This is a genomic window from Spirosoma sp. 48-14, from assembly GCF_001898575.1.
Lineage (GTDB): Bacteria > Bacteroidota > Bacteroidia > Cytophagales > Spirosomataceae > Spirosoma.
The window spans coordinates 54,892-112,562 of record NZ_MKUD01000039.1 but is presented as its reverse complement, the minus strand read 5'-3'; the positions used below and the strand labels follow the sequence as shown (position 1 = coordinate 112,562).

Genomic DNA, 57,671 nt, shown 5'->3' with positions numbered 1-57,671 from the left:
TCCGTCGGGCGAACTGGCATGATACGTTGTAGGTTTCGGAACTGCCGTTGCTAACGAAGTAGCTAACAGGACAATCCATACGATCTGATAAATCTTCGCAGTCATTCTACATTCAACGTTGATAGAACACGGATTTCTATGATAGTATGATTTATACAGATTAAAATCACAATGATCATAAAAATCCGTGTTCTATTTAAGGCAAATTTTAGTAAATAGATACTTACCAGCCTGGATTTTGAGTTAGCTGCGGATTCAACTGGATCTGCTGTGTAGGAATCGGAAGAAGGTAGTTCTTATCGCTAAACGAGCGGCTTCCATCAACAATCAGGTTACCATCGGCATCTTTGGCGGTTGAGGCTTGTGAAGGCCATAGTGACTGGTATTCGGTGCCCGTCCATTTGATACCAACCAGTGGTTGCTTCATTACGTCTGCAGCGGCCCAGCGTTTGATATCATCTACCCGGAATCCTTCATAAAACAATTCCACATTACGTTCTCTACGGATTTCGGTACGCATATCCAGTCCATTGGCCTGTACAAGAGCATTGCTAAGTTTGGGCATCGATTTATTGACCCGCAGTCGAACCAAATTCAGTGATTTGTCCAGGTCGGCATCGCTAATCGTTCCATTTCGTTCGAATACAGCCTCGGCATAGTTCAGCAGCACTTCGGCATACCGGATCACCGGATAGTCGTAGCCTTCTTCGTTATCGGCTACAGCCCGTTCCGAAATCCATTTCTGGTTGGCATAACCACTGAGACTATTGGCATAAGGTTTGAACGGCGATGCATTGGCGGTTGCCCGATCGGCCGCTCCGCCTGTCCAGTCGACGCGTGGGTTGTTGATTCCGAACCAATAGTAGCCATTGGCTTGCTTCAATGTATACTGCATTCGGTTATCACGATTCTGGAATTCCGAATTCATGGTCGTATAGCCTTTAAAAAGCGCGGATTTTTCGATAGGTAATCCATCTTTACCCAGAAATTGATTGGCGAAATTTTTGGTTGGATTCGCATTATTAGCCTGCCGAGACACATTCTGGCGAATTTGGCGAAGTGTCCAGTCGTAGCGATTAGCCAGAATGTATTCGTTGTTCGCACTTTTGGTCAGGTTGGCCGGATTTGATTTCTGATTTTCAAGAATAAACAGGTATTTCTGCGCCGAATCGCCTAAGGCCGCTGGAGCAAATAGTTGGTACTGGCCACCCGTAATGACGGTCCCGCTGGCGGTAACGGATACATCGAGGAGCGTATTGGCGCGGGCTGTGTTGTTGCGGAACTTTTGCCAGGTGCCTTCGTATAGCGCGACTCGTCCCAGAAATGCCTGGGCCGATTCTTTGTTGATCCTTCCCTGCTCCGTAGATGCATTCTGGGCTGTTTTGGCCGGTAAAGCTGTAATTGCTTCGTTTAAATCCTTAATGATAAAGTCAACCAGTTCGTCCCGTGTATTGCGGGGAGCCTGTAGCTCGGGTGAGGTTGTACCCAGTGCTTTACTGATGATGGGTACACCGCCAAAAATCTGCAACAGATCGAAATACACGTACGCCCTGAAAAACTTGGCTTCAGCTACATATTTGGCAATGTCGGCCTGATTGCCATAGGTTGCGGCTTTGTCGAGCAAATAATTGATGGTACGGATCTTACTGTAGTTATTGTTGTAGTTAGCGTCGGTTGTCGGTACTGTATTCAGCCCACGACTGTAGGCATTCTGTCCCGCTATAAAGTCACTTTTGATGTCGGAATGGTAGTTTTGAGTAGAGCCATTGGCATCGTAAAGCACATCGATAAACGAGCGTTCGTAGGTGTAAAACTGGTTGGCCGCCAGCATAAAATCGTTGGGCGTTTGCCAATAGGCCGCATCTGAGAGCTGGTCGAGCGGGTCCAGATCCAGGGCCTTGTTACAGCTGTTCTGGGTTAGGGTCAACGTACCCGCCAGCAAATACAGATATAGTTTTCGAAAGGATTTCATTGGGGAAAGAAATTTTTAGCTTTCGGCCAACCGGGGAGCAGACGTTTTATAGCTCCGATCGGCTGAAAACAAGTTCATTAAAAGGTCAGGTTTACGCCCAGCGTGTGCAGCCGGAAGAATGGGTAGCGCGTGAACGTTGTTTCGCTGTTGGCACGCCCTACATTACGTGTTGCTTCAGGGTCCCAGCCATCACGAATGTGGCTGATTTCCCAGAGGTCGTTCCCCGAATAATACACCCGAAGTCGATCTACCTTAATCTTCTTGGTAATGCTCACCGGCAAGGTATAGCCAACGACCAGGTTTTTTAACCGCACATAGGCACCGTTTTCAACCGACCAGTCCGAAATCTGATAGTTGTAGTTATTATACGATGTTGCGTTCTGGCCTGTCGACAGAATGGGATAGTAGGCATCTGTATTGGTCGGTGTCCAGGTTTTGCCTACCCAGAAGTCGGTTTGTCCCTGGAAAATCGAACCGAATGGTACCCGCCAGTTCCCTTCGCGGAAGATCGTGCGTTTACCTACGCCCTGAAATACCGCCTGAAAATCAAAGCCTTTCCAGTCGGCGCCCAGGTTCAGTGCGAAACTGTAGCGCGGATCATCCCGGCCCAGGTATTTCAAATCGCCCGGTACGGTTAACTTCCCATCGCCATTCAGATCTTTGAAGCTGTTATCGCCAATGCGAACACCGGGCAGAGTCGATGTGGTCAGAGGCATGCTAATATTATTGCCGGGAGCCAGCGCACGGGCTGCAGCTAGTTGTTCGGCGGTTTGGATACGCCCCGCATATTCAAGCCCGAAGTACGAGCCGAGGGCATAGCCTTCGACGGCTCCGTTGAAGCCCTGGTTAACGACGTTGGCTCCTCCGTAGTTGAGCAAAATGTTCTGGTTGTCGGTCAGGCTCCCACCAATGCGATAGCCAAACTCGCCAATCCGGTCGTTCCATTGCAACGACCCTTCCCAGCCCCAGGTTTTCAGGAGACCAATATTGGCTGTTGGTGCGCTGGCGCCCAATACGGCCGGAAAAGTCTGTGGCAGCAGCATGTTCCGGTTATATTTAACGAAATAATCGAAGCTACCTGATAGACGGCGATTCAATACGGAAAAGTCAAGCCCGAAGTTGGTCGTTTCGACCCGTTCCCAGGTACGGTTCAAGCTGACTAGGGTCGACGTTGGCGATACCGTTACTACCGGGCTGGCGCCAATGATGGGAAAACCGGCACTGGTTGCGCCCCCTGTGGCAGCTACGTTTAGTAACTGGACATAATCATACAGATTGATACCACTCTGATTGCCCACTGTTCCATAGGATGCCCGCAGTTTCAGATCGTTCAAAAAGGTAAGCTCTTTCATGAAACCTTCCTGCGAAATACGCCAGCCACCGGATAAACCATAGAAGAATTGCCAGCGGTTTGAGGCATCGAATTTGGAGGAGCCATCGTAGCGTGCATTCACTTCGAGTAGGTACTTCTGTTGGTAAGCGTAATTGAAACGCCCGAAATACGACCCGATGGCGTAGTGATTCTGTACTTCGGTTACGCTCTTCGTCGTTGCGTCCCCAATGCCCAGGTTGAGTGAAGGCACATTATCATTAGCGATATAACTTGTACGAGCCTGATATTGATTGGCTTCGTCGCGCTCGTAGTTGGTGCCGACGGTCACGCTGATGTCATGATCCTGCCCAAAGGTTCTGGCATAATTCAGGTAGGCATTGAGCGTAGCATAGGCGTCTTTATTCAGTCGGCGCAGATAGTAGGAATTTTGTCGGGTTGGGTTGTCTGCAGCCTGAAGGGTACCCAGGTAGTTGTACCAGGGGATAACCTTTTGCTGTTCTTTGATATCGGTAGCCGTCCAGTTATAGCCCGCCTGTGCAACCAGGCTCAGATTCTTGCTTAATTGGTAGCTAAGCCGGAAATTGGTAAATACCCGGTTGTTGTACTCCTTATTCTCGCCACCTAGCTCGGCCTGCCAGTTTGGGCTGTATTGCGTTCCCCAGGCATACGGTTTGCCATCGATGGTCGATACCGGAAGGCCCGGTTGCTGGTACTGCCCCATCACATTGCCAATCAGGGTCGGTTGGATAATGTCATTCTTTTCAAGCGAGATGTTCGATTCGAGTTTCAGCTTATTCGTAAACTGGTAATCGTGCGTCAGGCGGATGTTGTAGCGGCTATTGGAGTTCTTTCCCCACTGAAGCAGGCTGCCATCGTTCAGATAACCCAATGATACCCGGTAGCCCGCCCGGTCGCTCCGGCCCGAAATGCTTAAATTATGCTGGGTTGAGGTAGCATTGCCCCACAGCACATCGACCCAGTTGGTGTTAAAGAACGTCTGGTCTTTTACGTCGCCAAAGCCTGGGTTCAGTGGGTTGTTGGCTGGCGACACGGTTCCTCCGTTTGTATAGTCGATATAGCCCGAAGCAGGCGGGTTTAGCATCAGTTGCCCAAATTTATACCACAGAAACGACGTAGGGGCCACGCCATAATAATCGTTGGTTGTCCCATCGACCAGCCCCTGGCCAAACTGCTGCACATTGATCAGATGCGGTTGTAAGCCAGGTACTTTCTGCGAAACGGACCCGTCGTACTGAATGGTTGTTTTGCCTGATTTCGCTCGTTTGGTCGTTACCAGTACAACGCCCCCCGCAGCCCTTGCGCCATAGATAGCGGCTGAAGCATCTTTCAGAAACGACATATTCTCAATATCGTTTGGGTTGATCGAGTTGAGGGCGGCCTGACTACTTACGGCGACGCCATCGATAAGAATCAGCGGTTCGGTACTGTTGGTCGAGGTTGCTCCCCGAATCTGAAAGTTCCAGCTTGCCCGCCCTGGAGCAGCCGATGCACGGGTAACGATTACGCCCGGTACCTGCCCCTGCAACGCCGAAAGTGGGTTATCGACAACCCCTCTGTCCTGAAATACCTTGTTATCAATCGTTGCAATGGAGCCGCTCAGGGTAGCCCGTTTCTGCGAACCATAGCCCACAACTACTACTTCATCCAGACCACGGGCTTCGCCTTTGAGCTGAACATTCAGTGATGTTAGTTTCCCTACAACGATCTCCTGTCGTTCGTAGCCGACGAAAGAGAAAACCAGAATGGCTGATTCGTTCGGCACCGCTATTGTATATTTTCCGTTGGCATCGGTAGTTGTACCGCGCGTCGTGTTTTTGATGGCTACCGTTACGCCGGGTAATGGACTATTCTTTTCGTCCGAAACCGTCCCCGAAACCGTCTGGTCGGCGGGGGCAATAGCTATTCTTGTTTCTTTATCAGGTAATACTGGTTCGGACTGACTGTTACCTCGGTCTGTATTTTTCAGGATGATTTGGGAGCCGACTACTTCGTAAGTAACATGCAATGGTGTTAAAAGAGCATTCAACACGTCTGAAAGTGGTTGACTCTGCACCGAAAGGTTCACTTTTCGATCGGACCGGATTACCTGTGGGCTGTAGATGAACCGCACAGAAGCTAGTTTGCCAATCTGTTTGATGGCCTGTTCGACTCGTTGATTTTCAATGGTGACAGAGATGGGCCGATTCAGTACTTCCTGGCCTTTCCCATCGAGGGCCAGTACCAGGCTGGAACACCAGACCAGGATAAAGACCTGATAGAACGCTATTCGCATGATTTTTTGAAAAATCAGTCGTGGTTTTGTATTGGTTCGCATAGATATATGGAAAGATACTCGTTTACGTTTGGCACAAAAAATCCCCTTACCCAGGCAAGGTCTGGATCATCATCAGGGTATTGACTGGTATAATGCAGGGGTAATTCCGTTTGGGCACCGATGGCCTTACGGCTTTGAAGAGTGGGCTACCTGATTTGTAGCGACAGGGTGAGTAGGTTCATACGAATCGTGTAGGTTTAGATTGGTAAACTATATGTTGGCAACGTTGACTGGCTCAGCGGCAGCCTTTGCTGTAAACAACCACTTGAGCATCAATGACTTCGTATCGGGATTCGGTGGCTCGGCAAATCAGATCCAGTTTCTCAAACAGTGATTCTGGGCCAAATTCAGCGGTCAGCTCGCAACCCGCCAATAGATCGGCATCGTAATTAATGACAATGCCATAGGCGGCTTCCAACTTCTTAAACACCGTTACGACGGGCGTGTGGTCAAATACCAGGGTCTGGGGTTGCCCCGTTGATGTGGCAATGGGTTCGGGCATAGCTACCAACGAACGCTCCATCCGCCGATCTATCTCCTGAAACGTCACCTGCTGATTGGGCGTCAGAATAAGGGCGGGTTCACTATCGCTCATATCCCCCAGTTTCCCGGTGGCTGGTGTTTTAAAAACCGAAACCTTCCCCGTTCGAACGATCACTTTGGCTTCCTTATCATTCGGATAAGCGCGTACGGTGAAGCTAGTTCCAAGCACTTTCGTGATTAGCTGGTCGGTGTAGACCATAAAGGGTTGCTTGGGCCGACGGACGATGTCAAAAAAAGCTTCGCCAACCAGAAAAACCTCCCGTTGCTGCACCGTAAATGAGCGGGGAAAACGGATCTGGCTTCCCCGATACAGGGTAACTTTACTTCCATCGGGCAATCGAACCAATTGACTGGCGTTGGTTGTATTCCGAACTTCCTGTAGTGTACCTGTCTTTTGCTCAATCGTCTGCTGATAGCTAGCGAGTGGTGTGCTGGGCATACGCCAGTACCAAAAAGCACCTGCTCCTAATCCTACCAGCGTGATAACAGCGGCTATTCGTAGCCAGCTCCAGAACCGACCGGGTACTGGCTGCTCTTCAGGCATTGGGTCGGATTGCTCTAAATCCTGCGCTTTCTGCCGATTCATGCGGATACGGGCCACCTCGGTACTTAGCTCTTCGTCCGACAATTCGTCCTGAGCCTGCTGCATCTGACTGACAAATTGCCGGGCAGATAGTACTAGGTCGACTTTATCAGGATTCTCCTGAAGCCACTTGCTCCAGAAAGCCTGTTCAGTCGGTGAGTTCGTAAGTACCCACTGGCGAAACCGACTATCCAGCACAAAGTCATCGAACGTATAATGTATATAATCAGGCATAGGTGCGGCCGGCAATTCCCCGTTTGCAAGGAAGTAGACCACCTACCTCTGGTCATACTCTTTTTTATATGAATTTTCCTGAAATTTTTTGCCTGTTCGTTTGATACGATACCCTTGAAGGCCAAACCAACAAAAACGGCCCTCCCGACAAGGTATGCAGGAGGGCCGTTCATCTATGAAGAATGGTTTTTAGGAGAAAATACGGAGGGGTAGCGAATTTCGGAGTTGGGACATGGCCCGGTAAAGAAAATTGGCAACGGTCTGTTTTTCAACCTCCATCACCTGGGCAATATCATCATTGGAAAGTCCCTCATAAAATTTCAGGAACACCACTTCCTGTTGTCGCTTGGGCAATTGAGCGACGGCCTGCCGTAAATTTTGCTCAGTACTAATCTGCGTTTCTTCGGCAACCCAGCTCGCTTCGATGGTTAATTCATCGATGCTATGCATATCGAGGTCGGTGTCATCCTCTACGGCAATAGTCCAACCGCGTTCCCGACGAAGTTTTCGCAGCAGGTTGTTGCGCAAAGCCTTGATCAGGTAGATAGTAACGTAAGGCGTATCGACAATGGCTTTCCGACGATTCCACAATTCGAGGAATAAGTCCTGAACACAATCCTTAATCAGGTCCCGGTCTTTCGTGAATCGGGTAGCGTAGTTGAATAGTACACGATACCTGGCTTCCACCAATTGATCGAAAGCTTTCTCATCATCCGCCCGAAACCGAGTCCAGAGCTGCGCCATGCGCTGTTCGTCTACAGGAATTGAAACGGAGTTCGCCATAATAAATGCGTAGCGGTTAAAAACGTTGTGTCGTACATATTCATTTTAAGCTAATGACAAGCAAAAGCCGCCTACTTAATCGTACTGTTTAAAATGAAATGTACTGGTAAAGTACAATTTCTGGGTTAGGCCTGTAGCGGTAAAGAGCCGCTTAGGCAAATGGGTCAGTACTGCCTTTCCTGAATATATTCTACTAAAGTACTGTATAAGTACAAGATGTCAAGGGGTATATTGCATTTTAAAAAGCTGTAAGTGGCTATTATTCTATGCAAACGCTTGCGGAAACGTTTGTATTCTGGATTAAAGCGTAGAAAGATTAAATTTTTCCATGTAAATTTCTGTGGATAAATCGTTCCAGGCGTATCATTGTTTCTGGCTTTAAAGCAGGAGGTTATTAGATAAGTCCTAAAATTGATGGGCGGATGCGTAGATTCTTCAATGGTGTCATGCTTGTGTTGAGGCATCATTAATTCACGCAGATACCTTAATTTAGAAGGCACCCGTACTCTTTATTTTTTATAGAGATTAAATGGTGGGCAGGGAAAGTCGTTGGCATCACAGTATTGAGAAATTGTTTTTCCGGCGGCAACTTCCGTGAGACAGTAGTCAAATAGCGCGTTTAAAACCCGCTCCAGATTAGCCATGCCGGCATTGCGTCGGGCTCTGTCGTGAGCATTTGCCTGTATGCTTTTCGTTTCGTTTTCCCTGATGTAGCTCTTTTGGAAGTCGCAGTAGTCGCGGGTTAGCCTGGTTGTGTCGGTCCAGACGGAGTCAGAAAAGTTACCCATTGCTATACGTTTATCGCTGTATACAGGTGTATGGATAGCCAGCGTGTAGGCTTTTGCATAGGTTTGTGGCTTTTCCAGCAAGGACTGGGCCTTTAAGCCGGACATATATACCGTAAAAATCAGTACGAACGAGAAGCGTTTCATAGTACCCTGGATGTCGAAATAAATATACCTCATCTGGGTAATAACGCAGTCCTTAAACACGAAAAGCGAAGAAGGAAAACAATTGTCGAGGAAAACAGGCACTCCGACTGATGGGCTCTTTCGATATGAATTACCACTGGTAGGAGGTAGCGCGGTATCGGGTGGAATTGTGTCGATACGAGCGGCTTTGTGTAAGTCCGCACTTACCAAAAGTAGGTTAGGCTTAACCGCGCAAAAAAGGGCGTACCGGGCGTAAAGTGTATTTCTTCGACCGGAGTTGCTTCTCCTTTCAGCCGACTCTCCGTAGCAAACTGGGTTTCTTTCCAGCGCGTGTTGAATAGATTCTGCACCGACAGGCCAAGGGTATACTGCCGACGGGCGTAGTTCAGTTGCATATCGGTTACGAAATAGCCTTTGGCTACAATGCTATTGTCTTCATTAGCTGGTCGGTCGGCCATGTAGCGGTAGCGTAGGGAGCCGCTGAGGCCATACGCTGTTTGTAGGGACAAGCCTCCTGTGGAGGTAAATACCGGAGCCAGCGGAAGATAGTTTTGGCCTGCTTCTGCATCCAGTGAGCGAGGGGTGGCTGTGTTCAGGTCAATATCCGCAAACAGGCTTTTGGTAAGCTGATACCGGGCCGACAGATCGATTCCCTGGCGACGGGAGCGCCCACTAGGTTCGACTACGCCCTCATCGCCTACATATATAAACTCCTGCTTCAGGTACAGATACCAGGCGGCTGCATTGATAAACAATTTAGGAATTGGTTTAAAGATAATTCCCAGGTCGGCCCCGTAGGCACCAGGTAAAATCTCCCGCCCATTCTGGGCCGTAACAACGCGGGCATCGTTGGAGTGAAAGCCCTTACCGCTGTTTAAGTAAAGCTGAAAATGCGGATTGACGGTGTAATAGAAGTTCAGTTTGGGCGATACAATGGCCTGCGATGTGCGTCGGGTTAATGCGGGATTGGTCAGTAGATCGGTGTATTGTGAACGGAAATAATCGACCCGAACGCCCGCGTTGATACTGAAGCGACTCGACACCTGAATGACTTCATCGGCATAGAGGGCTGCGTTGATTTCGTTGACGTTTCCATACTGAATCTGATTCAGGGTCTCTACCCGGTTTTTAGTATGTGATAATTCCGTATCATGGGTAATATCCTGTCGATACTGAGTGCCGAAAGTCGTGGTCCAATGCGTTTGGCCAATGGAAGTTTGCGTGGCATAGCTGCCGTTGTAGCCGAAGAGGTTCCGGTGTTCTTTCTGGCGAATCTGATCGCCGTTAAGGCTGTCGTTGAGGAAGAACGTGAAGTTGGAATACAGCTCGAAGTTATAGTTGCTGTAGTAGAACTGGTTTTTGATCGTATGATTTTTGGGCGTTACGGTGATCAGTTGGGCGTTCAGATTCGAACGACTGGTCTCGCCACCTTCGGTCGGATCGATGGAGCCGAACCAGCCGATCAAGCCCGATTCAACGGCCCGGTCGGGTATCTGGCCCGAGTGATTCCATTTACTCCAGAAGGTAGAGGCTGTCAGGGTCAGATTGGTGTTGGGCGCAATGTGGCTGTGGTATTTGCCTACTACATTCACCCGCTTGAAATGCTGCGGATTATCGAAGTAGGAGTTGGAATAGGAGTATTCAGACGCCAGGAAAGCGGACTGATTGTTGGCTTTGCCTTTCTGTCCTAACAGATCGATGCCTGCCACGGCCCGATAGGTATCATATTGCCCCGCTTCCAGCTTGGCAAACGAGCGATCCAGCGTGGTACGGGTTCGGAAATCAGCCCAGCCTGCCGTTGCCAGATTGCCTTTATCACTCGTGTAAGGCCCTTTTTTGAAATCGACCCCTTCAACCAGTTCAGGAATCACAAAATGCAGATCGGCGTAACCTTGCCCATGCGCATGCGACACCATATTAACCGGCATCCCATCGACCGTCAGCCGAATATCGGTACCGTGATCCAGATCGAAACCCCGCAGAAAGATTTGCTCAGCCTTACCACCACCTGCATGCTGCCCAATAAACAGGCCAGGCACCAGCCGCAGAATTTCCTGAGAGTTCGTAATAGGCCGCAGGCGAATGTCCAGACTGCTAATCAGTTGCTGGGTATTAGCCTTCAGGGCCGACACCGTTACTGAACTCAAATTTACCGGGGCTACCGTCAATGCCGTCTGAACGTGCGTTGTCTGGTCGTCTGTAATGGTAATGTCTTGGGTAACTGTTCCATACCCAATGTGCGAGAACTCAACTTTGTAAGGTGATTCTACCAGACCATCGAAGCGATAACGGCCCAGTTCATCGGTCAGCGTGGCTTTACCCAGACCTATCAATTGTACCGTAACATCCCGTAGGGGTAAATGAGTATTGCCATCAAACACGACACCCGTAAGCGTACCCAGGTGGGCATAGGCGGTCTGGAACGTCAGCAATCCGATAACAAGTGTCGTGAGTAGGTTTTTCGCCATTTCTTCATAAGGCTTCACGCTGTTGGCAACGGCTTTGCTAGTCTCATCCGCCAGGTTAGGTAAAGCGATAGCAAAGCTAATACGATAAGGCCATAGGGAGCATAACGGGCGAAGACTTCAATCCCTTTTGTTAACAGATTAGGCTGGCCTGATACCCGCTCGGTAAGCCAGGCGAGGGCGGCAATACCTGCCAGAAAAGCGCCTGACAGCCTGGCGAGGGTATAGGCGGTTGTACGACTCAGGAGCATCAGCCAGGGAATGACTACCAGGATGATGGCCAACTGCATTAGTTCAATACCCAGATTGAAGCCCAGAATGCTCAGCGCCATCGGACCGGCATCGAGTTGTAGGTTCGCCAATGTACTGGCAAAGGCCAGCCCATGGACCAGACCAAACCCAGCCGCTACCCAGGCTTCACGACCGGGAAAAACAGGTCGGACAGCGTGAATAGCCGATACCAGAATCGATACGGCAATCAGAATTTCAACGGGTTGAGATGGTAACCGAACCCAGCCAATTGAGCCTAACAGTAAGGTGATGGAATGACCGATGGTAAACGCGGTTACAATCAGCAGCAACCGTTTCAGGCTGTAGCGAACTCCACCAAATTGCCCCCAACGTTGCCTGTCTACCAGCAGTGGCGCAGGTAGGAGCAGAACGAGTAAAAACAATAAATGGTCGGTGCCTTCGGCAATGTGCTGGTTGCCTAGTTTAATCATAGCCATAAAGCCCGTCCAGACGCTGCCCGACGCCAAATTGACCGGGAGCGGCAGTATGCGGTTATTCACAATGTCCAGACTGATTTCGCCCACCTGAACGGGGTTCGTTTCGGCCAGTTGCCCACGTTCCCAGTCCTGACGGACCGACACCAGAATTTTGTGGGTCATTACCTGATGCAGCACCACATCGTAATGAAACATAAACTGCCGCACATCGCTTCCTGCCGGAGGAATCAGCTGTACCTGCGCTGTTAGTTCGCGGTACACGCCGGTAATTGGATTCTGACTTTCGTGAGCGGTTAGCTCCCCAATCGATACCGTCCAGAAGCGCCCATCGGGGCTTTGTGGACGAATGTGCGTTTTGAGGTAGTCCCGTAGTTGAGGCCCCAGCCGTTCCACCAGCCCTTCTGACGAATCGTTGACAGCATGCCCCCAGGCGGATTGTAGCTCGACCAGTGGAATCTGTAGTTCAGCATCGATGCGGTTTGCGTGGACATTGAGCAATACCACCGAGTTCGGCATAGGGTGGGCATTGGCCGGGCGGGAATACCCAAGGGCTGTTATGATCAGGATAATGCTCATCAGCCATCTGGATAGATGGTTGATGAGACGGCCTGATGTAGTTCGTGGCAAAAGCTTTATAGTCATAATAGTATGGTGCACTTCATTCGCCAATCGACGAAATAAATGGCTGAATTCGGAACGCTCGTCTTATCAGTAAGCTTAGTTGCCGCCGTAATCACCCGAATGATCACGCCATACGGAGTGGGAGTGGGGCGTATTTTTGATGATGACTCCGCCCTGATACGAAAACTCGATCCAGACACTCGGCCCATCAACCCGAACATAGTCCCCCTGCGAACTCATGGCTGTTGTGCCTGAATACGAAATGTACGTATTGGCTAGTTCTGAGGTGTATTTGGTCAGGATAGCCGCTGATGTCGTGGCGTCCAGATCATTGACGTAAAGCTTGATCGCCTTTAATACCAGCGCCTGCTTATCGCTGCTCAATGTGCCCACCTGCAACCCCGACTTGGTTGCCGGGAATTTGCCATCCTGCCCCGGCCCCAGCACCAGGTCACTGTAAGAGCCCGATAGTTTGGCTGTTGTCTGTTCGGTTGTGCTCAGTCCGGTCAGCATGGCTGCGAAAGCGACACGCTCCTGCTCAAAAGCCTGGTAAGTGCGGTTGGCTGCGGTAACAGCGGCCTGTGGCTCAGTGCCCCGGAAGGCAGGGGTAACGCCCGTAACAGCTCCGGCATTGAAGGTGATGGGCTGGGTGTAGTGGTGGCCTGTGAACAGGATGGCCCACAAACTACTGGTGCTCGGTGTACCCAGAAACGAGATGTAATAATTGCCAGCTCCATAAGTAGAACCGCCACCGATAGAACTGAGGTAATCATCAGCGACCAGATTGCCGATCATCTCATCGTATCCTTCGTCAGTAGTCCCTAACGTCAGTACAGCGACCATCAGGTTACGGAAAGCGGCCAGTTGCGTATCGCTAAGCGACCCCAGGTTAATGCCCACCCGGGCCGACATGCCTGCGGGCAGGTTTGACCATTTTTGGGCGTTGGTTTTGGAATACGTCAGCTGAGTAGCTGCCAGTTGGGTACTACTCAGGGTAGCTTTGAACGCTTCGGCCAGGCAGACGATCTGGGCCACGCCCGTCGAATTGCAGGTTGTCGTGGTGGCGGTGACCGCCAGGGCTGTCGTGATCGAGCTGGAATTACTCGTTGTAGAACCTGTGGTGGTGCCGGTCGATGTGCCTGTAGATGTACTGGTTGAGCTGGTGGCGTCAACATCGGATGATTTGCAGCCTTCAAAAAGGCTACTGAAGCCTACGAATAAGAGCAGGAAGATCGATAGGTTTTTGCGTTTCATAATGAAAGTTGAGCAGCGGTTGCTCAGTGCCTAAGTGTTTATTACCGAGTACTTATAACCATGAATCGCTGTTGCACAACCCGTACCGTGTTGGGGTAAAGAGCTGGAAAGTTGTGGCGAACAGACTCTTTTGCGATTCATCTGTCTGTTGTGATGTCAAGCCAGATAAATCACCGTACAAAGGTCGTGTACAGAATCAGGGCAGTGGGAAAAGAGTGGTTAACCCCATTCGTTTGGGGGTAATTGCACCGACTTTGTGGTGAATAGGGAATCTTCCGGGGTCAATTGCCGGGTTTCAGATACACCGCAAGGGCGCGATGGGCGCAACGAATAGGGGTTAAAATCCATTCGTTGTGACCATCGCTCCCTTGCGGTTATAGTCTGTCTATTTCATGAAGAGGCTGAAGAACTCTTTTTCGTAACTGCTGCCAATGGGGATCTCTTCATCGTCGATCAGGATCATTTTGCTACGGATGGCCTCAATTTTATCAAGAGCTACAATGAATGATCGGTGAACGCGAGTGAACTTTCCGAGTGGTAATTCGTCCAGTATGGCTTTAAGGGTAAGGCGCAATACAATGGGTTTTCCGTCCTGCAAATGGATTTTGAGGTAATTGTCCAGACCTTCTATGAAGAGAATATCGGCGATGGTCACTTTCACCAATCCGTAATCGGCCCGAAAGAAAAGGTGCGTACGCTCGGTGTTGCCTGTGTTTTCACCGGAGAGTTGCTTGAGCGCCCGCCATCGGGTTTGCGCTCGCTGGACGGCTTTGGCAAATCGGTCGAACGTGTAGGGTTTGAGGAGGTAATCAACGGCTTCGACTTCGTAGCTTTCCAGAGCGTATTCGCTGTAGGCGGTTGTAAAAATGACCAGGGTTTGCTGCGTGATGGATTTGAAAAAGTCGAGCCCCGACTCTTTGGGCATGTTGATGTCTAAAAAGATCAGATCGACCGGGTTTGTTTCCAGATACAGACGAGCCTCTCCGGTACGAATGAATGTTTTGACCAGCTCTACTGCCTCCATTCGGTTACAGAAGGCTTCAATCACATCCAAGGCAGGACGTTCGTCGTCGAGGGCGATGGCTTTCATCAGGATAATAGTAGCTGAAGATGAACACGGAACTTGTTGGGGCCGTTGTCGATGGTTAGTTCATGGGCATCTGGGTATAGAAGCCGAAGCCGTTCGCGGGTGTTTTGCAGGCCTATCCCTGTTGAGTTTTCGAACAGGCTGATCTGTACTTTTTTATTGGCTACGTATAGGCTCAGCCGATTTTCCTCAATTCGTACATGAATGTCTATGTAAGAGTCTTCATCCGGGCTTACGCCGTATTTAAAGGCATTTTCAATGAAGGAGAAGAGCAGTAAGGGGGCAATTTCTAGATGGTTTTCATTCCCTTCCAGTTGGTAGTTGATCCGAACGGCATCTCGTAAGCGCGCTTTCTGGAGGTCGATGTAATTGGCGATGTAGTTGATCTCCCGCGACAGAGCCACGTTATCCCGATGGGCATCCCGGATAATATACCGCATGAACTCCGAGAGTTTTACAATCGTATCAGCAGTTTGCTCGTCCTGACGAATGGCCAGTGCATAAATGCTGTTGAGGGTATTAAACAGAAAATGCGGCTGGATCTGCGCTTTGAGTTGGCGAAGCTCAGCCTGCAACTGGTCATTTTCGACCTGATGAAGCCGACTCGCTGTCTGAACTGAAATTGAGATGAGGGTACTCACACTGCCGATCAAGAAAAAGATGGCCAGCTTGACCGGGAGTAATAGTGTAAATGTGTTACCGTGACGACTATCAGGCCCTTCTCCGTGATGGGGATGGTCGTCTGGTCGGTGTGAATGATCGAATGACTCAAAGCGAGGCTTATGGCCGTCAGCATGGGACGAAAAAGGGGAAGCATCGTGGGGACCCAACATCATCTCTTCCATAAAGATTTGTCGGAACCAGGCTTGCGGAGTGTTCTCTGAGGGGGTTTTAAAGAAAAACCACTGTTCAATTCGATAGGGCAGATAAACAGCGGTCAGTATACAGCTAATGGCTATAAGGACATAACGTCGGTACCGCTTATTCAGAAACAGGCGCGGTACAAATACCGTATGGTTAATGTACGAGAAGGTTATCAGGAAAAGATAGGCCAGGCTGTTCTGAACCAGATGCTCATGAGGGCGCAAAGGCGAAACGCTTGCTCCGCTGAATCCGTAATAGACAATTGGCAGAACGGCCAAAGCCATTCCGATTAAAATATGGGTTTTATGGATTCTAAACCAGGCGACCATTTACTACGTACCGAAAAATACAAAAGTATACGAGCCCGTTGGCGGCTGGTAATAATTGTGGCTAATAAGCGAAAAACAGGGGTAAAGGGGGACGGGTGGCTAATAAAGATACAAGGGTAGGGCTTAGGTATGCCCTATTCCCTCATTGCCCCACCAGTTCCGATTCCCGGAGGCAGGCAAACACTTCGCGGTAGAACTCTGGGTGCGACTGCCAGGTCTGAGCCGTAACCATGTTCCGGTCGCGGACGGCCTGTTCGGTTGCGTAGGTTCCTCCGCCCATTTCAATTTCGGCACGCACATGCTCGTAAGCCGTTAGGGTTCGGTTGTGGGCTAAACCCGCCGTAACCAGAATCTGAATGCCATGGCAGATGGCAAAAACCCATTTACCCTGCCGGTCGAACTCGCGCACAACATCCAGCAAGGGGGCATGGTTGCGCAGGTATTCGGGAGCGCGACCTCCCAGCAGCAGAATGGCGTCGTAATCATTGACCACTATATCCGCAATGGTCAGGTCGGAAGCCAGACAATAGCCGGGGCGCTCCATATAGGTATCCCAACCCGGTTCAAAATCGTGCATCACCAGGTTAAGTCGGCGTTTGCTGGGAGCCGCAATCACAGCGGTATCACCTTCTTCCTGAAAACGGTGAACAGCATACAGGGTTTCATAACTTTCACCTCCATCGCCCGTAACGACTAAGATTTTGCGATTCATGTAGATAAGGAGTTAGAACACGGTTTATAGATCTCTGCACCTTAAAGTATAAATCCTGCCGTTTATACTTCAATCGGATAAACCCCTATTATGAATGAAATCAGCCGGTAAGCTCATCTGTATGCTCGTATGGATCAGTGGTTCAGTACAGTCGCAGAGCCTCCCCTTAACCATTACCAAACGTTACCTGAACTTGCCCGTATCGCAGATGCAGGGCCGGGGAACCATGCAGTTTACAGTACAGGGTAAACCAGAGCGCTCGTTTAAAATACGACTGGCGACCGGAAAGCCCGACTACTGGGTGTTTTGCGACATGGCTGCGCTGAAAGGCAAAACCATTACCATCAGCTACGATGGCAATTCGGAGGGGTTAACCCAAGTTTATCAGGATGATAAAATCGCCGGGCAGGATTCGCTATACAAAGAGACCAATCGGCCGCAGTATCACTTCTCTTCCCGCCGGGGCTGGATCAACGACCCCAACGGCATGATTTTCTATGAGGGAGAGTACCATCTGTTTTACCAGCATAACCCCTACGAACGCGATTGGGAAAACATGTCGTGGGGCCATGCCGTCAGCAGGGACATGATTCATTGGGAGGAGCTACCGACAGCCCTCTCGCCCGATAGCCTGGGGACGATGTTTTCGGGATCAACTGTCATCGATTATGCGAATACGGCTGGTTTCAACCGGGGCAATACACCGGCGATGATTGCGTTGTTTACTGTCGATAATCCAGATAAACAGGTTCAGTGTATGGCCTATAGCCTGGATAAAGGCCGTACCTGGACAAAGTATGCCAAGAACCCCCTCGTCGACTCCAAAGCGAAGTGGAATAGTAAGGATACGCGCGATCCACGAGTGTTTTGGTATAAGCCGGGCAATCACTGGGTAATGGTGCTCAACGAACGGGACGGCCATTCGATTTATACCTCAAAAAACCTGAAAGAATGGACGTATCAGAGTCATGTGACGGGCTTCTGGGAATGTCCAGACTTGTTTGAATTGCCCATAGATGGGGATAAACGCAAAACAAAATGGGTCATGTATGGCGCATCGGCCACGTACATGATTGGCTCGTTTGATGGCAAAACCTTTACGCCCGAGTCCGGTAAACATTATTATACGACGGGTAGCATCTATGCCGCACAAACGTTTGCCAATATGCCCGAAACCGATCCCCGACGCATTCAGATTGGCTGGGGCCGTATTTCGCAACCGGGTATGCCCTTCAATAATCAGATGCTTCTGCCCACCGAGCTACAATTGCGAACCACCAAAAATGGTCACCGTCTGGTTAGTTTACCCGTCAAAGAGACGGAACAGTTGTTCGATCTGGTTCAGCAGGGGAGTGATCTGAGCGCAGCCGAAGCCAACGAAAAAGTGAAATCCTTTAAAGAGCTAGACCGATTTCGATTGACTACAACGCTTAAACTATCGCATGCAACCAGCGCGGGGGTTTCGCTTTTCGGTCAGCGGATACTCGATTATGACCTGAATTCGAACCTGGTCAATGGCGTCTTTTATTCTCCGGAGAACATGACCAGTATGGAGTTGACCGCCGATATTTATGTCGATCGGACTAGTATCGAAGTGTTCATCGATGGAGGAGCTTATTCGTATTCTCTCGCGAGAAAGCCGGTTTCGGCCGCCAAAGAAGCTATTCAGTTTTGGGGTAACCGTATTGATGTGAAGAGTTTTAAGTTATATACCGCAAAATCGATCTGGAAATAAGGATTTCAGAGATAGCTCAATGCCTGTAGCAAAATAGTATCACTGGCTACAGGTACTAAAATCTACTTTAGTCGCTGCGAGGTGAAAGGCGTCGATCGGTACAGAATAGCAACTCACTCGCAACGTCGTAGTTCGTACCTGTCGGACGGACAAAGGCGTAGTTGATAACCTTTCCATTGAGCCAGATGCGGCTACCCTTATAATCCCATTGACCAGCCGGGGGCGATGCATCTTTTTCGGAACGCCCGTAATTATGGAAGTCAATCCAGGCACCTACGCGCTGAATGACCATGCCTGACTGCCAGATATCGCCTAATCGCAACTGCGCGTGGACGGGTCGGCTAGCCAGGCCCCAGATGAAGCGCCAATTTGCCCTAGACGTGAAAGCCTCATGAGCGGATCAACGGCGGGTTTGTTGCCTTATCGGTCGGTACGTAGTCGATGGATTTGGGTTTGAGCCACACCAGTTGCATGACCAGTGCGCCCACTACGATGAGTGCCAGCCACGCAAAACCCGCGCCCAGACTTCCGGCATCGGTCGATTTGCCCAACCAGTCTGTTACCAGCGCCCCGGCAAAAACGCCCGTCATATTCATCAGTCCATAAGCCGTTGCCCGTCGTTGAGCGGGAACAAACTGACAGAGAATGGGCATGTTGTTGGCGTCGAACATTCCAAAGCCTATTCCGAAGCAAAGGGCTGCACCCACTACGTGAATCAGCGAACTGCCAAAGCCTAGCAGCATCAGCGCCGGAATGGTCAACGATAGTCCGATGGCACTGGTATAAATCCGCCCCCGCACATTGGTTTGTACCCATCGATCCGACAGAATACCGCCGAGGATAACGCCTAAAAAAGATGAAACGGCAATGCTGATGGTGGAAAGAGGTCCGGCACTGGCCATGTCGATGGACAGGTTCGTAGCAAACAGGGTCGGGAGCCAGTTTTTCGTTGCCCAACCCGGTAAACTGGGGATGGCATAAACCAACAGGATAATCCAGAACGACGGATTTTTTAGCAGTAGGCCCAGGCTTTGCCAAGGTGAATCGGTTGATTGATCCAGCGTTGGCTCCAACTCGGCTACCTGTGCTTCCCGGCGGATTTCGCGGAGAAAGAGACTCAGAACAAGCGCATAGACCAGTCCGGCCAGCCCAAATACCTGAAAAGCCAGTTGCCAGGAGTATGTTCCGGCCACTGTTGCCCCAAATCCGCCCAGCGCCTGACCCGCATACAGTCCGGTCATATGGATACCAACAGCTAGTGATCGGGTTCGGGAGGTGTGGTAATCGGCAATCATGGCCAGCCCCGATGGGATGTACAGCGCTTCGCTAATGCCCATGATAGCCCGTAAGGTGTAAAGCTGGGTAAATGTAGTGGCATAGCCCATCGAAAAGGTAACCCCCGACCATACCGCCAGGCTCCCGACAATCAGCCACTTCCGGTTCAGCCGATCAGCGATGAGCCCAGATACAGGGCTCATCAGTCCGTAAATCCAGAGGAAAATGGCCATTAGACGGCCAAAGTTGGTCGCAGATTGCAGCGCCTGAATATCGACCTGCATGGCGGGGCGCATCGTGGCCAGCATCTGCCGATCCATATAGTTCAGCATCGCCACTAGCCAGAGCAGTCCTACAACGACCCAGGCATACGATCGGGTATAAACCATCTTGTTCATACGGTTAAGGGCTGACAGAGGTGATTAGCCGAATAGTGGGCGTACGAATACCCGGCGATACTTCACCGGAAGGCAACAGAAATGATTTCCCCCAACGAATAGCCGTCGTTGTAACGGGAGCCGGAAAGGGCATATGCCCCACCACCGCCCAGCGTTTCGTATCGGTTCGGTATTGCCAGATTTCGCGTCGAAAACCCGGATGATTCATCTGTAAATCGTTTCGCTGGACTACCCATTTCGCTTTTTCAGGATGATCTGGCTGGTTGGTGATCTGGTTATTGAGGGCCTCAATTTGCCGGAGTCGAACGCCATCATCGCCCCCGAAAAGCAACAGCCGATTGGTGTCTACACCAGCCGCTTCATGGGCGGCCACGGCCACGGGTAAATTGCCTAGCCGCTGCCAGGTATTCTGCTTCGGATGATATTGGTAGGCGTCCCCAAAAACCGTGGTCTGCCCCGCCACCGTTTGCCGACCGCCCAGGACAAACAGACTACCTCCATCGGCATCCGGCATTGCTACCAGAGTTGTAAAACTTCGTGCCTGCCCTGGCAGATCGGCGCGGGATTGCCAGCTGGATTCGGGATGTTGCAGGTTCAACACAAACAGGCTCCTGACAGAACCCTGGCTCGATTCGCCACCGAACACGTACAGTTCGTGGCCCAACACAGACGCTGACAGATTCGCCAGTGCAAGGGGTAAATCGGGCAGGGTTTTGGTAATCACCTGCCGGGTTTTGGGGTGCCACGTTAATGAGAAGACCGCTGCATGCTGTTGGTCCGCATTCGCACCGCCTATACAGATCAACTGCTCATTCCAGGACACCGATGCGCCATAGGCCAGCGGTCCTGGCAACGTACCGGCTGATTGCCAATGGGTCGACTTGCCCGGCTCCGAAAGTACATATACAGCTGATTGCCATGCCTTACGGCCATTTTGCCAGCGGTAGCCATTGGGGAAATTGGCACCGCCAGCCAGCAGCAAGGCCCCATGGCTGATACCCGCAAAAGCCCCCGCCACACCAGGATTGGGTTTGCCGTCGATGCTCGGTAATTCCGGTAGTGTCCCGTACCGGAACGAGGATTGTGCGTCCGCTGGAAGATGAGTCGGTAAGGTTAGCATGAGAAGTAGGAGTATAAACAGCCGGTTCATGGAGCTTAGGCCATTACCGGCATCTGCGACGCATACGCATGAAAATCAATTGACCGCAGGTCGGTTAGGAACGCCTGATACTGTTCGTCGGTCATGTTCATTACGGGTAGTCTGAACTGTCCGCAATCCAGACCGATGGCCCGCATATAGGCTTTCCCGGTAGCAATGCCGCCATACTTACCCAGTAGCCGCACAATCTGGATGGATCGATCCTGCATTTGCTGCGCTCTCGTCACATCCCCGGCATCAAAAGCGGCCATAAGTTCGTGATACACCGGGGCCGCGTAATTGAAGGTACTTCCGACGGCTCCCCGTGCCCCCATGGCCATAGCGGCCAGAAAAATCTCGTCCCAGCCCCAGAGGATGTCATATTTTCCGTTGCCATACAGTAGGCACCGTCGGTAGTCCATCAGGTCGTTATGGGTGTATTTGATGCCCCGGAAGTTCGGTAACCGCCCGTCGATACAGGCCATAAAATCAATCATCGACAGGTTGGCTCCCGTCAGGGCAGGGATGTGGTAAAAATACAGACCAATCTCGGGAACCGCATTGCCAATACCGATGCAGAATTGAGCCAGCAACTCTACCGTAGCGGGTTTAAAATAGTAGGGCGCCAGTACGGCTACTGCGTCGAACCCATGCTGAGCCGCCTGCTGGGCCAGCAGAATACTTTCGGACTGCGACGTACCGCCAACCAGCATGATTTTCTGCAAGTCAGGCTCATCAACCGCGCCCCATGCCTGAATCAACTGCTGTTTTTCAGGATAGGACAGCGAAACGCCTTCGCCTGTAGAGCCACCTACGAAAGCGCCTTTCACCCCATTCTGAGCCAGCAACCGGGCGTATTGAGGAATAAGGTCGAGGTTGAGCTGCCCATTGGGGTGCATGGGTGTGAACGGAGCGGCTACCAGACCCGTAATTTTTGATTGACTAGTCATGCGTGTATCGGATTCGGTCAGTGTTTAGATTTCTCCGGGAAATCTCCCGGAGAAATACCATAATTACCAACCTATGATGAAATTTTTTCGATTAATACCCAGCTGTTTGCGTCAGCTTCGGATCGGTGTTTAGCATGGTGATGGAAATTGGAAGAGCCAGTTTATACGTCTGCGAAGCAGGAAGATACACCGGATTGATCGCATTGAATACGTAGGTGTTACCGGCCCGCCGGAGTGCCCACCAGCGTTTACCCTCTCCAATGAATTCGCGCAGGTATTCGTCCAGAATGGCATTCATATTCGCATCCTGGCTCCCGTTGGTGTAGGGCGTATATCCTGACCCGTACGCCCGTGCCCGAATGGCGTTGATCTCGGCCGAAGGATCAACGCCCGATTTAGCCTTGGCTTCGGCCAGTAAAAGCAGCACATCGGCGTAGCGGTAAATCGGGAAATCATTGTCGTACAACTGCGTTCCGGCATCCACCCGCCCGATGAATTTGGTCAGTAGTACGCCCGCTGTTGGATTACCCGCTGTGTTGCGATACATAACCCGGAACGAAGGGCGTACCCGGCTATCTTTCGGATCGCTTAACCGATTGATCATAGCCTGCGACATACCAACCCGGCTGGCACCGGCTACGTAGGGGTACGCCGAACTGACGGTTACGGCTGGACCAGGCACGGGGTCCAGAACAAGCGTACCTGCCTGGGTAGTGTTGACCTGAAAACTGCCGTATGCATTCATGGTCGACTCGTTTTTCTCGAAACTCAGCGCAAAAATGATCTCCTTGTTATTGGTTTCTTTGGTTGGGTCGAAGATGTCGGCATAGTTGGTTTGTAGCCCCAGCGTCGATAGTCCTTTCACTTCATCCAGCGCGGTGCGGGCGGTGGTAAAATCGGCGGCACCGCCCCCCATGTGCGTTCCCGACCAAATGAACACATCACCTTTGAGAGTCAGGGTAGCGGCCCGGTTCCAGTAAACGCGTTTGGGTGTAAACGAATTGTCGCCTGCGAACCGGGTCAGTGATTGCTCCAGATCGCTTTTAATGAGCTGCATAACCGCTTCGGGTGTAGATCGCTCGCGGTACAGATCACTTAGGTTATCGACCGAGGTAACGGGTTCGGTGGTAATGGGAACGCTGCCCCAAGTCTTGAGCAGGGTATAATACATATAGGCCCGAAGTCCGTACATCTCGGCCAGATACCGATTACGCGTCGTTTCGGCCAGGGGTGAATTAGGGAATAATTTAATAACCGTGTTGATTCGGTCGATGAGCGTATACAGACCCGCCCAGTTGGTAAACGGAACGTTGGTTGCGCTGATATTTTGCGACCAGAGCTGTTTGAGCGTTCCATCTTCCGATTCGGTATATAGCCCGTCAGCCCAAATATCGGAGCGCATTTCGCCAAGTTGGAACAGCGTAGCCTGATACGTACGCAGCGACGCATAAACACCTGTATACAGGGTCTGAGCGGCATTGGCATCCGACAGTACCAGGGATTGATTGAGTGACGTTTGTGGAACAACCTCCGACAACTGCTGCTGACAGGAAAAGAGCCCCGCCGATAGGCTCAAACAGCTTGTAAGAGCGAGGATAAGTGTATGTTTTTTCATGATGATTCGGTTTGTGTTGTAGTCTCAACCAACAGACTATAAGCTAATCGTAGCGCCTAAGGTGACGGTACGAGGCAGCGGGAAACGGCCGACATCGTTACCACCCACTTCGGGGAAGGTGCCGTTATACTTCGTGAAATACACCAGATTGGAGCCCGTCAGGAAGACCCGTAGCCCCTGTACCCGTTTGCGGCTCAGTCGTTCCAGCAGTTGGGCAGGTGTGTCGTAACTGAGCGTTAGTTCACGCAGGGCTACGTAGTTACCTTTCTGCCAGAAGTTGGCCGGGGCCGTTGTGCTGCCGCCCGCATCGGTAAAGTAGTTACGGGCGTAGTTGGCCCAGTAATAGCGAGGTAGCGTACCCGTCGGGTTATCCGGCGACCAGGTATTGGTTATGTCTACCGGCCCGTTCTGCGATCCCTGCACCTGCGACAAGCCTCGCAGATACGACTGGTTGAGAATCACAAACCCTAACGAATAATCGAATTGGCCAAACAGCGTAAACCCTTTCCAGCTCAGGTTCGATGAAAAACCGCCCTGAACGGTTGGTGTGGTACGGCCTACGTATACAAAATCGCGGTAGTCGAGCGAGTCGTTGCGGTCGAGGTCGCGCCAGCGGGCGTCGCCCAGAAGCTTGATTCGTTTGTTGGTGTAGGGCAGGTACGAGTTGTAGAAGTTGGCGCGGGAATCGAGTTCGGCCTGTGTGGTATAGATGCCGTCGTAAATGGGGGCGTAGACCTGATCCAGCCCGATTCGTTTCCCTTCCTGCAAACCGCCTACCCAAACCAGTTGATTGGTAGTCGGGTCGAATACCTGCGACGCACTTTGCCGATTCAGCGGCAAACCGTTGTTGGGCAATTTGATGGCAAAGTTCTTGACGCTATACAGGTTTGCATTGACCGACCACGACAAACCACCTTCCGTTTTGGGCCGGATGATCTGCGTGCGGATGTCCAGTTCAATGCCCCGGTTTTGTAGCTGCCCCAGGTTAGTGACGTAGCTGTTGTAGCCCGTCCAGCCCGGAATATTGAGCGTCGAAATTTTGTCGTACACATTACGGATGAAGTAATCGGCAATGAACGTAACGCGGTTATTGAACAGGCCCAGGTCCAGCCCGATGTTGAGCGTACTGGCTCGTTCCCAGCGCAGATCGGTGTTAGTAATGCCGCTGGCAGCAAAGCCAGGTTGTCCGTTGTAGATACCGACGTTGGCATACTGGGGTGTTGTAGCATAGTCGCCGATGATCGGGTTGCCACTGGCATCCAGCGGGTTAATACTGCCGTTTACACCCCAACTGATGCGGGGTTTGAGTACAGAGACAAATTGTTTCAGGGGCGAATTGGCAAAAAAGGTTTCGTTGCTCATGTTCCAGCCCGCCGATACCCCCGGAAAGAATCCGTATCGGTTCGTTGTCAGTTTCGACGTACCGTCATACCGCATGTTCAGCGTCAGCAGGTACTTATCGGCGTAGTTGTAGTTGATCCGTCCGATGCCCGATGCCAGTCGTTGCCAGCTATTAAAGGCCGATGTTGGAATCCCAACCGCAGCCGTCGAGGCCGATAACCACGGAATAAAATCAGTAGCTGCCAGATTGGCCGAAGCCCCGTAAGAATACTGGCGGTATTCGTAGAACTCACCACCACCCAGTACCGATATCGTATGCAGGCCGAAATCCTTATCGTACTGTAGAAATCCGTTGTAGGTGTATTGGCTGGTGCGTACGTTGGAGAAGGACGCATTTCGGGTCGAAACGAGTGCCCCGCCAGTTCCATTGATATAGGCTTTGGTAAACTGGTCGTTGGTGGTATAGCGGTAATAGCCGGAAGCGCTGCCCAATACTTTCAGGAACGGTGCCAGCCGATATTCCACATTCAGGCCGCCCGAGTACCGCTGTTCGTTCGTGTTGTTGATGAACTTATCGCTGAAGTAGGCTGGGTTGCCGAGCGTGCTGCCATCTACACCCGGTAGTTGTTCGCCTGTGCCATCACGAGTGAGCCGGACAGTTGGGGCAATACCTGTAAACCGCTGTACAAGACCACCGGATAAGCTGCCACTGGCATCGGCCGTGAGGTACGAAGGTGTACTGCTAGCATTGTAAGCCGCCAGGTTTAGCCCTATGGTCAGATTTTTGCCGACATTCAGCCCACCGTTGAAATTCAGATTCAATCGTTTCAAGCCCGAGCCAATAATGATGCCCTGATCGCTCAGGCTTCCTACGCCCAGAGAAAAATTGCCCATATCGTTGCCGCCCGATGCGTTGAGGTAGTGTTCGTTCAGGACGCCAGTTTGTAAAATCAGGTCTTCCAGTTCCCGCTGGGTAGTTGATCGGTACAGGATGCTGTCCATCTGCGCTGGATTGAAAGGATTCTGGTCGACCAGCAGGTGGTATTGCGGATCGTTGAGCAGGCTCCGGTTCGTATTGGTCAGTTGCTGAGTCGAATATTTTCCATCGGGAGCCGTCCAGCCCGAGTTCAGTCCCCAGCCCCAGGCACCCGTCAGTTGGTTGCGGGTATTGTTCATTTCGGCCGTGTTGTTGTCAGCCTGAGCCGCTGCGTAGCGACTGGCAAGACCCCGTCGGTTCCATTTAATATAATCCTCGGCACTCATGTACTGGAGCGGATTCCGGCGGATGTAGTTGGCGGCATGTTTAAAGGTATAGGTTACGGATGTGCGGCCCTTCTTACCTTTCTTCGTCGTTACCAGAATCACCCCGTTTGCAGCCCGTGCTCCATAAATAGCCGTTGACGCAGCATCTTTCAATACGTCCATTTTTTCGATGTCCTGCGCATTGATGCCATATAGAGAAGGCACAATCACCCCATCCACGACGTATAAAGGCGTACCTGAACCGCTGAAGTCCGTACCCCCGCGTAGCACAATGGTGGGTGTCGAGCCGGGCTGACCAGACGTTTGCTGTACCCGTAAGCCGGGCGCAGTACCCTGCAAGGCCGTGGCGGCATTGGTACGTGGAACAGACTTAAGCACTGTATTATCGATGCTGGCAACCGAGCCGGTCAGGGTTCGGCGGCTCTGCTGTCCGTATCCCACTACTACGACTTCATCGAGACTACGAGCACTTTCGGCCAGGTCGATGGTTAGGGTCGTTTGATTACCGACCGGAATTTCCTGCGTTGCCATTCCAATCTGGGAAACAACCAGTACATCGCCCTGCTGGGCTGGGAGCGAGAAACGCCCATCGCTGTCAGACACTGTTCCGCGGGTGGCGCCTTTTATCGTTACGTTGACACCGGGTAACCCTTCGCCAGTACGCTTGTCCCGAACGGTTCCCGTCAGGCTGATTGGTTGCGCCCAACCCGTCAGACAAATAAATAGGCTGATAATAAGTATTACATATCGCCTGGTAGTTTTAGGATATGTTGGCATTGATCAACTCTTTTTGGGTGAAACTAGGAATAAATCGATGGGTCAAAATTATTATGTTATACTTAATAATCAAAAAAACAGGAATATTTTTTATTTATTATTCTTTTTACCGAATATTGTCGGACTTAATACAGGGAATGACTTTTTATAAATCATACATAATATATGGATTACACGGGTATGCAATCCGACTCGAAATTGAATGAACCCAATACACTAGTCGATAAGATTGAAGCCGATTTGCTGGACTATTTCAATACCCATCGGCTGAAAGCAGGTGATTCGATTCCGAAAGAAGTAGAGCTGGCGACGCAGTTGGGCGTCAGCCGGACGGTGATTCGGGAAGCTATGCTCCGGCTGCGTACGCGGGGGCTGATCGAGTCGAAAAAGAAGCGCGGAACCATCATTACCAATCCCGACCCATTGGCCCTGCTCGAAAAAAGCATGTATCCGGGCATCTTGAATGACGAGACCCTCCGCGACATTTTTGAGTTAAGGATGGTGCTGGAAATTGGCATGGGCGATCTGCTGTTCGAGCGAATTACCCAGGCCGATATCGACGAATTGTACGCCATTGTAGCCGATGAGCCGATCAACACGCAGGAAATGGTGTTCGATGCCGATCAGGAAGTCCGGTTTCACGGCAAGCTATACGACATTACCGGCAATGAGACCCTACGCCGGTTTCAGCGCATGTTGCTGCCTATTTTTAAATACGTTCACGAAAGTGGTCTGTTGAAAAAGCCCATTCAGCATAAAAAATTTGTGTCGCACCGGGGACTAGTCGATGTGCTTCAGCACGGTAATCCCGAAACGTTCCGTAACGCCATGCGCAATCATTTCGAGAATCATTTTCAGAGACTGTTTTAACGAAGCTTCCTATGTTTTACCCGTTTATGGTTTGTCTGGGCCTTGCGGCCTGTGGATTTGTCGCGCCCAGGCTTGCCGATGCACAAGCCGTTTCTACCCCGGTTAAACCCAATCTGGACGAAACCGTCGTCTTTCGAAATGGCGAAGATGGCTATACCTGCTACCGGATTCCAGCTATTGTGAAGGCGCCCTCCGGGGAGTTGCTGGCCTTTGCGGAAGGACGCAAAACCGATTGCGGTGACTACGGTGATGTTGACATTGTGTTACGCACCAGCCGGGATAACGGCCAAACTTGGAGCCCTTTGCGTGTTGTGGTCGATTACGGGCAGGCACAGGCGGGTAATCCAGCCCCGGTTTTCGACCAGACCGATTCCCGGTTTCGAAACGGGCGATTGTTTTTACTGTACAACACCGGAACGGCATCGGAAAAAGACGTACGGAACGGGAAAGCCATCCGGGAAGTATGGTATAAAACCAGTACCGATGGTGGGAAAAGCTGGTCCGATCCGGTAAACATCACGACATCGGTGAATCGGCCGAACAAACCCGACGTTAATCCAAGCTATACGTTTTCGGAAGATTGGCGGTCGTATGCCAATACACCGGGTCATGCGCTTCAGATTCAGAACGGGCGATACAAAGGGCGGTTGTTCATTGCAGCCAACCATTCGGAAGGGGCACCGCAGGCCCAGTTTCGCGATTATCGGGCGCATGGTTTTTATTCTGACGATCACGGAAAGACCTGGAAACTATCGCCCACAGTGACCTACCCTGGTGGCAACGAGAGCACAGCAGCCGAAACCTCAACGGGTAGTTTGCTGATGAACAGCCGGAATCAATCGGGCGACGTGAAAAGCCGACTGCTAGCGTTTTCGACCAACGCTGGCGAAACCTGGGATCAGGTAACGGTTGCTAATGAGTTGCCCGATCCGGTCTGCGAAGGGAGTATGATTAACTACCGGAAAGGTGGCCAAAACGTACTCATTTTCGCCAATCTAAACAGCCAGACCAAACGGGAGAAACTGACCGTTCGCATCAGCCAGAACGATGGGAAAAGCTGGTCGGCTGGTCGGGAAATTTATGCTGGTTCGGCCGCCTATTCAGATCTGGTGATTCAGCAGGATGGCCGGGTTGGGATACTTTACGAACGCGATAATTATACGACCATCATCTATACCCACTTTCCCTACGATTGGCTGACCCAGTAAATACACGATTTCCGCTCATGACTCCCTCTGCTTTTGCTCAATACGCTACCCAATACCGCGATAATTTACTGAACGATGTCATCCCATTCTGGCAGCGCTTTTCGCCTGACCAGGAGCATGGTGGCTTTTTTACCTGCCTCGATCGTACCGGAAAGGTATACGATACCGATAAGTTTATCTGGCTGCAAGCCCGGCAGGTCTGGACATTTTCGATGCTCTATAACCGGGTGGGCAGTAGTCGGCCAGAGCTAAAAGCCGACTGGCTCGCTATGGCTCAACTTGGAGCTGATTTCCTCATGAAACATGGTCGGGCCGAAGATGGGAGCTGGTATTTCTCGACCACTCGCGAAGGCAAACCGCTGGTGCAGCCGTACAATATTTTTTCGGATTGCTTTGCTACCATGGCCTTTGGGCAACTTTCGCTGGCGACGGGCAACGACGAGCAGGCTCACCTGGCAGAGTCGACCTTCCGGCAGATTCTGGCCCGGCGCGAGAACCCCAAAGGTGCCTGGAAAAAAGCCGTTCCGGGTACGCGGCCACTGAAGAACTTTGCCCTGCCGATGATTCTGTGCAATCTGGCGCTCGAAATCGAACACCTGCTCGACAAACCGCTGGTGGAGCAAACCATCGATGAATGTATTCACGAAGTGATGACGGTCTTTTTCGACCCTGACCTGGGACTAATCCGGGAAAATGTCACCCCCGACGGCCATATATCCGATTCGTTTGACGGGCGACTGCTCAATCCGGGCCATGCCATCGAAGCCATGTGGTTCATCATGGATCTGGCCGTTCGGATGGGAGATCGTTCCCTGCTGGAGCGGGCCGTACAGATTACGCTCGATACGCTTGCCTACGCCTGGGATACAGAGCATGGGGGAATTTTATACTTTATGGACGCCAATGGCTGTCCGCCCCAGCAACTGGAGTGGGATCAGAAACTCTGGTGGGTTCATGTCGAAACGCTGATCAGTTTGCTGAAAGGCTACCAGCTAACGGGAAATCAGGCCTGCTGGGAATGGTTCGAACGCGTTCATGCCTATACCTGGTCGCGCTTCCCGGACCCGTCCAACGGTGAGTGGTTTGGCTACCTGAACCGTCGGGGCGAGGTGTTGCTTCCTCTGAAGGGTGGTAAATGGAAAGGCTGTTACCATGTACCTCGTGCCCTTTATCAGTGCTGGCAGGTGCTTGACAAGCTATAAAACACTTAATCGGGTACTAGTTTGCCAGGATTTAGAATACCACGCGGGTCCAATGCCTTTTTGAGGGTTCGCATCAGAGCGATTTCTTCGGGTGTACGACTTAAGTAGAGCCAGGTTTTCTTCTCCAGGCCGATGCCATGTTCGCCGGTTATGGAGCCGCCGATTGGTTGGAGCCGGGTGTACAGAATTTCTTCTATGCTATGTTTAGTAGTGTGGTCATCATGGCCACAACTGATAAACAGGTGAAGGTTCCCGTCGCCCATGTGCCCGAAGGTGTAGAGATACACGTCGGGCCAGGTTTGTTGGAGAGCTAACCGTATTGTTTTGATGTAGGCATCCATCTCGGAAATGGCAAGGCTGATGTCGAACAGAAAAACGGGTCGATGAACCGAGAAAATAAACTCTACATTTTCGCGGATACCCCAGAACCAGTCCAGCTCTTTTTGCGATTGGGCTATTACTGCGTCAACGATCAGATCGGTAGTCAGGCACTGTTCTAAAAAGGCTTCGAACTGTTGTTTGTCTCTGTCGGCATCCTGTCCGAGTGATTCCAGTAACACGTAAAAAGGATAATGCTGAGCCAGGGGCGGTGCGAATAAAGCAGGCTTCGATGTCATCAACTGGTAATAGTCCTGCCACAGCAGTTCAAAACTGGTAAGATCGTTTTTCAGGTGGGTTTTGGCCGCCAGCAGCAGGGCATTAGCTTTTTCGAAACTGTCTACCGCTATAAAAGCCGTGTTACGGGTTTTGGGCATATCGTCCAGTTTCAGCACCGCTCTGGTGATAATACCTAACGTTCCTTCGGAGCCAATGAAAAGTTGTTTCAGGTCATACCCGGCATTATTCTTCATCATTTTGTTCATCGATGAAACGATGGTTCCATCGGCCAGAACTACCTCCAGGCCCAGCACCAGATTGCGCATAACGCCATAACGCAGGGCCTGCAACCCACCGGCATTCGACGCGATATTGCCTCCAATCATGCAGCTCCCTTTGGCACCCAGATCGAGCGGGAAAAGCTGCCCATGTGCGGCTACCTGATCGCGCAACTGTTGCAGCACAACCCCCGCCTGTACGGTTACGGTTTTGTTGACCACATCGATTTGCTCGACCTGATTCATCCGCTCAAGGCTCAACGCTATTTCATGGGCATTCGTATCTGTACCGCCAACCACATTGGTCAATCCTGCCTGGGGCACAACGGGTTGGTGAAACTCGTGGCAAATTTGAAGCATTCGGGATACCTCCTGGGTGGTTGTGGGCAAAAGTAACGCCCGACAATTGAGGCTGCCGGTTTGTTTCCAGTGGCTGGCCACACGTGAACTGGCTTCTTCACGGCTGAGCACGGTGTTCCTGCCAAACGTGTTAACCAGTAGCTCGACGATATCGGACATGGTAGGAGGGAGAAAAAATCAGAAAACGGTCGATTACTTAAAGATGAAACAGAAGCTTCGTTACTACCGTGTCGAATAGAAAGCAAGGGAGCGGAGAGAATAGGCTACTGCTAACCAAACAGAAAAGCCTTACAACCAAGTTGCAAGGCTTTCTATAGGTTGGTAATCTGTTAGGTAGGTAGGTTAATTTCGGCAGCCCACGTAACCCTGAAAGGCGGTTGCCATGATCATGCCTGGTGAAATGGAGGAGTTATATTGCCAGTACACCTCTTTAGCGCTGTGTTTGGTTTCATCCCATTCGACGACACCCAACGGCGACAGGTCGCCCAGGGCTACGCTCGTTTCCAGAAACTCTATAGCATCGTCTGTTGAGTCGAATGCAACAACGCCGGGCATTTCCTGGAGTTGAAAAACTGCCAGAAAAGTTTCCTGAGAATTCATATCAATAAAACTTGTTGCCATAAAGAACCTTAACTACTGTATTTGACTGCGTTTTTTCGCAATTGTCACTTTCATTTTTTCAAATAATCGACTTGGTCGGCTTTCTGGGATGACCCCTCAAAACAGCCCGTCTGGAACAGGATAGGATAAGTACATCAATTAGTCAGAATAAGACGTATCGATCAACTGGCAAACGGTTTCCAGAGCAGCCTCATCGCCAACATTACCTGGGAAAACGACATAACGAATACCTGGAAATTTACTGCCTTCGGTCATTTGCCAGACGGGTACGCCGGGAATGATAGGCCCCAGTACCAATGCTTTCTCGGCCGATAACCCGTTCGATGCCAGATCACTGGAGGTAATACCTCCTTTTGCCACAATGAACTTCGGACGGACTGCGAGTTTTTGAAGTACCTTGACCAGGAAGTCAGAAACAAGCGAGTTTATGGTCAGGCTTTCAATGGCATCAATACCTACCTTTTGTTGGCGACTAGTATACAGGACAACGTTTTCTCGGGCTTCGAGCCAGTTGCCCATCTGCTGACTTATGCCAATGGCATGTGACGACGAATCACTACTGGTCAGCAATTCGGCAACGTCGACTTCGATGGTCTTATACGTCCCTCGCTTTAGCAGCCAGCTTAGCTGCTGGGTTGTTTTGGGAACGTGCGATCCGACAATGACCAGATAACCATTGGCTGATGAAGGCACTGTTTTGGTGGGGATGAATGGCCTGCCCGAGGCCAGTCCGGCCCGAATCGGAACAAACGTAGCCGACGTTCGGTATAGAAACTGCTTGCCCGTTGCTTCGGCCAGTAGGAGTCCCATCACGACTACTTCCAAATCGCGGTATCTGACCGCATTAACGACGCACACGCTGCCATCGGTACAGCGTGCGAAGGCTTCGCTAACGGCCTCTGGACCACCTGTACGGATTTCGTCGAGACTGATTGAGTGTACGGCCGATGCCTGTATTCGCCCATTTGTTTTTTCCTCAACCCACTCCTTCAGGTTCGAATGGGTATAGCCAAATACCACATCCTGGGCAAACGGTGTATCTGATACGGGTACTAGCTTTTGATTTTCGGCCAGATAATGGACATCATCGATGGTGTAGCGGCCACCTTCAATAAACGCAGGAATCAGTACAGTGATGGCTTTTGTCATACCCAGCGATTGCGCAACAGCATCTACTTCAGTCGGAAAATGTCCCCGTAAGGTTGAATCACTTCGGCTAACAACAACAATGTCGCGCCCACTTTCACGAACGGCTTGCTTTAAGCTTTGACCGATTTCCTGAGCGAGTTCAATCGCTTCATTTTCGGGCAGACTACGCGAATTGGTGAGGATATACAGAATGGAAGGATTCTTCTGTAATTCTGCTGTAATCAGTTCTACGCGCCAGGAAGTCAGTACGGTTACGTCATAGCAAGTCTGCGTACCGGTAGGATCGTCGTCGAGCACAACAATCGTTTGCCGACGTTTTTCGAATACATCGCGAATAGCTGGTAACAGATCGGTCGGATAGTCGGGTGGTAATTGCGCTAGCTTCTGATTCACAGATTGATACATGGATCGTCGGATTGGTTCTTGAAAGCCTGTATAAAACCGATAGTTTACCGATTCATCAGGAGTTTCAACTTGGTTTCGGCTTTCATAGGGTAAAAGAATAGAACAGTATGCAACTAATTATAACAGGTGGAGCGGGATTTCTGGGGCAGCGTCTGGCAAAAGCTCTTGTGAGCAGTTCAATTCCGTTCGACGAACTCTGTCTGATTGATATTGGGCTGCCACCGAAACCGGTTGACGATGCACGAATTAGTTGCCAGCAGCTAGACCTGGCCGATGAAGGTGCGGCCGAAAAAATTATATCAGCCAGAACCGGAATCGTGTTTCATCTGGCGGCTATCGTAAGCAGTCATGCCGAGAAGGACTTCGATCTGGGTTGGAAAGTCAATCTGGATATTACCCGGCATCTGCTGGAAGCTTGTCGGCAGCAAAATCCGGCTATTCGGTTTGTTTTTTCCAGTTCGCTGGCGGTGTATGGTGGCCAGCTTCCGGCTATTGTCGATGAATCAGTAGCTGTAAAACCACAATCATCGTATGGAGCCCAGAAAGCGATCGGCGAATTGCTGGTGAACGATTATACCCGAAAAGGCTTTGTCGATGGCCGTGTATTGCGGTTACCTACCATCTGTGTGCGTCCTGGTCGGCCTAATCAGGCTGCTTCTTCGTTTGTCAGTAGTATCATTCGGGAGCCTATTCAGGGCGAGGAGGCCATTTGCCCAGTAGCTCCCGAACTGCCCTTGTGGTTATCGAGCCCGAATACAGTGATTCAGAATATCCTGACAGGTGCGATGCTGGATGGCAAAACGTTTGGCGACTGGCGTACCGTCAATTTGCCGGGAGTCAGCGTAACCGTGCAGCATATGCTGGATTCTCTCGAACGGATTGTGGGTAAAGAGGCTCTTGACCGGGTTCAGTTCAGGCCAGATCCGGCCATTAATGCCATTGTCAGTAGCTGGCCGGGTCTGGGCGATAACACACGAGCGTTAGGCCTGGGGTTTCAGGTCGATCTGCATTTCGATGACTTTATCAGGCAGTTTATGGCCTATGATCGCGCATAACTCCCGGCGAGTATACAAGGGATAACGGACACGTAAGTAACAATCTTGACGACTTATTGGCGATAGTCAGTCAATTTTGTTTCTTGCATACCTAATTCATCAGTATATCGGAATGTGGTTAGATTCTAAGAAGATTGTGGTCATTGGTGGCACCACTGGTATGGGGCTATCAGCGTCATTGGCTTTTATTCGCGAAGGCGCACAGGTTGTGGTGGTTGGGCGTAATCCAGAAAGTTGCACCGCTGCTGAACGACAATTGGATGGTAATGGCCTGGCGATGTCGGGCGATGCCTCTGATCCGCAAACGGCGCCCAAAGCCATTGCGCTTTGTCAGCAGATTTTCGGTGGTTTCGATGGGTTGTACCACGTTGCCGGGGGGAGTGGACGGCGGTTTGGCGATGGACCTCTGCATGATATGACCCTTGATGGCTGGAACTATACGGTCAACCTGAACCTAACCTCGCTCATGCTGTCAAATCAGGCGGCTGTGCGGGCGTTTCGAGCCCAGGGTGGCGGGGGCACTATCCTGAACATGGGATCGGTGTTAGGGTCGAGCCCTTCTCCGACCTACTTTGCTACCCACGCGTATGCTGCCATGAAATCGGCTGTAATTGGTTTTACCAAATCGGTGGCTGCCTATTACGCCAACGACAACATACGAATCAATGTATTGGCCCCGGCACTGGTCGAAACGCCTATGGCGCAACGTGCCGTTCAGGATGATACGATATTAGCTTTTACCAGAACGAAGCAACCGCTGGATGGAGGACGTATTGGCCAGCCAGACGATCTGGACGGAGCCGCCGTGTATTTCATGTCCGATTACTCGGCATTTACCACCGGGCAGGTGCTAACTGTCGATGGGGGCTGGAGTGTTAGTGAAGGGCAATTATGATTCCCAGAGCTGAACTAAGGAAGATTGCAACGGCCCGTTTGGCAGATGCTGAATTATTAGTAAAGGCTAAGCGCTTTGATGGGGCAAGTTATCTGAGTGGTTACGCCGTTGAGATTGGGCTGAAACTGCGAATATGTAAAACGCTAAAGTGGCGGGGATTTCCCGAAACGAACAGCGAGTTCCAGGGCCTAAGTAGTTTCAAAACTCATGATTTTGATGTTCTGCTTCGCCTGTCAGGTGTTGAAGATACAGTTAAAACTCGCTATTTGGCTGAATGGTCTGACTTGAAACTGTGGAAGCCAGAGCTTCGTTATGCCATAACAGGTAATGCAACAAGCCTGTCTACTGCCAGAATGATTAGTGCCGCAAAAACATTACTTAAGATTTTATGAAAGCACTTGCTAATAAAATTGGTCAGTTGCGCAAAGTCATAGAAGAGCAAAAGGGGCCATTAGCCTTGTATGCTATGGTATTACCCGAGGACGCTATTGCCTGGGACATGTTAGTGGCGGCAACGTGGATTGATAAAGATCAGTCGGATGCGTTAAAGTATTTAGTCAAGCAGGTACAAAGCGTTTTAACCAAGCAGGAACTGCTAAATTTATCGGGCATTTTACTGTTCGATACGGATAAGTTAGCCGAGTATGGTGTATCTGTAGACAGTGAAACGGGCTGGGAGGAAAACAATATCGAGTTTTATGGAAGACGAGTACAGAAGGCGTATATTTTTGTTGGGCCTCTGGTTGGTCTGAATTTGTCAAAGTACAAGGTAAATGATTGAGACCCAGCGCCTGACTATTGTTCCGCTTACGCTTAAGCAATTGTACTTGTACATACTGGATACCTATCAGCTGGAAGAGGCTATGGGTCTTAAAACGGGGTGCCGGGAACTGGTTGAGCCGGTGCTGAGTATCGTCATCCATTTTACGATTCCACGGTTGAAAGATCCCGCCAATGCCCCTCTTTACCACACCCTCTGGATAGCCATCGACCGCGACAAACAGCAATTTGTAGCTGAAGCCAAGTTTAAAGGGGAGCCCGACGAAACCGGCACCATCGAAATTGGCTATGGTACCTACTCCGCTGTGCATCGGCAGGGGTACATGACCGAAATGGTGGGCGGGCTCCTGAAGTGGGCTAGCGAACAGCCTGATGTTCAGCGAGTAGTTGCCGACACCCAGGCCGAAAACGTCGCGTCTCAGAAAGTGCTGGAGAAAAGTGGATTTCGGTTATTCGATCAGATTGAAGATATGCTTTGGTGGGAATACCCAATTCGGTAGCGAGTAACGTTGGCACTTTTTGCTGGTAAAATTGTAATTTCGGCTTCCTGCAAATAAACCCTACCTATGCATTCACGTCGTAAATTCCTCCGTCGGCTCGGAGGTACATCGGCTTTGCTGGCCGGAGGAACTACCCTGGTTGGCGCCGAAACCTTTTCCCCTTCAAAAACAACTTATCGCGAACATCTGATTGAGATTGTACAGCCACGCTCCATAGCCGATACGATCAATATTGGCCTGATTGGCGCTGGAATCATCGGCCATTACGACCTCGATTGTGCGCTGAAAGTACCGGGTACGAAAGTAGTTGCCGTGGCTGACCTATACGCCCCCCGACTGGTCAGGGCAAAGGAAGTCTGGGGACAGGATCTGTTTACCACCCACGATTATCGGGAAGTACTGGCCCGGAAAGATGTCGATGCGGTTCTGATTTGTGTGCCCGATCACTGGCATGATCATATCTCGATTGCGGCACTGAAAGCTGGAAAACATGTGTACTGCGAGAAGCCGATGGTACACCACATCGAAGAAGGGCAGGCCGTTATTGCGGCACACAAGAAATCAGGTAAGGTATTTCAGGTAGGTAGCCAGCGCGCAAGTGCATCGGCTGTACTTGAGGCAAAACGGCGTTATGAAGCTGGACACATTGGCGAACTGACGTCTGTCGAAACGTTTCTGGATCGGACGGATGCGTTGGGAGCCTGGCAATATACGATGCCACCGAATCTAGATCCTAAAGACCTGGATTGGGACCGATACCTGGGCGATGCCCCCAAACATCCTTTTCAGGCGGAGCGATTTTTTCGGTGGCGAAATTACAAAGACTATGGCACGGGCGTAGCAGGCGACCTGTTTGTCCACTTGATTACGGGCGTTCATACCATTACGGGATCACTCGGACCAACCCGAATTTTCGCGCTCGGCGATCTGAATTTCTGGAAAGATGGACGGGATGCTTATGATCTGGTAACGGCTATGATGGACTATCCCAAAACGGATAAGCACCCATCGTTTCAATTTACAACCCGCGTAAACCTGGCTACGGGCGCTGGTGGCGATATTCATACCCGGCTCGTCGGAACGGAAGGCGTTATCGATATTGGCTGGAATTCGTTCGTCATGAATCGGCTAAAACGGCCCAATGCACCTATGTATAGCCGGGGCTATGATGCGTTGTTCACCTATCCGCAGGCCATGCAGGAGGAGTTTATCCGGCAGTATGAGCAGAAATACCCGGCTGGTCAGTTTACCCGAACCGTACAGAACGAACCCGTCGTTACCTATACGGCTCCCGATGGCTACGATGATCGGCTCGATCACATGATTGTTTTCTTTAATGCCATCCGGGAAAATAACCCGTCGCTCGTGAGGGAAGATGCTGAATTTGGTCTGCGGGCGGCAGCTCCGTCGCTGGCTGCCAACCTCAGTGCAGCCCAGCGAAAAGTCATCCACTGGGACCCCGTTGCGATGAGAATTTCTAAAGCTACCTAGCAACCTGATTCATACTAGTGTTAAGAAGAGCCTATTAAACAAACCCTAAACGCAACAAAACCAGTGCAGCCTGTTCCTATTAAAACGACCGTTGTTGGGTCAATGCCTTTTCCCGGCTGGCTCGAATTTTCCAGCCAGCACCTAACGCAGTTCGGCCCTGCCGATATCAACGAACTCATCGAGGATGCCGTGATTGCCTCAGTTCATGATCAGGTTGCGGCCGGATTGGATGTGATAACCGACGGCGAACAAACCCGATTCGATTTCAACCTCTCTTTCTACGGCTATATCAACGGGATTCAGAATAATGAAACCGAACTGCGTCGATTTGGGCCACCCGCTCATGACCAGCGAGGGAAGCATAATATTATTGAACCGCTTACAGCACCGAAAGGCCTGGGCGTTGTGGAGGAGTATTTGCGGCTAAAACGACTGGCTCCCGAAGGACAGGGTCTCAAGGTGTCGATTCCCGGGCCTTACACACTGAGTGGACGGTTACTGCCCGGAAGTCTTTACAAAGATCGATGGGAGGTGACCGAAGCCTTATTGCCCCTGGTTAGTGCAGAGATTGCCCGTCTGGTCGAACTGGGTGTACCCGAAATTTGTGTCGATGAACCATCCATGTCATGCTATGCGTATCGGGAAGATACAAAACGGTTCGTCGATATTTTTAACCGGACGGTGGCACCAGGTGTGGGAAAGACTCGCCTGTCGATGCACCTATGTTTCGGGAATTATAAAGGTCGTTCGGTCGGTAAAAAGACAATAGCGCCCATGCTGCCTGACTTCCTGGATATGCATGTCGATGAGTTGCATACCGAGATGACGGTGCTAAATTTTGCGGAGGTAAACCTGCTTGAACGGTTTGCCGAAAAGTTCGATGTTGCTGTAGGAGTCATCGACGTTAAAAGCTATTATATCGAAACGCCCGAGGATGTTGCTGAACGAATCCGTAAGTGCCTGCCTTATGTTCCGGCGGAGAAACTGGCCGTAGCGCCCGATTGTGGCCTTAGTCAGACAGCTCGCTGGGCTGCTAAACAAAAACTGGCAAACATGGTGGCTGGTGCAAAACTAGTACGGGCTGAACTCTGAACCAGGATTTAACGGATTAAACGGATTGGCTGGATTTTGTGAAATGGGTATTCCAGGGCAATCTAGAGTCAATCAGTTTAATCCATCAAATCCTGGTTCAGACTATCGGTAAGCTGGCAGCGTTCGTGTTGCAGTTTATCAAGATTCTCGTTCAGAAGCATGCGGGTTCGGGCGTTGTCAAAATGCTCACTGTACGATGCCCGTAATTCCTTCCGTTTCATGGCTTCCAGAAAACGGCGCACATCTTCGGGTGTTTCGAGCAAAAGCGGTGGGACTTCGGTAGGTTGCTCGGCTTCGTTTTTTGCCACCATCGTAAAATAGCTGGTGTTTGTATGCTTTACGGTTCCTAAACGGACATTTTCGGCTATTACTTTTATACCCACAACCAGTGATGTGCGCCCAACGTAATTGACTGAAGCCAATAACGAAACCAATTCGCCCACTTCAACCGGTTGCCGAAAATTGACGCCATCGACCGATACCGTCACACAGTACTGACCAGCGTGTTTGGCGGCACAGGCATAAGCTACTTTATCCATCAGCGATAGGAGAATACCGCCGTGAACACGCCCGCCAAAGTTGGCATACGACGGAATCATTAACTCGGTAAGCGTTGTGCGTGAATAGCTAACAGGTTTGGCTGTCATAAGTAGGGTGGGTTGACGTTAGTGAGTGATATACCAGATACGTGTTTAAGCATCAAACATAAAAAAATGCCAGCGCAAGTTGCGTTGGCATTTTTCATTTACCTAACCTATGAGAAAGTGTCGTTGCGGATGGATCATCAGCTACGTGACAAAGGTAGCCTGTCATTATGCAGTTATTTCAGAGCAAAACCACTGATTTTAATCCCCTTTAATACATCAGGCAGAAATCCGCAGTTTGATGCGTAGAACTACGTATTAGCAATTCGATGATTTATTCGTAAGTGGTTGTTTTACAGATATATAATGCCTTTAAGTAGACATTGGGTAAACTTGTTATGCAATTCAGGTTGTCGTATTTTCGACTGGCTTTCCGGTTCTATCCACCTAATACAACCTGACACCACCTACTTTTACTCCTTACATCTAGCATGACAGATTCTGTGTTTAATGAACAGGTTGGACGTTTTCTGAATCCGAAGGAAAGTGTCCCAATGAAAGAGACGTACCGTAGTGCCAAACTGGCCTGTGGTTTGAAAGAAGATGAGTATACCCGTTCCGAATTTTTCGGTGCCGCCAAAATCAATCAGTTGCTGAAGCAGAAAGGCTGTGTTGGTATTCGGGTTCATTATGCCAAGCGGTGGGAAGACGAGGATGGCAAGCCTACCGAAGTAGGAAAAGGCCAGTTGAAACCCCGCGTTCTGCTGACAGGTGTCGATGAACGAGGTCGTGATTTACTTCTCCATGCTAGCCAGGCCGGTTTGAAAGATGACGGCGGTGACGATGGAGATATGGTCGTGGGCGATGGCTGGGTATGCCCCAAGCAGTGTGGATCATAATTACCTTAGTAAATGGTTGAAAAATTCATTCTTCTGGCTCAGAAATATCCATTAAGCCTTGTACAGCATATTTTGTTAATACTGCCCGTTTGCATAGGTCTGTTGCGATGGAAATTTTTGAGTCAGGAGCTGAAAATTATTACTGTCTTTTTCCTGCTTTATTTTAGTAAAGAGACAATTGCGCTTTATTTCGTACTCAATCGAATAAATAGCCTTGGTCTCGAAAATATATTTTCCTGTATACAGGCTATCGTATTGGCATTGATGTATGACAAAGTAATTCTCAGTAAATCAAAGCGAAAAAGTATCTATATTGGACTGGCTATAGTGTTGATAATCAATATAATTACGTTCAAGAAGGCTGAAATATCAAATATTGGGAATACAGTTGTTCGGGTATATATGATTTATATTGCGCTAAACTTTTTTGTTTGGCTATTAGAACAATTAAAGATACGAAATGTAATACTCTACGGAATGTTTTGGGTGAGTGTTGGGGTTCTGCTATATGCTGCCGGAACCTTATTTATGTATTTATTCAGCGAATATATATTTACCCCCAAAGCGTCGGACGAACTATTTGATATCTATTGGGGAATCACTCAGATTGTCAGTATCATTTTTTGTCTGACAACCTCACTCGGTGTCTGGGTTAGTAAGTATGATAGCGAAAATTATCTTTGACGCCACAACTATATAAATGTAGAAAGTAAACACGAGGTGACTTAATAGTCATAAAATTGTTACCGCTCACTCAATCGGCGTCTTAATTCGTTGACATTCAGTGGTGAATTGCCCAATTTTACGATGTTTAGACCGCGATAGAAGAGAATTATGTCGATGGATGCTGGTTTTGTAATTGCTGTGGGTACGGCCGTACTCTTGATGATGGCAGTGTTCATCATCATTTTCGTGGCCTATTACCAGCAAAAACAGGCCAGACAGCAATTGGCATTTAAAGAATTACAGGCGCAGCACCGTCGGGAGTTGATGGAAGCCACCTTCAGAGGGCAGGAAGAAGAACGCCGACGCCTTGCCGAAGATATGCACGACGGTATCGGAACCATGCTTTCGATCACCAAAATGAGCTTGAACCAACTAGAGAAGCAATTAGGGGGAGAGGTACAGGTTGGCTTTCAGTTTCAGAAAACACGGTCTATGATCGATGAAACCATGACCAATGTTCGGCGAATAAGCCGAAACCTTGTCCCAACGACTCTCGAACGATTTGGTTTACTGGCTGCTTTAGAAGAACTGGCCGATCGGGCTACGGATAATGACATTGAGGTTGAATTGGTCTATCCCGAACCGGAGCTTGGATTTCTGCCCGCACTCGAATTGATGCTCTATCGGATTGCGCAGGAATTGCTCAATAACGCTATCCGTCATGCCCGAGCAAAACATATTACCATTCACCTGATTCGCTTTGAAAATGAAGTTCGCCTGTCGGTTATCGATGACGGAGTCGGCTTCGACTTTGATGCGGTGATGGAAAATCGGAAAGCTGGCCTAGGTCTGCGCAATATTGAAAGCCGCCTGAATGTTGTGAATGGACACGTTACGTTTGATGTAGCCCCTGGTCGTGGTTCACGGATTCATGTGCAGGTTCATCTACATGATGCACAGCCTGTTGATTTATTGAGTTAATTTGTTTACCGAATAGCTCTTAGTGCGACTCAATCGGTATATCCTTTAACTCTACCCTCCTCTATGCGAAAAATTAAACTGGCCCTCTGCGACGATCATACGCTCTTTCGCGTAGGGATGGCAACGATTCTTGGCCAGATTCACGATTTTGAGTTGATTCTGGAAGCAGGAAATGGACAGGAATTGATTGAAAAAATTGCCCGAAAAACACCGGACGTTGTGCTTCTGGATTTACAGATGCCGGTTATGGATGGTACGGCAACCGCCGATTACCTGCGAGAAAATCACCCCCTTATTAAAATTGTTGTTCTGACCATGCACGATGAAGATCGGATGGTGCTGCATTTACTGGAAAAGGGGGTTAGTGGCTACCTGCTCAAAGATGCCGAAGCTGGAGAAGTAGAGAAAGCCGTTCGAAAAGTGATGGATGAAGGGGTCTATCTGAACGAATTTGTGTCGAAAGCAATGCTTCGCAAGATGACCAATAAACCCACGGTCAACAAGCCTGTGAATGCCTTTTACAACAGCAAAATTCTGCTTTCAGAACGTGAGAAAGAAGTGCTGATGCTGATCTGCGAGGGATTGTCGACCAATGAGATCAGCGAGAAAATATTCCTGAGCCCTCGTACGGTAGAAGGTCATCGGCTACGCATCCTTGAAAAAACGGGCACCAAAAATACGGCCGGTATGGTGGCGTATGCGTTTAAAAATAACCTTGTCTGAGTCGGGAATTTATAAACTACCCGTCTTGCCACCATCTACAGGTAAGTTGATGCCGTTTATCGATGCAGCTGCCGGGGTGCATAAAAATGCTACTGCTGCGGCTACTTCTTCGGGCGTGGCGAACCGCCCAATGGGAATCTCCTGGGCCAACTGAGTAGCGATTTCTTCTTCCGTTTTACCGGAAGTCTTTGCCCGCATGGCCAGTGTGGATTCTAATCGGGCCGTCTGTGTATAACCTGGTAACACATTATTGACCGTGATGCCAAAGCGGCCAATTTCGAGCGATAAGGTCTTTGCCCATTGGGCCACCGCCCCTCGGATCGTATTGGAAACCCCCAGTCCTACAATGGGCTGTTTGACCGAGGTAGAAATAATATTGACGATTCTGCCGTAGCCCAGGCGCTTCATCGACGGAACAATGGTCTGCACTAAAGCATGGTTGTTTAGTAAATGATTATGGAACGTCTGGACGAATTCGTCGGGTTGGGCATCAATCAAAGCTCCACCCGGAGGCCCACCGGTATTGTTGACTAGAATATGAACATCCGGGAAGCGTTCCATATAGGCTGTAACAGCCGCCTGTACAGCACCTGGCTGGCTAAAATCAGCGACGATATACTGATGCGTTTGTCCCTTTGTGGTATCCAGTTCGGCCAGTACCGATTTTAATTTCTGCTCATCACGGGCGACCAGAACAACCGTTGCGCCCAATAATGCTAACTCCATAGCACTGGCACGACCAATTCCCTGTGTACTGCCACCGACTAAAGCGGTTTTTCCACGTAAATCAAGATTCATGTAGTTTCACTTGTTGACAACGCTAAAGATCGCGCCAATGGCCTAAAAATCATAGGTAAAACTAGAAAACAGACGCATTGGTACCAGTCATCCATACAAATAGTAGGCAAAGATGAGAAAAACACCGCTGGCGTAGTTTTGCTTAAACAAATTAGTAGCTTTGGGCAACTTTGAATCCAGTAATAACCTTTGCAATTCAGGAAACCATGTCAAAATCGTTAATTATTGTCATAGTAGTTGCTCTTATTTTGGGAATGTACGGTTGTAGTTCCTACAACGGCCTGGTTCAGAATGATACGATTGTTCAGGAAAAATGGGCTCAGGTCCAAACACAATACCAACGCCGATCGGATCTGATTCCTAACCTGGTAAGGACGGTACAGGGGGCTGCTAATTTTGAAAAAAGTACGTTGACCGCTGTGATTCAGGCTCGGGCCAATGCAACCAGTATAAAATTAGAGGCTAATCAGTTGACACCTGAGAATATTCAGAAATTCCAGGCTGCGCAGGATCAGTTGAGCGGTTCGCTTTCTCGATTACTAGCCGTTGCCGAAAGCTATCCGCAACTGAAAGCTACCCAGAACTTTTCGGAGTTACAGGCGCAGTTGGAAGGCACTGAAAACCGGATTTCGGTAGCCCGTAATGACTTCAACGGAGCCGTTCGTGTATACAATCAGTCGGTACGGTCGTTCCCGAACAATATTTTTGCGGGTATTTTTGGCTTCCCCGTAAAAGGCTTCTTCGAGGCTTCACAGGCGGCTCAAAGTGCGCCAACAGTTCAGTTTTAATAGCGGGGAGCATGGGGTAAGGTAAAAGAAAGTATCCTTATTCCATGCTCTCTGCCCCTGCTCCATGCAAACAAACCCGTTCTCTCCCGACGAGCAGCAACGCATTGTTGAGTCCATCCGGCAGGCCGAAAAGGCCACATCGGGTGAAATACGCGTTCATGTGGAAGCTCATTGCCCCAGTGCAGATCCAGTTCAACGGGCAATCGAGGTATTCGCTCAGTTAGGTATGTACCAGACTAAAGACCAGAACGGTGTTCTGTTTTACCTGGCTCATACTGATCGGAAGTTTGCCATCATTGGCGATAAAGGAATTGATGCTAAAGTTCCGGTCGATTTCTGGGAAAGTACAAAGGACTTACTGCGCAGTCATTTCAAACAAGGTGCTTATGCCAAAGGGTTGAGCCTGGGCATTGAGCGGGCTGGTCAGCAGTTGAAACACTATTTCCCCTACACCAGCGACGATATCAACGAACTCTCCGACGATATTTCGTTTGACTAATACTGCCGTGAATGTACACCTCATTATAAATTATCTTTTCCGGGTACGTCGCTTCGGCTTCGCCATGTTCCTGTTGGTATTTTCGGCCAGTGTATGGGCGCAGGATACAACAGCGGATACGGTTATTCCCGATAGACCAAACCCACCCCGGCTAGTCAATGATTTTGTTGGTATTTTGAGTAGTAGTGAGCGAACACAACTGGAGCAGAAACTCCGCGCCTATAACGACTCAACATCTACGCAGATTACGATTGTCATTGTCAGAACCACCGAACCCTACCCAATCGGCGATTTCGCGTTTCAGGTTGGCCGTAAATGGGGTGTGGGTCAGCAGGGAAAGAACAATGGACTGGTTTTAGCCTGGGCTACCCAAACTCGTAAGATTTACATTGCAACGGGCTATGGAGTAGAAGGTGCTGTACCGGATGCCATTGCCAAACGAATCATCAGCAATACCATCGTTCCAGCGTTCAAACAGGAGCAGTGGTATCAGGGGCTGGATGCTGCTACGACCGAAATCATTCAACGACTTCAGGGAGAATACAAAGGCGAACCCAAATCCAGCTCTGATGATGAAGGGGCTGGCACCTTTTTTATTGTCCTGATCATCTTTCTGATCATCATTTTCATCATTGCCCGTAAGAATCGTGGAGGAGGCAACAACCGAAATCGTGGTGGTGGCTGGGGTGGCCCCGTTTTCCTGCCGACTCCAGGTTGGGGGTCGGGCTGGGGTAGCTCAGGCGGTGGTGGCTGGAGCGGTGGTGGAAGTAGTGGTGGTGGCTTCGGCGGCTTTGGCGGTGGCAGCTTCGGTGGCGGTGGTGCTGGCGGAGACTATTAGTAGGTTGGTTATAGGAGCGATGAGAGCGAAAATGGGCTTCATCACTCCTATAACCATCTAAATAACCTGTTTTTCGATCAGCAAAATGAACAGGTGAATTACTTTGATATGGATTTCCTGTATGCGATCGGCGTATCCGAAATGGGGAACCCGAATCTCGACATCAGCCTTACCGGCCAGTTTTCCGCCATCTTTTCCCGTTAGCAAAATCACTTTCATCCCCTTTTCGCGGGCGGCCTCTACGGCTTTGAGAATATTGCCCGAATTACCACTGGTGCTTAAGCCAAGCAAGACATCATCTTCGTTACCCAATCCTTCGATAAACCGCGAGAACACGTACTCATAGCCGAAGTCGTTGCTAACGCACGACAGGTGACTAACATCTGAAATGGCAATGGCAGCCAGCGAACGCCGGTTATCCCGATAGCGGCCCGATAATTCTTCGGCAAAGTGCATGGCATCGCAATGAGAGCCGCCATTTCCACAGGAAATGATCTTGTGGCCCGATTTTAACGCATCTGCCATGACAATAGCAGCCTGCTCAATAGCTTCCAGGTGGGCGGGGTTTGCCAGAAACGTATCCAAAACTGACTGGGCTTCGGTTAGTTCCTGACGAATAAGATCAATCATTGATTCAGTTGTAAAGTTTATTGTCTGTAAAGTTCTGAAGTTGGCGACTAACACCCAACTCAGGCTACGGAATTTGTACTATCAATTGATTCTGTGGCGCATTAATGAATTGGTTGTCAATAAGGGTCACTTGCTAAAAATCGGTTTGTCTAAAACACCCAATTGCGATATGGGAGGTTCCAGCGGAGGGCGAAACTGGCCACCTGTTCGCTATAACTACTCGGCTTATACTGGCTATCCTGGTAGCGATACAAGAAACGACCTTCCAGAAATATGTTGTGCCGGATCATGTAGGAAGCTCGTACATCGGCATACGTAATGATAGTTTTGCGGCCCTGACCAATAAAATTACCTTCGTCCCGGTATCGGTACGTATAATCTTTCAGGATATTACCACCGTAGTTGATGTCAGGTGCCGTATCGGTCCCATACATCATAACCCCTCCTATGCCATTGAATGACCATTTTTTCTGCTGATACCGAATAATGCTCAATCCTTCCACAAAATTAGCACCTAGCGGATGGGCCAGGGGTTGGCTGTAGTGGGCGTAGTTGGTTTGTCCTGCACTAACGTCCAATCCTGATTCGTGCGAGTAGGTATAGGGCCGTGCCAGATTCATTTCAACCTGAAGGTCAAGATTGGGTACGGCAAAGGCGTCGATGTATTTACCGCCTACCTGAATGGCAAATTTGTTGGTCCAGTCGCCCTGCCCGGCCAGCAGTGGCTTCAACCGAAATTCATCCAGCAAAATCTGCGAATACACCAGAAAATGCGACAGAAAATTAGCCTTCAGGTCGATACCAATAAAGGCATTGTCTTTACTGCCTAGACTTGACTCTACATAGCGGTACAGAATAACAGGATTTAGATAACTCAGGTCCAGTCGGTCACGACTAAAAACTTCAGCTTCAAATACGCCCACGTTAAGGAAATCAGTCACGTTTATACTCAGATGGTGAATAGCCGCAAACTTTGGAGGAATCAGTTTTTCGCCCTGAGGCAATGGGGCTTGGCTGTTTTGCAGCGATGTGAAGAGGTTCGTGTACTGAATTCTCTTTCCGAGCTGGGTGGATAGTTTTAGAAACAGATAAGCCGGACTATTGTCGGAGAGGAACAACGACCGGAAGCCGTTCCCAAAGAAATTTCGGTCGTGTCCGAATTGGACATTGATCACTTTAAGCGTATTGAAGGTAATATACCCCCGCGCCGATAGAAAATCGACCCCTCGGGTACCGAACTTTTTGATGAAGCTTTCGCCAGGTGCCGTTGGCTGAATATCACCTGTTGAACTGTATCCCTGCCCATACGTTAAGCCATACTGCCTGATATACTCCGGATAAATGGCCTGATTGTCCGAAAAATAGGTGTAGAAACCAAGTTTGCGACCGATGGTTCCGCGCACTTCCAGCCCACGGGTATTTATGAAAAGTGGTTGCTGATCGGCTGGGGGAACACCGATGTCGTATGATGTCCGGTCCAGGCCGGGGCCTATGTAAAAAACCGGATTAACGTGCAGATCGACGTCGGGAGTCTGTAGGTTGTAAAAGTCTGCCTTCTTTTTATAAAAATGGGTTAATAAAGGTTTCGGGCTATCGCCGACTGTCTTGGGTGATTGCAAATGGCGGGTAAACGGATCTTTTTTCAGCGTGTCATAAGGTGTTGCCCATTCCCAACTATCGTTGCGGAGGTAGTCAATAGTGAAGTAATCGGTGTCGGATAGGCTACGTCTGGGATGTGCGGCTACACTATCGGCTAGCTGAATAATACTCTGGCGATTGTAAGGCTTAACAGTACTGTGAAAGCCATCTGCCCACTGGCCCTGGCGAATTTCAAGTCGATCGATGAGGTGATAATAATCAGCGTTGAGCGGTACAAATGGACTTTGTGCCCGTACACATAACGAAAAGAAAAGGAAACAGATAACGTAACCGTTGTGGCGCATGTACTGTACTAACATTGGCCCTGTCGGGCTTCTTGAGAACTAAGTTGAACCGTATGAGCCGCTTAAATTAGGCAAATGGTTTGGATATACGCCAACCTTGGGGCTAATTTACAGGCAAAGAAGCCTACAAACCATGTTTGTTTTTGCCCAGCAACCTTCCTTAGCGAACCAATTTATCGCCGAACTTCGAGATGTTTCCATTCAGCAGGATCGGTTGCGATTCCGTCGTAACCTTGAACGGCTTGGTGAGTTAATGGCGTATGAGATTTCAAAAAAATTGCCCTATCAATCGGTCAATGTTCAAACGCCCTTAGGCGTGTCGAATACGCAAGTGCTTCGACAACAGCCAGTTCTGGCAACTATTCTGCGAGCTGGGCTGCCTTTTCATCAGGGATTTGCCAATTATTTCGACCGGGCAGAGAATGCATTTGCCGGGGCTTATCGGGGGTATTCATCGACTGATGATGACGCGTTTGAAATCGCTATGGACTACATCGTTAGCCCTGATCTGAGTGGGAAGCCCTTGATCCTTTGCGACCCGATGCTGGCTACGGGCCGTTCGCTCGAAAAAGTCTATCATGCTTTACTTCGATACGGTATTCCATCCCAAACACATATTGCTGCCGTTATTGCCAGCCCCGAAGGAATTCGGCATGTACAGCAGCAACTTCCCCAGTGCCATCTATGGCTTGGAGCGATTGACGATCACCTGAACGAGCACTTTTACATTGTGCCGGGCATTGGCGATTCCGGCGACCTGGCATTTGGAGAGAAAGTGTAGGCAGTATATAGGATGTAGGATATATGGTATATGAGATAGTAAAAATCTCATATACCATATATCCTACATCCTATATACTGCCCATATACTGCTTAACGAAGGTCGACTACTTCGACGCCGGGGTATTTGGCTTTATCGAAAACGAAGTAGGAGTCAGGCACGTTTACATTCGGGGTAAACTTGGTGATGTTATACGTGGTTCGCTTGCCATCTTTGTTGGTAATGAGCCAGTTTCGAACGGATTTGTCGGCCTTGTCGACCGAAATCTGTATGGTGGCAATAGGGCTTTTGGGGCGATTGGGCGTTAGTTCAATGACTTCCAGCGTTCGACCCCCTTCCTTTTGCTCTTTCAAGAACCGATAATCGAAACCGCGCTTATAAATAGTGTAGATCTGGGTTGGGTTTAATTCGCCACCACCGCTGGCATCATAATCCTGAACGTTTACTTCGTTCGTTTCTTTGATGTAGGTCGACATGGTTTTCCCATCTGTAAACACTTCCTGTCCGCCCAGAATCAAGTGAAACTTCTCATTTTTTACTGTCAGATCACCTTTATAAGACTCTTTCGAACCACCTCCGGCACTTGTGTAGGTAAAGGTAGCCTGGTATGATTTCAGGGATTTATACCGTTTGCTCATCGCATCCAGAATGCCCTGAGCGCGTTTATCTTTCTGAGCGAAGGCCGGTGATACCGTCAGGATAGCCACGCTTAGCAACAATGCTATTTTATTCATTTTTATAGGTGTTACTCAGTAATACAGGTTTAACCCGCTTATACATCTTAGACGGGAAAGTGAATGGAAAAGTTTAATTGTTAGTCAGAAGAATAAGGGAATCGGGCTAATCATTTTTCAGCCGTTTGAGCAAATCTTCCAGCATCTGTAAATCCTGAACAAGTACATCGCGGGCTTTGCTGCCTTCAAAAGGACCTACAATTTTAGCTGCTTCCAACTGGTCTATCAATCGGCCTGCCCGGTTATAACCCAGCTTGAGCTTACGCTGAATCAGTGAAGTACTTCCCTGCTGGTGAATAACGATCAAGCGAGCTGCTTCGTCGAACATAGGGTCACGATTGCCCAGATCAACATCTTTTTCGTCGTTCTGACCACCATCATCACCCACAAACTCAGGCAGTGCGTAGGCATCATCATAACCACGCTGGTTGCCAACAAATTCGCAGAGTTCTTCGATTTCATTTGTATCGACAAACGGACATTGCAGACGGATAATCTCCGAATTTGATGATAGCAGCATATCGCCCATACCAACAAGTTGTTCGGCTCCACCCGTGTCCAGAATCGTCCGAGAATCAATTTTCGAGGTTACTTTAAAGGATAGCCGGGCCGGAAAGTTCGCTTTGATCAGACCCGTAATAACGTTTACCGATGGACGCTGTGTGGCCACAACCAGGTGGATACCAATGGCGCGCGCCAACTGGGCCAGCCGGGCAATTGGCTGCTCGACTTCTTTACCTGCCGTCATCATCAGATCGGCCAACTCGTCGATAATCAGGACGATATAGGGTAGGAAACGGTGCCCTTTTTCTGGATTTAACCGTCGTTTTACAAATTTGGCGTTGTATTCTTTCAGGTTCCGGCAGCCCGCATCTTTCAACAGGTTATAGCGGGCATCCATCTCGATACAAAGCGAATTGAGGGTGTTGACTACCTTCTTGGTATCGGTAATGATAGGCTCGTCGGAGTCGGGCAGTTTAGCCAGGAAATGCCGTTCCAGTTTGTTGAAGAGCGTCAGTTCTACTTTTTTCGGATCAACAAGAACCAGCTTTAACTGCGATGGATGCTTTTTGTAAATGAGCGACGTAAGCAGCACGTTAAGCCCAACTGATTTCCCTTGGCCCGTTGCCCCGGCCATCAGTAAGTGGGGCATTTTGGCCAGATCGGCAACGTAAATGTCGTTCGATATGGTTTTGCCCAGCACCACCGGCAGATCGAACTTCGAATTCGAAAAAGCCTCACTGGTAATCATCGACCGCATCGAAACCATTTCGCGGTTTTTGTTTGGTACTTCGATACCAATGGTGCCCATGCCCGGCATAGGGGCAATGATACGGATACCCAGAGCCGACAGGCTTAACGCAATGTCGTCTTCAAGGCTTTTTATTTTGGAGATACGAACGCCCTTCGCCGGTACGATTTCATACAGCGTAACGGTTGGACCGATAGAGGCCTGGATAGAGTCGATTTCGATACCGAAGTTGCGGAGCGTTGTTTCGATCTTCTCTTTGTTGGCCGTCAGTTCATCGTCTGAAACCTGCGCTTTGCGATTATTCTGGTAATCCGTTAGCAGATCATTAGTAGGGTACTGGTACTGGGGCAGGTCGAGTGTAGAATCATATAGCCCATGAACGGATACCAGATCATCATCTTCGAATGGATCGGGTTCAAGCACCGACGCTGGCGTGTTATCGGGCTCATTGGTATCTACTGGCTCATCGGCTACTGCATCCCGATTTTTGATGGTGAGCGTAACACCCGTCGTTTTAGCAATTACATCGGCTGGTGGAGCCTCCTCTTGAGGGGCTTTCTCTGTGTACGTTTCGGTATGGTCGTTTTTAATAAACGTATTGGCAAGAGGAGGGGTTGGAGCGGGTTGCGCATCTTCCTCAAAAGCGCCATCGTTAAGTTCTTCCTCTTCGTCATGTTCAAACTCACTTTCTTCGTATGTCTGTAACGGGTTCCCTGGGCGATTGCGGGGCTTTGTACGTACTGGGCGCGAGAAATCAGGTAGTTTGATGTGGCGCACATCGAAGAAATAAACGACAAAAAAGAAGAGCAGAAAGCCAATAAATGCCAGATTTCCCCAGCCAAACAGGCCATATAGCAGTACGTTCAGCTCATAGCCTACTCCTCCACACCAGACGCTGGATGTAGTAGCCGAATCAGTTACCAGAACAATGTAGCCTAGCATTAAACTGCTCCATACGGTTACAAACAATAAAGCTACTGTAGTCCGGCTTAAAGGAAGTAGTTCGGTGCCAAATGTCAGTTTATAACCGGCCAGAAAAACAATAATGGGTATTGCCAAAGCGCCTACACCAAACCAGCGGAAAACAAACGCATGGGCAATGTAAGCACCCACCAACCCAACCCAGTTACGCGTTTCGTTGGCCGTTTCGGCTAAAGGTTCAGAAAAAGCAGCACCAACAACACTCTGATCGGCAGGGCCATTAAATAAATAGGAAATAAAGGCGACCAGCAATCCGACGGCTAGCACCATCAGCAAAACCCCCAGGGTGAGTACTGACCGCTGATCGGTAAACCAGCGGTCCAGTGCAGCTCCCCAATTGAAGGAAGAACGCTGGGATCGGCTAGTCGATTTGTTGTTTGGTAAGCGGGGACGTGGCTCGTTCCGTTCGTCTGGACGTCGGAGCGTGTTCTGGCGTGGAGACGTAGTTGGTTGTGCCATAAACTTGGGGTTAGGCGATAGCAGTAGGTAAATTTCCCACTTTTTACCGAAAAACAGTTTAGTACTACAAAATATTACAACATCTTACTTACCGGGGCCAAAAAGGCCGGTCAGTGATTGATTCTGTCGGTTGGGCATCAGTACTCAACCCCTACAGCACAGTACGGGCAAAAAAGTATGGTTACAGACCCCGCAAAAGTTGCTGATTAATACGTTTGGCCAGGCCAGGCCCTTCGTAGATAAAGCTTGTGTATACCTGTACTAGGCTAGCCCCTGCTTCGAGCTTCTCCTGCGCATCTTGGGCGGTTGTGATTCCACCGACACCAACAATTGGGAAAGCCCCTCCTGATTGTTGATGTAAATACCGGATTACTTCCGTCGACCGATTTCGAAGGGGCCGACCGCTGACACCACCCGCCCCAATTTGTTCAACAACGGATGGCTCGGTGCGTAAATTTGCCCGGCTGATGGTTGTGTTGGTGGCAATGACCCCAGCAATTTTGGTCTCGCCTACGATAGCGATAATATCGTCCAGCTGCCCATTGGTAAGGTCAGGCGCAATTTTTAGTAAGATGGGTTTTGGAGTAGGACGCTGGTGATTTTCCTGTTGTAAGGCGGTCAACAACTTTGTCAATGGCTCCCGTTCCTGAAGATCGCGTAATCCGGGGGTGTTAGGCGAACTGACGTTCACAACGAAATAATCGACCGCATCAAATAATTCCCGAAAGTTGATCAGGTAATCGTCAAGTGCGTTTTCGTTAGGTGTATCCTTATTTTTGCCAATGTTGCCCCCTACAATCACCGGATTGCCATTTCGGTTACGGGCAAACTGCCGGAGCCGTTCGGCTGCTGGGGCAACTCCTTTATTGTTGAATCCCATCCGGTTGATAAGGCCACCGTCGGCTTTCAACCGGAAGAGTCGGGGACGAGGGTTTCCAGGCTGTGGGCGGGGAGTAACGGTTCCAATTTCAACAAAACCGAACCCAAGATCACTCAACTCGCTGACCAGTTCAGCATTCTTGTCGAATCCAGCCGCCATGCCGACTGGGTTTGGAAATGTCAGACCGAAAACGGTACGGGCTAAACGCTTGTCATCCAGTACATAAAGCTTTCGACAGAAGAATGAGGCTCCCGGAATGGATAGCGCGAATTTAAGCAGTGTAGTGACAGTATGATGAATCGTTTCGGCATCAAAACGAAACAGCAACGGTAGGATAATACGTTTGTACATGCTGCAAAAATACGTCCATAAACCTAAAAGGTCTCTGAAAACCTGCTGGGTTTATCCAAATAAGTCGGACGATAGATACCGGTCTCCCCGGTCGCAGATGATGCACACAATAATACCACTTTCCAGTTCCTTCGCTAATTGAACGGCAGCATGCACGGCTCCTCCGCTACTCATGCCCGCAAAAACACCTTCCACACTGGCGAGTTTGCGCGTCATTAGGGTGGCATCTTCGGCCGAAATTTCGATGACGCGGTCTACTCGTTTCGGATCAAAAATTTTAGGTAGATATTCAATCGGCCATTTCCGAATACCTGGAATTGACGAGCCATCCGTAGGCTGGCAGCCAACAATTTGAACCTCAGGATTTTGTTCTTTCAGGTAGCGCGACGTGCCCATAATGGTCCCTGTAGTACCCATTGATGACACAAAATGGGTAATTTGACCGACCGTATCACGCCAGATTTCGGGACCAGTAGTTCGGTAATGGGCCAGGTAATTGTCGGGGTTGGCAAACTGGTTGAGTAATAGATAGTCACCCTTTTGTACCTGATCTTCCGCATAATCGCGGGCACTTTCCATGGTTTCGGTCAAAATGACTTTCGCCCCAAACGCTTCCATGGTCAGCACTCGTTCGCGGGTCGATGTTTCGGGCATCACCAGCTCAATTTCGATATTGTAAAGACGAGCAATCATCGCCAGCGCAATACCGGTGTTGCCACTGGTTGCTTCGATGAGTTTCATACCTGGCTTAAGATCGCCCCGGTTGAGTGCGCCCTGTATCATACTGGCCGCAGCCCGGTCTTTGACACTACCCCCCGGATTATTGCCTTCGAGTTTGCCGTATATCGTAACGTTTGGATTTGGATTGAGTCGGTTCAGTTCAACTAAAGGCGTATTACCGACTAAATCGAGCAGGGTTGCCATGCTGATTCGGATGAAACTTGTTCTTAGGTTGAAGAAGGCTAAACCCGCTCAATTAGTTCGCGAAATAGCCGTCTAATTTATGCTCGTACTGACCGAAGGACTGCATAAGATGGAGCACGTTGGTTGGATTAAAATAATTATTAATTAGCTAATTGCTTGATAATGAATTTTGTTTAAACTTGCTCTCTCAAAAAATTAGTTTTTTGTTTATTCACACCTTTTAAATACTTCCACAAAATGAGAAAGACCTTATTGGCGAAACCTCTATCAGATGTAAACGTGGAGCAAATTGCCGGTCAGTTTGCTATGCCTGATCTAACCCTGCCATTTTGGGGATGCCGCAAGAAAATGCCTATGCATCGTATTGTACGGCTGGAAGGGGAGGGAAACTATACCTTATTTCATTTTGCAGACGGGAGCCAGTTGATGGTTTCGCTGACGTTGAAAAAGATGGAAACCCGATTATCGCCCAGAGTATTTGTTCGACCTCACAAAAAAAATATCATCAATTTATTGTATCTGGAAGCCGTCTATCCTGATCGCCAGCAGCTTAATGTTAGTCTGGTCAATGGCGACCGCATTGAAGTATCTCGTCGGAAGGCTAGCCGATTTATTAAGCAGGTCAAAGGATTCCAGCAGGAAATTATGTCGATGGAGGCTTGACCTGTTGGCGCTATGCATGCCTTTTCGGTTCCTGGACTAACGTGAGTTTAAGACCAAAATGGGGTAAACTTTTGTTAGTTCAGGAACCGAAAGGATAAGCAACTGCCAGGACATACGCCATTGCCAATGTCAGAGATGCCTATCTGGAAACTCTTCGGGGAAAGTCGGTGATCGTTCTGGATTGATGAACCCTTCAGCGCATAATCGAATGTTGCTATTCTACAGGTTCGTATAAAGGCTGTTTCTTTAAGCGTGATCGTTTCACCAATCGGTAAACAAACCATAAAAGTGCCAAACCAGCTATTACAGAAAGAACCATCGTTTCGGAAGGGGTAAGGTTATCATAGAGGTTGTAGAGCCCTTGGGCCAGATTGCGGCCTACAAGTGCCACTGTTATCGCCCAGACGAGCGCTCCCAGTGCGTTGTAGGTCATAAAGCGGAGCGACGAAAAGCCTGCCAGCCCCACGGCCGCTGGTATAGCCCCCCGCAAGCCATACAGTGCCCGAAAGCCTACAACTAGTCCTGTACCATAACGATTCATCAATTGCTCAATTCGATTGTAACGAAGCTGCCAGCGGGGCCGTTTGCTAATAAAAGTAGAGCCGTACCGATTACCAAGCATAAAAAAGAGTTGGGTGATGCAGAATGAGGAAAGCGCGGCTAGACCAATGACAACTGGTAAAGAAAAGTACCCGCGTTGGGCCAAATAGACTCCGACCAGCAAAAAGGCTTCACTCTCCAGCAGCACGCCGAGAAACAGCATCGGATAGCCATAGGTGAGCATGAGTTCCTGGAAGTTCATAGTTCATTAGATAACGTTGTTTTTCTAAAAAACTCATTAAAGGTCAAATTGTTAGCGACTAATCGTCTTCATTATACTGTAGGTTGTTCATTGTGGCATCAAACGGGCTCGCGTATATCCGACGCTAAATTTGCTAGCAGTTAGGAGAAGACGGGGCAATTATCGCTTCACGGCTGGTCGTACAATCTCATTAAGCAGAATGGTCAAATCGTTGTTCATCAGTTGTAGTTCGGTGGCTAGTTGCCCCAGCATTGTTGAGCGGACGGTTAGGTCTTCGGCCGTATAAAAATCTCCCTTGCCAAAGTAGTCTACTTCCTGCTTGCGTCTGCGTGACCGCTTCGCTTCTGTATTCAGCGAAACCAGCAACTCCCATCGGCTACGTAAGGCGTCAATAAGGGATGGATTCCCCCCGGATTTAGGTTTATTGAGGTAATACCATACCAGTGGCGGAAAAACGGTTGATGTGGCCGGGTGAGACCATATATCACGCAGTGGATTGCGCTGGTGCTGGAAATCGGCTTTAGGGGGCTTCTGCAATAACGAAGTTATACCTAGACCCGCTTCGGCTAAGCCGCCCCCAATGCCGACCCATTCGCCAGCATCCTCATGATCACCTAATTTGAGTAGACCAACCGTTAGCGCCGTCAAGGCACCCGTTGTAATGGCACCAATGGTCATACGCTTTTCCCGGCTATTCTCCTGGCGGGTCAGTAACGTAGCCGTCA

At 49.7% G+C, this 57,671-nt stretch carries 50 protein-coding genes (1 of these 50 running past the window's edge); 19 read left to right on the top strand and 31 right to left on the bottom strand.

The annotated features are described in order from the left end of the window. The 12 genes from BGO59_RS20220 to BGO59_RS20165 form a co-directional block, all read right to left on the bottom strand. On the bottom strand, nucleotides 1-105 hold the beginning of the coding sequence (locus BGO59_RS20220) for a glycoside hydrolase family 97 protein (protein WP_293686126.1). The gene continues 1,740 nt to the left of window position 1, outside the view; only the first 105 of its 1,845 coding nucleotides appear in the window; it begins with the start codon at nucleotides 103-105; its stop codon lies off the left edge, out of view. 118 nt (nucleotides 106-223) lie between these two features. Then, on the bottom strand, nucleotides 224-1,972 hold the full coding sequence (locus tag BGO59_RS20215; protein WP_293686124.1) for a RagB/SusD family nutrient uptake outer membrane protein: 1,749 nt from the start codon (nucleotides 1,970-1,972) through the stop codon (nucleotides 224-226). Between the two features lie 77 nt (nucleotides 1,973-2,049). Continuing rightward, the gene (locus tag BGO59_RS20210; protein WP_293686122.1) at nucleotides 2,050-5,598 is read right to left on the bottom strand and encodes a TonB-dependent receptor; all 3,549 of its coding nucleotides are present in this window, start codon (nucleotides 5,596-5,598) and stop codon (nucleotides 2,050-2,052) included. 277 nt (nucleotides 5,599-5,875) lie between these two features. Continuing rightward, a complete protein-coding gene (locus BGO59_RS20205; RefSeq protein WP_293686121.1) occupies nucleotides 5,876-7,000 on the bottom strand; it encodes a FecR family protein in 1,125 nt (374 codons plus the stop codon). 189 nt (nucleotides 7,001-7,189) lie between these two features. Then, on the bottom strand, nucleotides 7,190-7,783 hold the full coding sequence (locus tag BGO59_RS20200) for a sigma-70 family RNA polymerase sigma factor (RefSeq protein WP_293686119.1): 594 nt from the start codon (nucleotides 7,781-7,783) through the stop codon (nucleotides 7,190-7,192). 509 nt (nucleotides 7,784-8,292) lie between these two features. After that, nucleotides 8,293-8,715 carry a hypothetical protein gene (locus BGO59_RS20195; RefSeq protein WP_293686117.1) on the bottom strand — a complete coding sequence of 141 codons (423 nt, stop codon included), beginning with the start codon at nucleotides 8,713-8,715 and terminating at the stop codon, nucleotides 8,293-8,295. Between the two features lie 203 nt (nucleotides 8,716-8,918). Then, the gene (locus BGO59_RS20190; RefSeq protein ID WP_293686143.1) at nucleotides 8,919-11,183 is read right to left on the bottom strand and encodes a TonB-dependent receptor; all 2,265 of its coding nucleotides are present in this window, start codon (nucleotides 11,181-11,183) and stop codon (nucleotides 8,919-8,921) included. Between the two features lie 14 nt (nucleotides 11,184-11,197). After that, nucleotides 11,198-12,484, bottom strand: a complete 1,287-nt coding sequence (locus tag BGO59_RS20185; RefSeq protein ID WP_293686116.1) for a HupE/UreJ family protein — start codon at nucleotides 12,482-12,484, stop codon at nucleotides 11,198-11,200. Nucleotides 12,485-12,625: 141 nt separating this feature from the next. After that, on the bottom strand, nucleotides 12,626-13,783 hold the full coding sequence (locus BGO59_RS20180) for a DUF3500 domain-containing protein (protein ID WP_293686114.1): 1,158 nt from the start codon (nucleotides 13,781-13,783) through the stop codon (nucleotides 12,626-12,628). A 385-nt stretch (nucleotides 13,784-14,168) separates the two neighbouring features. Then, nucleotides 14,169-14,873 carry a LytTR family DNA-binding domain-containing protein gene (locus BGO59_RS20175; RefSeq protein ID WP_293686112.1) on the bottom strand — a complete coding sequence of 235 codons (705 nt, stop codon included), beginning with the start codon at nucleotides 14,871-14,873 and terminating at the stop codon, nucleotides 14,169-14,171. Beyond that, entirely contained in the window at nucleotides 14,873-16,018 is a 1,146-nt protein-coding gene (locus tag BGO59_RS20170) for a sensor histidine kinase (RefSeq protein WP_293686110.1), read from the bottom strand. Before BGO59_RS20170 ends, BGO59_RS20175 begins: the two co-directional genes overlap by 1 nt. A gap of 187 nt (nucleotides 16,019-16,205) precedes the next feature. After that, the gene (locus BGO59_RS20165; protein WP_293686108.1) at nucleotides 16,206-16,775 is read right to left on the bottom strand and encodes a DJ-1/PfpI family protein; all 570 of its coding nucleotides are present in this window, start codon (nucleotides 16,773-16,775) and stop codon (nucleotides 16,206-16,208) included. A 94-nt stretch (nucleotides 16,776-16,869) separates the two neighbouring features. On the opposite strand from BGO59_RS20165, the gene BGO59_RS20160 reads away from it, so the two are divergent. Then, the gene (locus tag BGO59_RS20160) at nucleotides 16,870-18,510 is read left to right on the top strand and encodes a 2,6-beta-D-fructofuranosidase (RefSeq protein WP_293686106.1); all 1,641 of its coding nucleotides are present in this window, start codon (nucleotides 16,870-16,872) and stop codon (nucleotides 18,508-18,510) included. A 67-nt stretch (nucleotides 18,511-18,577) separates the two neighbouring features. Here the strand turns inward: BGO59_RS20160 and BGO59_RS20155 are convergent, their stop codons facing one another. The 6 genes from BGO59_RS20155 to BGO59_RS20130 form a co-directional block, all read right to left on the bottom strand. Beyond that, nucleotides 18,578-18,832, bottom strand: a complete 255-nt coding sequence (locus tag BGO59_RS20155; protein ID WP_293686104.1) for a hypothetical protein — start codon at nucleotides 18,830-18,832, stop codon at nucleotides 18,578-18,580. A gap of 67 nt (nucleotides 18,833-18,899) precedes the next feature. After that, entirely contained in the window at nucleotides 18,900-20,183 is a 1,284-nt protein-coding gene (locus BGO59_RS20150; RefSeq protein ID WP_293686102.1) for an MFS transporter, read from the bottom strand. A 4-nt stretch (nucleotides 20,184-20,187) separates the two neighbouring features. Next, nucleotides 20,188-21,303 (bottom strand): kelch repeat-containing protein, encoded by a 1,116-nt coding sequence (locus BGO59_RS20145; protein WP_293686100.1) that lies wholly within the window; start codon nucleotides 21,301-21,303, stop codon nucleotides 20,188-20,190. A 35-nt stretch (nucleotides 21,304-21,338) separates the two neighbouring features. Beyond that, nucleotides 21,339-22,271, bottom strand: coding sequence for a dihydrodipicolinate synthase family protein (locus tag BGO59_RS20140; RefSeq protein ID WP_293686098.1), 933 nt, complete (start codon nucleotides 22,269-22,271; stop codon nucleotides 21,339-21,341). 91 nt (nucleotides 22,272-22,362) lie between these two features. Beyond that, complete coding sequence (locus BGO59_RS20135; RefSeq protein WP_293686096.1) at nucleotides 22,363-23,886, bottom strand: RagB/SusD family nutrient uptake outer membrane protein; 1,524 nt, start codon at nucleotides 23,884-23,886, stop codon at nucleotides 22,363-22,365. Nucleotides 23,887-23,922: 36 nt separating this feature from the next. Continuing rightward, the gene (locus BGO59_RS20130; protein ID WP_293686094.1) at nucleotides 23,923-27,267 is read right to left on the bottom strand and encodes a SusC/RagA family TonB-linked outer membrane protein; all 3,345 of its coding nucleotides are present in this window, start codon (nucleotides 27,265-27,267) and stop codon (nucleotides 23,923-23,925) included. 165 nt (nucleotides 27,268-27,432) lie between these two features. Between BGO59_RS20130 and BGO59_RS20125 the strand changes: the two genes are divergently transcribed. Genes BGO59_RS20125 through BGO59_RS20115 form a run of 3 tightly spaced genes read left to right on the top strand, consistent with a single transcriptional unit; the run spans nucleotide 27,433 to nucleotide 30,547 of the window. Further along, nucleotides 27,433-28,137: a FadR/GntR family transcriptional regulator gene (locus tag BGO59_RS20125; RefSeq protein ID WP_293686092.1), complete on the top strand. Its 705-nt coding sequence runs from the start codon at nucleotides 27,433-27,435 to the stop codon at nucleotides 28,135-28,137. Between the two features lie 11 nt (nucleotides 28,138-28,148). Then, nucleotides 28,149-29,345, top strand: a complete 1,197-nt coding sequence (locus tag BGO59_RS20120) for an exo-alpha-sialidase (protein ID WP_293686090.1) — start codon at nucleotides 28,149-28,151, stop codon at nucleotides 29,343-29,345. Nucleotides 29,346-29,362: 17 nt separating this feature from the next. Continuing rightward, entirely contained in the window at nucleotides 29,363-30,547 is a 1,185-nt protein-coding gene (locus BGO59_RS20115; protein ID WP_293686089.1) for an AGE family epimerase/isomerase, read from the top strand. A 5-nt stretch (nucleotides 30,548-30,552) separates the two neighbouring features. Here the strand turns inward: BGO59_RS20115 and BGO59_RS20110 are convergent, their stop codons facing one another. From BGO59_RS20110 to BGO59_RS20100, 3 genes are all read right to left on the bottom strand, one after another. Next, complete coding sequence (locus BGO59_RS20110; protein ID WP_293686088.1) at nucleotides 30,553-31,941, bottom strand: FAD-binding oxidoreductase; 1,389 nt, start codon at nucleotides 31,939-31,941, stop codon at nucleotides 30,553-30,555. Nucleotides 31,942-32,124: 183 nt separating this feature from the next. Next, the gene (locus tag BGO59_RS20105) at nucleotides 32,125-32,382 is read right to left on the bottom strand and encodes a hypothetical protein (RefSeq protein WP_293686086.1); all 258 of its coding nucleotides are present in this window, start codon (nucleotides 32,380-32,382) and stop codon (nucleotides 32,125-32,127) included. Between the two features lie 159 nt (nucleotides 32,383-32,541). Next, a complete protein-coding gene (locus BGO59_RS20100) occupies nucleotides 32,542-33,957 on the bottom strand; it encodes a four-carbon acid sugar kinase family protein (RefSeq protein ID WP_293686084.1) in 1,416 nt (471 codons plus the stop codon). 107 nt (nucleotides 33,958-34,064) lie between these two features. Between BGO59_RS20100 and denD the strand changes: the two genes are divergently transcribed. The 7 genes from denD (at nucleotide 34,065) to BGO59_RS20065 (ending at nucleotide 39,770) form a co-directional block, all read left to right on the top strand. Then, nucleotides 34,065-35,012 (top strand): D-erythronate dehydrogenase, encoded by a 948-nt coding sequence (denD, locus tag BGO59_RS20095; protein WP_293686082.1) that lies wholly within the window; start codon nucleotides 34,065-34,067, stop codon nucleotides 35,010-35,012. A gap of 112 nt (nucleotides 35,013-35,124) precedes the next feature. After that, the gene (locus tag BGO59_RS20090) at nucleotides 35,125-35,907 is read left to right on the top strand and encodes an SDR family NAD(P)-dependent oxidoreductase (RefSeq protein ID WP_293686080.1); all 783 of its coding nucleotides are present in this window, start codon (nucleotides 35,125-35,127) and stop codon (nucleotides 35,905-35,907) included. Further along, nucleotides 35,904-36,299 (top strand): hypothetical protein, encoded by a 396-nt coding sequence (locus tag BGO59_RS20085; protein WP_293686078.1) that lies wholly within the window; start codon nucleotides 35,904-35,906, stop codon nucleotides 36,297-36,299. Before BGO59_RS20090 ends, BGO59_RS20085 begins: the two co-directional genes overlap by 4 nt. Beyond that, nucleotides 36,296-36,688 carry a hypothetical protein gene (locus BGO59_RS20080; RefSeq protein ID WP_293686076.1) on the top strand — a complete coding sequence of 131 codons (393 nt, stop codon included), beginning with the start codon at nucleotides 36,296-36,298 and terminating at the stop codon, nucleotides 36,686-36,688. Before BGO59_RS20085 ends, BGO59_RS20080 begins: the two co-directional genes overlap by 4 nt. Further along, complete coding sequence (locus BGO59_RS20075) at nucleotides 36,681-37,187, top strand: GNAT family N-acetyltransferase (RefSeq protein ID WP_293686074.1); 507 nt, start codon at nucleotides 36,681-36,683, stop codon at nucleotides 37,185-37,187. Before BGO59_RS20080 ends, BGO59_RS20075 begins: the two co-directional genes overlap by 8 nt. A 66-nt stretch (nucleotides 37,188-37,253) precedes the next feature. Then, nucleotides 37,254-38,678, top strand: coding sequence for a Gfo/Idh/MocA family oxidoreductase (locus BGO59_RS20070; protein WP_293686072.1), 1,425 nt, complete (start codon nucleotides 37,254-37,256; stop codon nucleotides 38,676-38,678). 63 nt (nucleotides 38,679-38,741) lie between these two features. Continuing rightward, a complete protein-coding gene (locus BGO59_RS20065) occupies nucleotides 38,742-39,770 on the top strand; it encodes a methionine synthase (RefSeq protein WP_293686070.1) in 1,029 nt (342 codons plus the stop codon). 77 nt (nucleotides 39,771-39,847) lie between these two features. On the opposite strand, the gene BGO59_RS20060 is transcribed toward BGO59_RS20065, so the two are convergent. Further along, nucleotides 39,848-40,417: an acyl-CoA thioesterase gene (locus tag BGO59_RS20060; protein ID WP_293686068.1), complete on the bottom strand. Its 570-nt coding sequence runs from the start codon at nucleotides 40,415-40,417 to the stop codon at nucleotides 39,848-39,850. 428 nt (nucleotides 40,418-40,845) lie between these two features. Between BGO59_RS20060 and BGO59_RS20055 the strand changes: the two genes are divergently transcribed. From BGO59_RS20055 to BGO59_RS20045, 3 genes are all read left to right on the top strand, one after another. Further along, nucleotides 40,846-41,253: a hypothetical protein gene (locus tag BGO59_RS20055; protein WP_293686066.1), complete on the top strand. Its 408-nt coding sequence runs from the start codon at nucleotides 40,846-40,848 to the stop codon at nucleotides 41,251-41,253. 834 nt (nucleotides 41,254-42,087) lie between these two features. Then, a complete protein-coding gene (locus tag BGO59_RS20050; RefSeq protein ID WP_293686064.1) occupies nucleotides 42,088-42,900 on the top strand; it encodes a sensor histidine kinase in 813 nt (270 codons plus the stop codon). 63 nt (nucleotides 42,901-42,963) lie between these two features. Further along, nucleotides 42,964-43,623 (top strand): response regulator transcription factor, encoded by a 660-nt coding sequence (locus BGO59_RS20045; RefSeq protein ID WP_020597575.1) that lies wholly within the window; start codon nucleotides 42,964-42,966, stop codon nucleotides 43,621-43,623. Between the two features lie 9 nt (nucleotides 43,624-43,632). Here BGO59_RS20045 and BGO59_RS20040 read toward each other — a convergent pair whose 3' ends face one another. Continuing rightward, nucleotides 43,633-44,421 carry an SDR family oxidoreductase gene (locus BGO59_RS20040; protein WP_293686060.1) on the bottom strand — a complete coding sequence of 263 codons (789 nt, stop codon included), beginning with the start codon at nucleotides 44,419-44,421 and terminating at the stop codon, nucleotides 43,633-43,635. A gap of 206 nt (nucleotides 44,422-44,627) precedes the next feature. Between BGO59_RS20040 and BGO59_RS20035 the strand changes: the two genes are divergently transcribed. The 3 genes from BGO59_RS20035 to BGO59_RS20025 all read left to right on the top strand — a co-directional run bounded on the left by BGO59_RS20035 (nucleotide 44,628) and on the right by BGO59_RS20025 (nucleotide 46,546). Next, complete coding sequence (locus BGO59_RS20035) at nucleotides 44,628-45,209, top strand: LemA family protein (RefSeq protein WP_293686058.1); 582 nt, start codon at nucleotides 44,628-44,630, stop codon at nucleotides 45,207-45,209. A gap of 64 nt (nucleotides 45,210-45,273) precedes the next feature. Continuing rightward, nucleotides 45,274-45,708: a TPM domain-containing protein gene (locus tag BGO59_RS20030; protein ID WP_293686056.1), complete on the top strand. Its 435-nt coding sequence runs from the start codon at nucleotides 45,274-45,276 to the stop codon at nucleotides 45,706-45,708. A 64-nt stretch (nucleotides 45,709-45,772) separates the two neighbouring features. Further along, nucleotides 45,773-46,546 carry a YgcG family protein gene (locus BGO59_RS20025; protein WP_293686141.1) on the top strand — a complete coding sequence of 258 codons (774 nt, stop codon included), beginning with the start codon at nucleotides 45,773-45,775 and terminating at the stop codon, nucleotides 46,544-46,546. 57 nt (nucleotides 46,547-46,603) lie between these two features. Here BGO59_RS20025 and lpcA read toward each other — a convergent pair whose 3' ends face one another. Together lpcA and BGO59_RS20015 are read right to left on the bottom strand one after the other, a co-directional pair. Further along, nucleotides 46,604-47,176, bottom strand: coding sequence for a D-sedoheptulose 7-phosphate isomerase (lpcA, locus tag BGO59_RS20020; RefSeq protein ID WP_293686054.1), 573 nt, complete (start codon nucleotides 47,174-47,176; stop codon nucleotides 46,604-46,606). Between the two features lie 149 nt (nucleotides 47,177-47,325). Continuing rightward, a complete protein-coding gene (locus BGO59_RS20015) occupies nucleotides 47,326-49,119 on the bottom strand; it encodes a hypothetical protein (RefSeq protein ID WP_293686052.1) in 1,794 nt (597 codons plus the stop codon). Nucleotides 49,120-49,252: 133 nt separating this feature from the next. Between BGO59_RS20015 and upp the strand changes: the two genes are divergently transcribed. Next, a complete protein-coding gene (gene upp, locus BGO59_RS20010; protein WP_293686050.1) occupies nucleotides 49,253-49,900 on the top strand; it encodes a uracil phosphoribosyltransferase in 648 nt (215 codons plus the stop codon). A 92-nt stretch (nucleotides 49,901-49,992) separates the two neighbouring features. Here upp and BGO59_RS20005 read toward each other — a convergent pair whose 3' ends face one another. The 4 genes from BGO59_RS20005 to cysM form a co-directional block, all read right to left on the bottom strand. After that, nucleotides 49,993-50,634, bottom strand: coding sequence for an outer membrane lipoprotein carrier protein LolA (locus BGO59_RS20005; RefSeq protein ID WP_293686048.1), 642 nt, complete (start codon nucleotides 50,632-50,634; stop codon nucleotides 49,993-49,995). 106 nt (nucleotides 50,635-50,740) lie between these two features. Further along, nucleotides 50,741-53,326 carry a DNA translocase FtsK gene (locus BGO59_RS20000; RefSeq protein ID WP_293686046.1) on the bottom strand — a complete coding sequence of 862 codons (2,586 nt, stop codon included), beginning with the start codon at nucleotides 53,324-53,326 and terminating at the stop codon, nucleotides 50,741-50,743. Nucleotides 53,327-53,507: 181 nt separating this feature from the next. Then, nucleotides 53,508-54,557: a quinone-dependent dihydroorotate dehydrogenase gene (locus tag BGO59_RS19995; RefSeq protein WP_293686044.1), complete on the bottom strand. Its 1,050-nt coding sequence runs from the start codon at nucleotides 54,555-54,557 to the stop codon at nucleotides 53,508-53,510. 51 nt (nucleotides 54,558-54,608) lie between these two features. Then, the gene (gene cysM, locus BGO59_RS19990) at nucleotides 54,609-55,481 is read right to left on the bottom strand and encodes a cysteine synthase CysM (RefSeq protein ID WP_293686042.1); all 873 of its coding nucleotides are present in this window, start codon (nucleotides 55,479-55,481) and stop codon (nucleotides 54,609-54,611) included. Nucleotides 55,482-55,718: 237 nt separating this feature from the next. Here cysM and BGO59_RS19985 point away from each other — a divergent pair, with 237 nt between their 5' ends. Further along, nucleotides 55,719-56,144 (top strand): LytTR family DNA-binding domain-containing protein, encoded by a 426-nt coding sequence (locus tag BGO59_RS19985; RefSeq protein WP_293686040.1) that lies wholly within the window; start codon nucleotides 55,719-55,721, stop codon nucleotides 56,142-56,144. A 214-nt stretch (nucleotides 56,145-56,358) separates the two neighbouring features. Here the strand turns inward: BGO59_RS19985 and BGO59_RS19980 are convergent, their stop codons facing one another. Together BGO59_RS19980 and BGO59_RS19975 are read right to left on the bottom strand one after the other, a co-directional pair. Beyond that, nucleotides 56,359-56,946 carry a DedA family protein gene (locus tag BGO59_RS19980; protein ID WP_293686038.1) on the bottom strand — a complete coding sequence of 196 codons (588 nt, stop codon included), beginning with the start codon at nucleotides 56,944-56,946 and terminating at the stop codon, nucleotides 56,359-56,361. A 159-nt stretch (nucleotides 56,947-57,105) separates the two neighbouring features. Next, complete coding sequence (locus BGO59_RS19975) at nucleotides 57,106-57,624, bottom strand: hypothetical protein (protein ID WP_293686036.1); 519 nt, start codon at nucleotides 57,622-57,624, stop codon at nucleotides 57,106-57,108. Between the last annotated feature and the right edge of the window lie 47 nt (nucleotides 57,625-57,671).

Bases quoted from the DNA above. Each gene is read 5' to 3' on its own strand.
- BGO59_RS20215 (WP_293686124.1), bottom strand. From the start codon at position 1,972: ATGAAATCCTTTCGAAAACTATATCTGTATTTGCTGGCGGGTACGTTG.
- BGO59_RS20210 (WP_293686122.1), bottom strand. From the start codon at position 5,598: ATGCGAATAGCGTTCTATCAGGTCTTTATCCTGGTCTGGTGTTCCAGC.
- BGO59_RS20205 (WP_293686121.1), bottom strand. From the start codon at position 7,000: ATGCCTGATTATATACATTATACGTTCGATGACTTTGTGCTGGATAGT.
- BGO59_RS20200 (WP_293686119.1), bottom strand. From the start codon at position 7,783: ATGGCGAACTCCGTTTCAATTCCTGTAGACGAACAGCGCATGGCGCAG.
- BGO59_RS20195 (WP_293686117.1), bottom strand. From the start codon at position 8,715: ATGAAACGCTTCTCGTTCGTACTGATTTTTACGGTATATATGTCCGGC.
- BGO59_RS20190 (WP_293686143.1), bottom strand. From the start codon at position 11,183: ATGGCGAAAAACCTACTCACGACACTTGTTATCGGATTGCTGACGTTC.
- BGO59_RS20185 (WP_293686116.1), bottom strand. From the start codon at position 12,484: ATGAGCATTATCCTGATCATAACAGCCCTTGGGTATTCCCGCCCGGCC.
- BGO59_RS20180 (WP_293686114.1), bottom strand. From the start codon at position 13,783: ATGAAACGCAAAAACCTATCGATCTTCCTGCTCTTATTCGTAGGCTTC.
- BGO59_RS20175 (WP_293686112.1), bottom strand. From the start codon at position 14,873: ATGAAAGCCATCGCCCTCGACGACGAACGTCCTGCCTTGGATGTGATT.
- BGO59_RS20170 (WP_293686110.1), bottom strand. From the start codon at position 16,018: ATGGCTTTGGCCGTTCTGCCAATTGTCTATTACGGATTCAGCGGAGCA.
- BGO59_RS20165 (WP_293686108.1), bottom strand. From the start codon at position 16,775: ATGAATCGCAAAATCTTAGTCGTTACGGGCGATGGAGGTGAAAGTTAT.
- BGO59_RS20160 (WP_293686106.1), top strand. From the start codon at position 16,870: ATGAAATCAGCCGGTAAGCTCATCTGTATGCTCGTATGGATCAGTGGT.
- BGO59_RS20150 (WP_293686102.1), bottom strand. From the start codon at position 20,183: ATGAACAAGATGGTTTATACCCGATCGTATGCCTGGGTCGTTGTAGGA.
- BGO59_RS20145 (WP_293686100.1), bottom strand. From the start codon at position 21,303: ATGCTAACCTTACCGACTCATCTTCCAGCGGACGCACAATCCTCGTTC.
- BGO59_RS20140 (WP_293686098.1), bottom strand. From the start codon at position 22,271: ATGACTAGTCAATCAAAAATTACGGGTCTGGTAGCCGCTCCGTTCACA.
- BGO59_RS20135 (WP_293686096.1), bottom strand. From the start codon at position 23,886: ATGAAAAAACATACACTTATCCTCGCTCTTACAAGCTGTTTGAGCCTA.
- BGO59_RS20130 (WP_293686094.1), bottom strand. From the start codon at position 27,267: ATGCCAACATATCCTAAAACTACCAGGCGATATGTAATACTTATTATC.
- BGO59_RS20125 (WP_293686092.1), top strand. From the start codon at position 27,433: ATGGATTACACGGGTATGCAATCCGACTCGAAATTGAATGAACCCAAT.
- BGO59_RS20120 (WP_293686090.1), top strand. From the start codon at position 28,149: ATGTTTTACCCGTTTATGGTTTGTCTGGGCCTTGCGGCCTGTGGATTT.
- BGO59_RS20115 (WP_293686089.1), top strand. From the start codon at position 29,363: ATGACTCCCTCTGCTTTTGCTCAATACGCTACCCAATACCGCGATAAT.
- BGO59_RS20110 (WP_293686088.1), bottom strand. From the start codon at position 31,941: ATGTCCGATATCGTCGAGCTACTGGTTAACACGTTTGGCAGGAACACC.
- BGO59_RS20105 (WP_293686086.1), bottom strand. From the start codon at position 32,382: ATGAATTCTCAGGAAACTTTTCTGGCAGTTTTTCAACTCCAGGAAATG.
- BGO59_RS20100 (WP_293686084.1), bottom strand. From the start codon at position 33,957: ATGTATCAATCTGTGAATCAGAAGCTAGCGCAATTACCACCCGACTAT.
- denD (WP_293686082.1), top strand. From the start codon at position 34,065: ATGCAACTAATTATAACAGGTGGAGCGGGATTTCTGGGGCAGCGTCTG.
- BGO59_RS20090 (WP_293686080.1), top strand. From the start codon at position 35,125: ATGTGGTTAGATTCTAAGAAGATTGTGGTCATTGGTGGCACCACTGGT.
- BGO59_RS20085 (WP_293686078.1), top strand. From the start codon at position 35,904: ATGATTCCCAGAGCTGAACTAAGGAAGATTGCAACGGCCCGTTTGGCA.
- BGO59_RS20080 (WP_293686076.1), top strand. From the start codon at position 36,296: ATGAAAGCACTTGCTAATAAAATTGGTCAGTTGCGCAAAGTCATAGAA.
- BGO59_RS20075 (WP_293686074.1), top strand. From the start codon at position 36,681: ATGATTGAGACCCAGCGCCTGACTATTGTTCCGCTTACGCTTAAGCAA.
- BGO59_RS20070 (WP_293686072.1), top strand. From the start codon at position 37,254: ATGCATTCACGTCGTAAATTCCTCCGTCGGCTCGGAGGTACATCGGCT.
- BGO59_RS20060 (WP_293686068.1), bottom strand. From the start codon at position 40,417: ATGACAGCCAAACCTGTTAGCTATTCACGCACAACGCTTACCGAGTTA.
- BGO59_RS20055 (WP_293686066.1), top strand. From the start codon at position 40,846: ATGACAGATTCTGTGTTTAATGAACAGGTTGGACGTTTTCTGAATCCG.
- BGO59_RS20050 (WP_293686064.1), top strand. From the start codon at position 42,088: ATGTCGATGGATGCTGGTTTTGTAATTGCTGTGGGTACGGCCGTACTC.
- BGO59_RS20045 (WP_020597575.1), top strand. From the start codon at position 42,964: ATGCGAAAAATTAAACTGGCCCTCTGCGACGATCATACGCTCTTTCGC.
- BGO59_RS20040 (WP_293686060.1), bottom strand. From the start codon at position 44,421: ATGAATCTTGATTTACGTGGAAAAACCGCTTTAGTCGGTGGCAGTACA.
- BGO59_RS20035 (WP_293686058.1), top strand. From the start codon at position 44,628: ATGTCAAAATCGTTAATTATTGTCATAGTAGTTGCTCTTATTTTGGGA.
- BGO59_RS20030 (WP_293686056.1), top strand. From the start codon at position 45,274: ATGCAAACAAACCCGTTCTCTCCCGACGAGCAGCAACGCATTGTTGAG.
- BGO59_RS20025 (WP_293686141.1), top strand. From the start codon at position 45,773: ATGTTCCTGTTGGTATTTTCGGCCAGTGTATGGGCGCAGGATACAACA.
- lpcA (WP_293686054.1), bottom strand. From the start codon at position 47,176: ATGATTGATCTTATTCGTCAGGAACTAACCGAAGCCCAGTCAGTTTTG.
- BGO59_RS20015 (WP_293686052.1), bottom strand. From the start codon at position 49,119: ATGCGCCACAACGGTTACGTTATCTGTTTCCTTTTCTTTTCGTTATGT.
- upp (WP_293686050.1), top strand. From the start codon at position 49,253: ATGTTTGTTTTTGCCCAGCAACCTTCCTTAGCGAACCAATTTATCGCC.
- BGO59_RS20005 (WP_293686048.1), bottom strand. From the start codon at position 50,634: ATGAATAAAATAGCATTGTTGCTAAGCGTGGCTATCCTGACGGTATCA.
- BGO59_RS20000 (WP_293686046.1), bottom strand. From the start codon at position 53,326: ATGGCACAACCAACTACGTCTCCACGCCAGAACACGCTCCGACGTCCA.
- BGO59_RS19995 (WP_293686044.1), bottom strand. From the start codon at position 54,557: ATGTACAAACGTATTATCCTACCGTTGCTGTTTCGTTTTGATGCCGAA.
- cysM (WP_293686042.1), bottom strand. From the start codon at position 55,481: ATGGCAACCCTGCTCGATTTAGTCGGTAATACGCCTTTAGTTGAACTG.
- BGO59_RS19985 (WP_293686040.1), top strand. From the start codon at position 55,719: ATGAGAAAGACCTTATTGGCGAAACCTCTATCAGATGTAAACGTGGAG.
- BGO59_RS19980 (WP_293686038.1), bottom strand. From the start codon at position 56,946: ATGAACTTCCAGGAACTCATGCTCACCTATGGCTATCCGATGCTGTTT.
- BGO59_RS19975 (WP_293686036.1), bottom strand. From the start codon at position 57,624: ATGACCATTGGTGCCATTACAACGGGTGCCTTGACGGCGCTAACGGTT.